General features: G+C 63.1%; 53 protein-coding genes (1 of these 53 only partly in view). 28 read left to right on the top strand and 25 right to left on the bottom strand.

All coding sequences use genetic code 11. From position 1 onward, the window contains the following. The 8 genes from NKI21_RS02145 to puuE all read right to left on the bottom strand — a co-directional run. A protein-coding gene (locus NKI21_RS02145; protein WP_023813638.1) for an ABC transporter substrate-binding protein crosses the window boundary here: on the bottom strand, positions 1-349 show its 5' portion. Its footprint begins 1,238 nt before the window's first position; 349 of the gene's 1,587 nt are visible here — the first part of the coding sequence; its start codon is at positions 347-349; its stop codon lies beyond the left edge, outside the window. A 154-nt stretch (positions 350-503) separates the two neighbouring features. Then, positions 504-2,489, bottom strand: a complete 1,986-nt coding sequence (locus NKI21_RS02140) for a CocE/NonD family hydrolase (protein ID WP_352442650.1) — start codon at positions 2,487-2,489, stop codon at positions 504-506. A 79-nt stretch (positions 2,490-2,568) separates the two neighbouring features. Beyond that, complete coding sequence (locus NKI21_RS02135) at positions 2,569-2,982, bottom strand: type II toxin-antitoxin system MqsA family antitoxin (RefSeq protein WP_023813636.1); 414 nt, start codon at positions 2,980-2,982, stop codon at positions 2,569-2,571. A 37-nt stretch (positions 2,983-3,019) separates the two neighbouring features. Continuing rightward, positions 3,020-3,289, bottom strand: a complete 270-nt coding sequence (locus NKI21_RS02130; protein WP_352442651.1) for a type II toxin-antitoxin system MqsR family toxin — start codon at positions 3,287-3,289, stop codon at positions 3,020-3,022. Positions 3,290-3,349: 60 nt separating this feature from the next. Further along, positions 3,350-3,943, bottom strand: a complete 594-nt coding sequence (locus tag NKI21_RS02125) for a nucleoside deaminase (protein ID WP_128302769.1) — start codon at positions 3,941-3,943, stop codon at positions 3,350-3,352. 67 nt (positions 3,944-4,010) lie between these two features. Further along, positions 4,011-4,502: an ureidoglycolate lyase gene (locus tag NKI21_RS02120; RefSeq protein WP_128302770.1), complete on the bottom strand. Its 492-nt coding sequence runs from the start codon at positions 4,500-4,502 to the stop codon at positions 4,011-4,013. Then, positions 4,499-5,362, bottom strand: a complete 864-nt coding sequence (locus NKI21_RS02115; protein ID WP_352864321.1) for a bifunctional allantoicase/(S)-ureidoglycine aminohydrolase — start codon at positions 5,360-5,362, stop codon at positions 4,499-4,501. Before NKI21_RS02115 ends, NKI21_RS02120 begins: the two co-directional genes overlap by 4 nt. Positions 5,363-5,372: 10 nt before the next feature. Then, on the bottom strand, positions 5,373-6,791 hold the full coding sequence (gene puuE, locus NKI21_RS02110) for an allantoinase PuuE (RefSeq protein ID WP_023813631.1): 1,419 nt from the start codon (positions 6,789-6,791) through the stop codon (positions 5,373-5,375). 203 nt (positions 6,792-6,994) lie between these two features. Between puuE and uraH the strand changes: the two genes are divergently transcribed. The 4 genes from uraH (at position 6,995) to xdhC (ending at position 12,205) form a co-directional block, all read left to right on the top strand. After that, positions 6,995-7,369, top strand: a complete 375-nt coding sequence (gene uraH, locus NKI21_RS02105; protein WP_023813630.1) for a hydroxyisourate hydrolase — start codon at positions 6,995-6,997, stop codon at positions 7,367-7,369. Between the two features lie 3 nt (positions 7,370-7,372). Continuing rightward, positions 7,373-8,854 (top strand): xanthine dehydrogenase small subunit, encoded by a 1,482-nt coding sequence (gene xdhA / locus NKI21_RS02100; protein WP_352794639.1) that lies wholly within the window; start codon positions 7,373-7,375, stop codon positions 8,852-8,854. Continuing rightward, complete coding sequence (gene xdhB / locus NKI21_RS02095) at positions 8,854-11,205, top strand: xanthine dehydrogenase molybdopterin binding subunit (protein ID WP_352864562.1); 2,352 nt, start codon at positions 8,854-8,856, stop codon at positions 11,203-11,205. Before xdhA ends, xdhB begins: the two co-directional genes overlap by 1 nt. 61 nt (positions 11,206-11,266) lie before the next feature. Beyond that, complete coding sequence (xdhC, locus tag NKI21_RS02090; RefSeq protein ID WP_352672734.1) at positions 11,267-12,205, top strand: xanthine dehydrogenase accessory protein XdhC; 939 nt, start codon at positions 11,267-11,269, stop codon at positions 12,203-12,205. Here xdhC and NKI21_RS02085 read toward each other — a convergent pair. The 3 genes from NKI21_RS02085 to NKI21_RS02075 all read right to left on the bottom strand — a co-directional run bounded on the left by NKI21_RS02085 (position 12,202) and on the right by NKI21_RS02075 (position 15,507). Beyond that, positions 12,202-13,473, bottom strand: coding sequence for an LLM class flavin-dependent oxidoreductase (locus NKI21_RS02085; protein ID WP_352672732.1), 1,272 nt, complete (start codon positions 13,471-13,473; stop codon positions 12,202-12,204). The genes xdhC and NKI21_RS02085 overlap by 4 nt on opposite strands. Beyond that, on the bottom strand, positions 13,470-14,483 hold the full coding sequence (locus NKI21_RS02080) for an LLM class flavin-dependent oxidoreductase (protein WP_352672731.1): 1,014 nt from the start codon (positions 14,481-14,483) through the stop codon (positions 13,470-13,472). Before NKI21_RS02080 ends, NKI21_RS02085 begins: the two co-directional genes overlap by 4 nt. Positions 14,484-14,586: 103 nt before the next feature. Continuing rightward, complete coding sequence (locus tag NKI21_RS02075; RefSeq protein WP_128302775.1) at positions 14,587-15,507, bottom strand: LysR family transcriptional regulator; 921 nt, start codon at positions 15,505-15,507, stop codon at positions 14,587-14,589. Positions 15,508-15,669: 162 nt separating this feature from the next. Here NKI21_RS02075 and NKI21_RS02070 point away from each other — a divergent pair, with 162 nt between their 5' ends. The 4 genes from NKI21_RS02070 to NKI21_RS02055 all read left to right on the top strand — a co-directional run bounded on the left by NKI21_RS02070 (position 15,670) and on the right by NKI21_RS02055 (position 20,188). After that, positions 15,670-16,887 (top strand): urate hydroxylase PuuD, encoded by a 1,218-nt coding sequence (locus NKI21_RS02070; protein WP_352864315.1) that lies wholly within the window; start codon positions 15,670-15,672, stop codon positions 16,885-16,887. A 1-nt stretch (position 16,888) separates the two neighbouring features. Next, a complete protein-coding gene (gene guaD / locus NKI21_RS02065; RefSeq protein ID WP_352551288.1) occupies positions 16,889-18,205 on the top strand; it encodes a guanine deaminase in 1,317 nt (438 codons plus the stop codon). Between the two features lie 217 nt (positions 18,206-18,422). Beyond that, positions 18,423-18,926 (top strand): heme-degrading domain-containing protein, encoded by a 504-nt coding sequence (locus NKI21_RS02060; RefSeq protein WP_352551286.1) that lies wholly within the window; start codon positions 18,423-18,425, stop codon positions 18,924-18,926. Continuing rightward, positions 18,923-20,188, top strand: a complete 1,266-nt coding sequence (locus NKI21_RS02055; protein ID WP_352442654.1) for a glycerate kinase type-2 family protein — start codon at positions 18,923-18,925, stop codon at positions 20,186-20,188. The genes NKI21_RS02060 and NKI21_RS02055 overlap by 4 nt, the downstream gene beginning before the upstream one ends. Positions 20,189-20,251: 63 nt before the next feature. On the opposite strand, the gene NKI21_RS02050 is transcribed toward NKI21_RS02055, so the two are convergent. From NKI21_RS02050 to NKI21_RS02035, 4 genes are all read right to left on the bottom strand, one after another. Beyond that, positions 20,252-21,715 carry a UdgX family uracil-DNA binding protein gene (locus NKI21_RS02050; RefSeq protein WP_352442655.1) on the bottom strand — a complete coding sequence of 488 codons (1,464 nt, stop codon included), beginning with the start codon at positions 21,713-21,715 and terminating at the stop codon, positions 20,252-20,254. 2 nt (positions 21,716-21,717) lie between these two features. Continuing rightward, the gene (locus tag NKI21_RS02045) at positions 21,718-22,953 is read right to left on the bottom strand and encodes a putative DNA modification/repair radical SAM protein (RefSeq protein WP_023813618.1); all 1,236 of its coding nucleotides are present in this window, start codon (positions 22,951-22,953) and stop codon (positions 21,718-21,720) included. Positions 22,954-23,039: 86 nt separating this feature from the next. Next, positions 23,040-24,461, bottom strand: a complete 1,422-nt coding sequence (locus NKI21_RS02040) for a glutamine synthetase family protein (protein ID WP_502895369.1) — start codon at positions 24,459-24,461, stop codon at positions 23,040-23,042. Further along, positions 24,458-25,837 carry an aspartate aminotransferase family protein gene (locus NKI21_RS02035; protein WP_352442657.1) on the bottom strand — a complete coding sequence of 460 codons (1,380 nt, stop codon included), beginning with the start codon at positions 25,835-25,837 and terminating at the stop codon, positions 24,458-24,460. The genes NKI21_RS02040 and NKI21_RS02035 overlap by 4 nt, the downstream gene beginning before the upstream one ends. Positions 25,838-25,993: 156 nt before the next feature. On the opposite strand from NKI21_RS02035, the gene NKI21_RS02030 reads away from it, so the two are divergent. Further along, positions 25,994-26,446, top strand: coding sequence for a hypothetical protein (locus NKI21_RS02030; RefSeq protein ID WP_023813615.1), 453 nt, complete (start codon positions 25,994-25,996; stop codon positions 26,444-26,446). A gap of 6 nt (positions 26,447-26,452) precedes the next feature. Here NKI21_RS02030 and NKI21_RS02025 read toward each other — a convergent pair whose 3' ends face one another. From NKI21_RS02025 to NKI21_RS02010, 4 genes are all read right to left on the bottom strand, one after another. Then, entirely contained in the window at positions 26,453-27,427 is a 975-nt protein-coding gene (locus NKI21_RS02025) for a WD40 repeat domain-containing protein (protein ID WP_023813614.1), read from the bottom strand. A gap of 107 nt (positions 27,428-27,534) precedes the next feature. Next, positions 27,535-28,062: a GNAT family N-acetyltransferase gene (locus NKI21_RS02020; RefSeq protein WP_352442658.1), complete on the bottom strand. Its 528-nt coding sequence runs from the start codon at positions 28,060-28,062 to the stop codon at positions 27,535-27,537. Beyond that, complete coding sequence (locus NKI21_RS02015; protein WP_023813613.1) at positions 28,059-28,337, bottom strand: type II toxin-antitoxin system TacA family antitoxin; 279 nt, start codon at positions 28,335-28,337, stop codon at positions 28,059-28,061. The genes NKI21_RS02020 and NKI21_RS02015 overlap by 4 nt, the downstream gene beginning before the upstream one ends. Positions 28,338-28,425: 88 nt before the next feature. Next, positions 28,426-29,478, bottom strand: coding sequence for a CobW family GTP-binding protein (locus NKI21_RS02010; RefSeq protein ID WP_023813612.1), 1,053 nt, complete (start codon positions 29,476-29,478; stop codon positions 28,426-28,428). Positions 29,479-29,679: 201 nt separating this feature from the next. Here NKI21_RS02010 and NKI21_RS02005 point away from each other — a divergent pair, with 201 nt between their 5' ends. Together NKI21_RS02005 and NKI21_RS02000 are read left to right on the top strand one after the other, a co-directional pair. Next, positions 29,680-30,411 carry an intradiol ring-cleavage dioxygenase gene (locus tag NKI21_RS02005; protein ID WP_352442659.1) on the top strand — a complete coding sequence of 244 codons (732 nt, stop codon included), beginning with the start codon at positions 29,680-29,682 and terminating at the stop codon, positions 30,409-30,411. Between the two features lie 213 nt (positions 30,412-30,624). Then, a complete protein-coding gene (locus tag NKI21_RS02000) occupies positions 30,625-31,095 on the top strand; it encodes a MarR family winged helix-turn-helix transcriptional regulator (protein WP_352442660.1) in 471 nt (156 codons plus the stop codon). 24 nt (positions 31,096-31,119) lie between these two features. Here the strand turns inward: NKI21_RS02000 and NKI21_RS01995 are convergent, their stop codons facing one another. Continuing rightward, on the bottom strand, positions 31,120-31,989 hold the full coding sequence (locus NKI21_RS01995; protein ID WP_352442661.1) for an AraC family transcriptional regulator: 870 nt from the start codon (positions 31,987-31,989) through the stop codon (positions 31,120-31,122). 48 nt (positions 31,990-32,037) lie between these two features. Between NKI21_RS01995 and NKI21_RS01990 the strand changes: the two genes are divergently transcribed. The 5 genes from NKI21_RS01990 to NKI21_RS01970 all read left to right on the top strand — a co-directional run bounded on the left by NKI21_RS01990 (position 32,038) and on the right by NKI21_RS01970 (position 36,084). Beyond that, positions 32,038-32,445: a DUF2000 family protein gene (locus NKI21_RS01990; RefSeq protein ID WP_352442662.1), complete on the top strand. Its 408-nt coding sequence runs from the start codon at positions 32,038-32,040 to the stop codon at positions 32,443-32,445. A gap of 192 nt (positions 32,446-32,637) precedes the next feature. Further along, positions 32,638-33,522, top strand: coding sequence for a DMT family transporter (locus NKI21_RS01985; protein WP_352442663.1), 885 nt, complete (start codon positions 32,638-32,640; stop codon positions 33,520-33,522). Positions 33,523-33,599: 77 nt separating this feature from the next. Beyond that, complete coding sequence (locus NKI21_RS01980) at positions 33,600-34,622, top strand: LacI family DNA-binding transcriptional regulator (RefSeq protein ID WP_352442673.1); 1,023 nt, start codon at positions 33,600-33,602, stop codon at positions 34,620-34,622. Continuing rightward, positions 34,619-35,602 carry a 2-hydroxyacid dehydrogenase gene (locus NKI21_RS01975; protein ID WP_352442664.1) on the top strand — a complete coding sequence of 328 codons (984 nt, stop codon included), beginning with the start codon at positions 34,619-34,621 and terminating at the stop codon, positions 35,600-35,602. Before NKI21_RS01980 ends, NKI21_RS01975 begins: the two co-directional genes overlap by 4 nt. Before the next feature lie 77 nt (positions 35,603-35,679). After that, positions 35,680-36,084: a hypothetical protein gene (locus NKI21_RS01970; RefSeq protein ID WP_032909483.1), complete on the top strand. Its 405-nt coding sequence runs from the start codon at positions 35,680-35,682 to the stop codon at positions 36,082-36,084. Here NKI21_RS01970 and NKI21_RS01965 read toward each other — a convergent pair whose 3' ends face one another. Then, positions 36,085-36,858 (bottom strand): gamma-glutamyl-gamma-aminobutyrate hydrolase family protein, encoded by a 774-nt coding sequence (locus NKI21_RS01965; protein WP_023813605.1) that lies wholly within the window; start codon positions 36,856-36,858, stop codon positions 36,085-36,087. It abuts the gene before it with no gap. 263 nt (positions 36,859-37,121) lie between these two features. Here NKI21_RS01965 and NKI21_RS01960 point away from each other — a divergent pair, with 263 nt between their 5' ends. Beyond that, the gene (locus NKI21_RS01960; protein ID WP_013528215.1) at positions 37,122-38,231 is read left to right on the top strand and encodes a TRAP transporter substrate-binding protein; all 1,110 of its coding nucleotides are present in this window, start codon (positions 37,122-37,124) and stop codon (positions 38,229-38,231) included. An 85-nt stretch (positions 38,232-38,316) separates the two neighbouring features. Here NKI21_RS01960 and NKI21_RS01955 read toward each other — a convergent pair whose 3' ends face one another. From NKI21_RS01955 to NKI21_RS01940, 4 genes are all read right to left on the bottom strand, one after another. Then, positions 38,317-39,345 carry a zinc-dependent alcohol dehydrogenase family protein gene (locus tag NKI21_RS01955; protein WP_352673199.1) on the bottom strand — a complete coding sequence of 343 codons (1,029 nt, stop codon included), beginning with the start codon at positions 39,343-39,345 and terminating at the stop codon, positions 38,317-38,319. 18 nt (positions 39,346-39,363) lie between these two features. Further along, complete coding sequence (locus NKI21_RS01950) at positions 39,364-41,145, bottom strand: TRAP transporter large permease (RefSeq protein ID WP_128302891.1); 1,782 nt, start codon at positions 41,143-41,145, stop codon at positions 39,364-39,366. Next, positions 41,145-41,729 carry a TRAP transporter small permease subunit gene (locus NKI21_RS01945; RefSeq protein WP_352864303.1) on the bottom strand — a complete coding sequence of 195 codons (585 nt, stop codon included), beginning with the start codon at positions 41,727-41,729 and terminating at the stop codon, positions 41,145-41,147. The genes NKI21_RS01950 and NKI21_RS01945 overlap by 1 nt, the downstream gene beginning before the upstream one ends. A gap of 190 nt (positions 41,730-41,919) precedes the next feature. Further along, positions 41,920-42,825 (bottom strand): branched-chain amino acid ABC transporter permease, encoded by a 906-nt coding sequence (locus NKI21_RS01940; RefSeq protein ID WP_352722529.1) that lies wholly within the window; start codon positions 42,823-42,825, stop codon positions 41,920-41,922. A gap of 147 nt (positions 42,826-42,972) precedes the next feature. Between NKI21_RS01940 and NKI21_RS01935 the strand changes: the two genes are divergently transcribed. From NKI21_RS01935 to NKI21_RS01885, 11 genes are all read left to right on the top strand, one after another. Continuing rightward, positions 42,973-43,584: a CGNR zinc finger domain-containing protein gene (locus NKI21_RS01935; protein WP_352761379.1), complete on the top strand. Its 612-nt coding sequence runs from the start codon at positions 42,973-42,975 to the stop codon at positions 43,582-43,584. Further along, a complete protein-coding gene (locus NKI21_RS01930) occupies positions 43,577-44,113 on the top strand; it encodes a hypothetical protein (protein ID WP_352864300.1) in 537 nt (178 codons plus the stop codon). Before NKI21_RS01935 ends, NKI21_RS01930 begins: the two co-directional genes overlap by 8 nt. A gap of 218 nt (positions 44,114-44,331) precedes the next feature. After that, positions 44,332-47,826 (top strand): indolepyruvate ferredoxin oxidoreductase family protein, encoded by a 3,495-nt coding sequence (locus tag NKI21_RS01925; protein WP_352864298.1) that lies wholly within the window; start codon positions 44,332-44,334, stop codon positions 47,824-47,826. 144 nt (positions 47,827-47,970) lie between these two features. Beyond that, positions 47,971-50,283 carry a putative bifunctional diguanylate cyclase/phosphodiesterase gene (locus NKI21_RS01920; protein WP_352864295.1) on the top strand — a complete coding sequence of 771 codons (2,313 nt, stop codon included), beginning with the start codon at positions 47,971-47,973 and terminating at the stop codon, positions 50,281-50,283. Positions 50,284-50,582: 299 nt separating this feature from the next. Further along, positions 50,583-51,362, top strand: a complete 780-nt coding sequence (locus tag NKI21_RS01915) for an N-acyl amino acid synthase FeeM domain-containing protein (protein ID WP_013528206.1) — start codon at positions 50,583-50,585, stop codon at positions 51,360-51,362. A 120-nt stretch (positions 51,363-51,482) separates the two neighbouring features. Next, entirely contained in the window at positions 51,483-51,632 is a 150-nt protein-coding gene (locus tag NKI21_RS01910; RefSeq protein WP_013528205.1) for a DUF3096 domain-containing protein, read from the top strand. Between the two features lie 204 nt (positions 51,633-51,836). Next, complete coding sequence (locus NKI21_RS01905) at positions 51,837-52,061, top strand: aa3-type cytochrome c oxidase subunit IV (RefSeq protein ID WP_013528204.1); 225 nt, start codon at positions 51,837-51,839, stop codon at positions 52,059-52,061. Between the two features lie 85 nt (positions 52,062-52,146). Beyond that, positions 52,147-53,415, top strand: coding sequence for a Re/Si-specific NAD(P)(+) transhydrogenase subunit alpha (locus tag NKI21_RS01900; protein WP_352442671.1), 1,269 nt, complete (start codon positions 52,147-52,149; stop codon positions 53,413-53,415). Continuing rightward, positions 53,415-53,840 carry a proton-translocating transhydrogenase family protein gene (locus tag NKI21_RS01895; protein WP_006339983.1) on the top strand — a complete coding sequence of 142 codons (426 nt, stop codon included), beginning with the start codon at positions 53,415-53,417 and terminating at the stop codon, positions 53,838-53,840. Before NKI21_RS01900 ends, NKI21_RS01895 begins: the two co-directional genes overlap by 1 nt. A gap of 6 nt (positions 53,841-53,846) precedes the next feature. Then, positions 53,847-55,244: an NAD(P)(+) transhydrogenase (Re/Si-specific) subunit beta gene (locus NKI21_RS01890; protein ID WP_128302795.1), complete on the top strand. Its 1,398-nt coding sequence runs from the start codon at positions 53,847-53,849 to the stop codon at positions 55,242-55,244. A 133-nt stretch (positions 55,245-55,377) separates the two neighbouring features. Continuing rightward, a partial coding sequence (locus NKI21_RS01885; RefSeq protein ID WP_352864289.1) for a hypothetical protein occupies positions 55,378-56,844 on the top strand: 1,467 nt, incomplete at its 3' end.

Raw genomic sequence — 56,844 nt, 5'->3', positions numbered from 1 at the left:
GCGTCCACACCTTGGCGTCGTCCGACGAGCCGATCTCCTCGGCGATGCGGTTCTCGAGCTTGCCTTCCGGCGAAAGCTCGACAATCAATTCGCCCCACATCTTGCCGAAGGCGAACGGCACCTGAGTCATGAACAGTGCCGGATCAAGGCTGTTGGTGGACTCGCCGCCGACAAGTCCGGCCTTCAGTGTGCCGCCCTTGACCGGACCTGCCGCGCGTGCAGCGCTTGAAAGCAGCGAATTAGCGAAGGGTGCGGAGATACCGAGCGCCGCCGCCCGGCCGAGAAAATCACGACGGCTCAGTTTGCCCGACGCGACACGCCGGCTAAGAAATTCCAGTTCGTTCGACATTTTGAGTTCCTCACTCTGTTGGTTCGACTCTGCGGTCGTTTTTCTTGTTTCTTGTGAGGAGAATAATGACCGCAAGGGAAAGCGGTAAGCAAGACCGAATGCGACATGCCGTGGCGTAAATCGTACGTCGCAATTGGACCAATGAAATCGGCGCTCAAAGAAGCGCGCGCGGCACCTTCTCCTCGAAATTGCGCTCGAAGACGAGCGTTTCGTCCTCATAGGCCTCGATTCTGGCGCTGACGATGAAGTTTTGCGCGTCCGATCGCATTTCGGCTGTCGTTTCGGTGCGTACCGACCATCCGTTTCGCGACAGGGTCTGTGTCCAGTGCGTCTTGCCCGAGGCCGACAGCGGATCGTCGGGATGGATCGTCCAGGTCTCGCGGGCAATGCTGCCATTGGCAAGACCGTGATCGAGATCGCGGACCTCACCGAAATCATCAATGATGAAAAGCGTCACGATTCCCGTCTTTTCGTCACGATCGATATGGCGCTCGGAATTGCTGGCGCGGATCGTCTCCGTTGCCCAGGGAGTGGCACCTTCCGGTTCGGCGAACGCCGCTTCGTCGTCTGTCGCCAGCGGCCGCAGCGGCAAGCGGAGCGTCGCCGCCGACAAGGTCAGCCGGACCGGCTCCGGCGACGGCCAGATGGCAGGCCAATAGGCGTTCGAAACGGCAACACGCAGGTGGTGGCCGGGCGGAACGCGATAGCCGCATTGATCGAGCACGACGCGCACGAACACGGGTTCGCCCGGCACCAGCGCCTCGGGAAATTCATGCGAATTGCGATGCGTCAGATTGAGCACGCCATAGGAAATCAGTTCCGAGGCGCCATCGGGATGCACGTCACAGAGTCGGATCGCAATGTTGGCCTGCGGACGGTCGGAGGACAGCCGCAATTCGACTTCCGGGGCGCCGACGATGTCGATGGCCTGACTGAGTTCCGGCTGGTCGAAACACACCGACAGCGCATCGTCGGGGCGCTGATCGCCTGGCAGTTCGGGGCCGAAGGTGAAGGGAAAATACTCGCCGCCGGCCAAGCCGCAGCTTTGCGGCGAGGCAACGATGGCCGGTTTTTCTGTTGCGGGGATCAGATCGACCGTCTGCGTCTTGATGGTTGGCGAGGGCCATTGCTGCTCGGCAATCCAGCGGCCGGGACGCTCGGGGTGCCAGCGCGCCGGACGCACGCTGTCCATGACATAGGCGCGGTAGGCCGGGTCGGACTCGACACCGGTTTCGACACTCTTGAGCCAGCGGTCCCACCAGCGCAAGGCCTCCTGCAGGAAGCCGATGGCGGGTTTTGGTCCTGCGTAATGCGGGTATTTGTGGATCCATGGCCCGATAATGCCCTTGACCGGGGCTTCGATGTTGCTGGCCAGATGCGAGACCGTGTTGCGGTAGCCGTCATGCCAGCCGCCGATCGACAGCACCGCGGCTTTGACGGCGGAAAAATCCTCACAGATCGAGCCGCGCTTCCAGTAGGCATCACGGTGCTGGTGCTTCAGCCACAGCGGCGCCAGGAAGGATTGGTTCTCCAGCCGGGTCAGCCACAGATCGCGCCATCTGTTGTCGCCGGCCAGCAGCGGGTCCGGCGGCCGCGACGAGTAGGACAGCATGGTCGAGGCCCAGCCGAAGTTCTCGATCAGCAGGCAGCCGCCCTTGTAGTGAATGTCGTCGGCGTAGCGGTCGACGGTCGAGCACAGGCTGATCACCGCTTTGAGCGCCGGCGGCTGCTTGGCCGCCACCTGCAGGCAGTTGAAGCCGCCCCAGGAAATGCCTATCATGCCGACATTGCCGTTGCACCAGGGCTGGCTTGCCGCCCAGGCGATGACGTCGCAGGCGTCCTGCAATTCCTGCTCGGAATATTCGTCGTCCATCAGCCCTTCGGAATCGCCATTGCCGCGCATATCGACGCGGATAGAGGCATAGCCGTGGCCGGCGAAATAGGGATGCGTCAGCTGATCGCGAAAGATGGTGCCGTCGCGCTTGCGGTAGGGCAGATGCTCGAGGATCGCCGGCACCGGATCATCGCCGGCATCTTCCGGCATCCAGACCCGCGCCGACAGCCGGCAGCCATCCGGCATGACGATGCCCATATCCGGGAACTCGACGACCTTGCGGGGAAATTCGGTGACTGTTTTCATGGCCCGCATAACGCCCCGCGGCGCGACGACTTTCAATCACCATTCGCGACTGGAGCAGCGAAAAATGCGACCTGTGCCGCTACCGCAATTCATCCAGCAGTTCAGGATGTTTTTCCAGCAGCGTCATCAATTGAATGGTCGGGCCACTCGGCTCGATCAGGCCCCTTTCATACTTGTCGAAAGCATTCTCGCCGACCTTGAACAGGGATCCTGCCTCGCGCTGCGACAGATTGAGCTTTGTGCGCATGCGGCGGATGGTTGCCGGGGCCGGCACGCCATCGATCCTCTCCTTGAGGGCGCGTAGTGCGGCATCGACGGCAGCCATGTCGCCTCCGATATGCACACCCTCGTCACCGGATGCTGGATAGTAACCCGGAAGGTCGACAATTATGCTCTCGCCCTTGTACGCCACTGTGAATGGACGCACGTCACGCGTGAGCGTTTCCCCGGTTTCGGGGGAAATCATGGTCCGATTTTCTTCTCTTGTCGCCATGGTCATTTCTCCTTGAACGACATGACCGTGAACTCGGTCACGAATCCGCTTGGAATTTCACGTAGAGGATCAGGTCGCGCACGGGCACGTGATAGGCATCCTGCCAGACCCGGTGATCCGCAAAGGTCGTCATGGATTTCACGAACATTTTCCTCGTCATGCCGCCGATTACCTCGACGACGCCGGCACGGTCGAAGCCAAGGCCTGTGGCATCCCGCAGAGCGGACGTCGTGATCGCCAGCGTATCGACAGACCCGAACGTCGTCTTGATGGCATCAAGATCGTAGGTGAGCCTTCGTTTCTCCATGACGCAATATGCCACCATAAAGGTGGCAATTCAAGGGTGCCCCCCGGTAGGCCGAGAGCCCTAATTCAGCGGGATGTCGTTATCGTCCTTGTTCGCCTGATAGACGCCGGACAGATCATCGTAGCGCGCCGAAATCGCGCCGATGCGTATTTCCAGCCGTTGCCGCTCTACCTCGGGCAACGCTCGCACCAGCCTGCGGATAGAAAAGCTCTTCCAGTAGGCATTCTCGGCATTGTAGCCGCCGGGGTCGAGGGTGAAGACCTCTTTCAGGATCTTCAGATCGTGCGGGATGGCAAAACTGTCGCGCGAATCCTCGTGGCTGAACAGATAGTAGAAATTGTCGAAGCCAGTCCAGGTGATCGCCGACAGGCAGAGCGAGCAGGGCTCATGCGTGGCGAGGAAAATGGCGTCTCTTGTATCGACGCGCTCCGCCTTCGGCATTTCGTAGAAACGTTTCAGGCAGTGCACCTCGCCATGCCAGAGCGGGTTTTCCCTCTCGTTGTTGGTCTCGGCCAGCACCAGCGAACGGTCGTCCTTGCGCAGGATCGCCGCGCCGAACAGCTTGTTGCCATGGACAACACCGTCGGCCGTCTTCGGCACGATGTCGTGTTCGATCACGTCGAGCAGGCGGTCGATCAAAGAAATGTCGGTCATTTCAGGCTCTCCTGCTGCATGTCGCCCAAAAGTGCCCCGGTTTTGGGGTAACGACATGCACAAAAAATTAAGGGAGATGGATCTCGTAAGCATGCGAGAAATGGAATTCTTCGAGATTGGAGCCGTCGCCGCCCCGGTCGACGATCAGGAAGTCCTGAGGCTCGCCGAGCGGCGTCAGCACGCCATGCCAGAGATTGCGGGAATAGTTGATACCTTGTCCGGGTGCGGTGGTGAAGGCATGCGGCTCGCCCGGCCCCTCATCGCCATCATGGCAGACGACGACCAGAAATGGGCGCGGCGACAGCGGGATGAAGGCCTGGCTGCCGAAGGGGTGGCGCTCGACCATGCTCAGCTTCAGCGGCAGTTCGTAAGGCGTGCCGCGCACCATCGAGATCAGCACGCGGGCATTCGGTCCGATCGCCTCGGCGGTCGCCAGATCGTGATAGCGTTCCGCGCGGCCGCCATTGATCGGGTAGTGGTTGTCGCCGCCCATATCGATGACGTCGCCGAACGGAGCAAAGCTCTCGCGGGTCAGTGGCCGCGCAATGATCCGCGTCACGGCGTCCGCCCGGGGACACCGGCGCCGCCGAGCTTGGCGTGCCGGTTCACGTCCTTGTAGAGCAGATAGCGGAATTTTCCCGGGCCGCCCGCGTAGCAGGCCTGCGGACAGAAGGCGCGCAGCCACATATAGTCGCCGGCCTCGACCTCGACCCAGTCCTGGTTGAGGCGATAGACCGCTTTGCCCTCCAGCACATAGAGCCCATGCTCCATGACATGGGTCTCGGCGAAGGGAATGACCGCGCCGGGTTCCAGCGTGACAATGGTCATGTGCATGTCGTGGCGCAAATCGGCCGGATCGACGAACCGCGTCGTCGCCCAGCGGCCTTCGGTGCCGGGCATAGGGGTTGGCGCGATCTCCTGCTCGTTGGTGAAGAAGGCTTCCGGCACATCGAGACCGCCAACCACCTCGTAAGCCTTGCGAATCCAGTGGAAGCGCACGTCGGCCTTGCTTTCGTTGCGAACCGTCCAGCCGCTGGCCGGCGGCAGGAAGGCAAAGCCGCCGGGCCGCAAGACATGCTTCTTGCCGGCAAGCAGAACCGTCAACTCGCCCTCGACCACGAACAGGGCGCCCTCGGCGCCGGCATCGGGTTCCGGCCGCTCGCTGCCGCCGCTCGGCGCGACCTCGACAATGTATTGCGAGAACGTCTCGGCAAAACCGGATAGCGGTCGCGACAAGATCCAGGCGCGGGTCTTGTCCCAGAACGGCAACGCACTGGTCACGATGTCCTGCATCACACCCCGGGGAATGACGGCATAGGCCTCGGTGAAGACGGCGCGGCCGGTCAGAAGCTCGCTCTGGCCGGGGTGGCCGCCATGTGGTGCGTAATAGGTTCGCTCGGGCATCCTGATCGTATCCATGGGTTCAAACCTATTGCGGAAGCATGTCTTTGAGGCGGAGCAGCGCGATGCGCTCGACCTGTTTGCAGGCGGTTTCGAATTCGACGCCGCGGCTGTTGCCGATGCGCGCCTCGAATTCCGCCAGAATCTCTTGCCTCGTCTTGCCCTTCACCGCGATGATGAAGGGGAAACCGAAAGTGGTGACGTAGGCGGCGTTGAGCTTGGAAAACAGTTCGCGCTCCTTGTCGGTCAGCGCGTCGAGGCCGGCCGAAGCCTGTTCCCTGGTCGATTCCGCCGTCAGCCGTTTGGCCTTGGCAAGTTTGCCGGCAAGGTCGGGATGAGCGTTGAGCACGGAAAGCCGCTCGGTTTCGCTGGCGGACCGGAAGACACGGCAAAGCGCATTGTGCAGGCCGCCTGAAGTGTCATGCGCCGGGCCCAGTTCCAGTTCGTAGGCGCGTTCGGCGATCCAGGGCGAATGCTCGAACACGCCGCCGAAAGTGTGGACGAAGGTCTCGAATTCCATCTTCGAGGGGCGGAGTGCCGCCGGTTGATAAGGATTGACCTCTTGCCAGTGGCGGGCGATGTCGATGCGCCGCGCCAGCCAGACCCTGTCGTGCGACTTCACATAGTCGACGAAGCGCTTCAGCGCCGCCACCCGGCCCGGCCGCCCGACGAGGCGGCAGTGCAGGCCGATGTTCATCATGCGTGGCCGGCCTGCCTTGCCCTCGGCATAGAGCGTGTCGAAGCTGTCCTTCAAATAGGCAAAGAACTGGTCGCCGGAGTTGAAGCCCTGCGGCGTTGCGAACCGCATGTCGTTGGCGTCGAGCGTATAGGGAATGATGAGCTGCGCGCCGCCATCATGCTCGAACCAGTAGGGCAGCTCGTCGTCATAGGTGTCCGACACATAGTCGAAACCGCCTTCTTCCGCCACAATCCGCACTGTGTTGATCGATGTGCGACCCGTATACCAGCCGGTCGGGCGCGCGCCGGTCACTTCGTAGTGCAGCTTGATCGCCGCCTCGAGGTCGCGGCGCTCATCCTCGGCGCTGTGGTCGCGGTAGTCGATCCATCTCAACCCGTGCGAGGCGATCTCCCAGCCGGCTTCCTGCATGGCCGTGACTTGATCCGGCGAACGGGCGAGCGCGGTGGCGACGCCATAGCAGGTGATCGGCACCTCGGCCTCGCTGAACAGCCGCAGCAACCGCCAGAAACCGGCGCGGGCACCGTATTCGTAGATGGATTCCATGTTCCAGTGGCGCTGGCCCACCCAGGGTGCCGCGCCGACGATTTCCGACAGGAAGGCTTCGGACGCCTTGTCGCCATGCAGCACGCAGTTCTCGCCGCCTTCCTCGTAGTTGACGACGAACTGCACGGCGACATGCGCGCCGCCAGGCCATTTCGGGTCCGGCGGATTGACTCCGTAGCCGCGCATGTCTCTGCTGTAACGCATCGTCCCTCCCGCCGGGCATGGCCCGAAGTATGATCAGAATATCGAAAGGGTGCTTCTCGCATTCCCCCGAAAATTTTTGAAAGTGTTTTTGTCGCACTCCGCTCGACCGGGACTTATGCATCGCCTTTAATTGGCGCACAATTCACTGTTGATACTTGATCGTACCGGGCCAATTCGCTCGTACCGGAAATGGGAGGCGGCCAATGGCAGAAACGTCGAATGCCGATGGCGGGCGTCTGACGACCCATGTCCTCGACACGGCGACAGGCAAGCCGGCGGCGGGATTGTCGATCGCGCTTTATCACCTCGAGGGCAAGGCGCGGACACATTTGAAGACCGTTGTCACCAATGCCGACGGCCGTTGTGACAAGCCGCTGCTCGCCGGCGCGGAGTTCCGCCCCGGAGAATACGAACTGGTCTTCGCCGCAGGCGACTATTTGCGCCAGCAGGGGTCGAGCCTGCCGAACCCCGCCTTTCTCGATGTGATACCGATCCGCTTCGGCATGGCCGAACCGCTGCACTACCATGTGCCGCTGCTCGTCTCGCCCTATGGCTATTCGACCTACAGGGGGAGCTGAGGCATGGCCAAAATTAGCATCCGCAATGAAATCCGCTTCATCCTCAACGGCAGGGACGTCGCGCTTTCGTCGGTGGCACCCGACGCGACCCTGCTCGACTGGCTGCGGCTCGACCGGTCGCTGCGCGGCACCAAGGAAGGCTGCGCCGAGGGCGATTGCGGCGCCTGCACCGTGTTGGTCGGCAAGCTCTCGGCCGGCGGGCTGGTCTATGAAAGCGTCAATGCCTGCATCCGTTTCCTCGGCTCGTTGGACGCCACCCATGTCGTGACCGTCGAGCATCTGCGCGGCGTATCAGGCCAACTGCATCCGGTGCAGCAGGCGATGGTCGATTTCCACGGCTCGCAATGCGGCTTCTGCACACCGGGCTTCGTCATGTCGCTCTATGGCCTGTGGATGAAGTCGTCGAATCCGTCGAACGCGGATATCGAAAAGGCCTTGCAAGGCAATCTCTGCCGCTGCACCGGCTACGAGGCGATCATGCGCGCGGCCCAGGCCATCTCGAGCTACGGCAAAGCGGCAAAAGATCCGCTGGCGGCGGAGCGCAAGGCGATCACCGCCAGGCTCGAGGCCATGCATGACGGCGCCCGGATTGAGATCGGTTCGGCCAAGACGCGGCTGGTCGTACCGGGCAATGTCGACGATTTCGCCGCTGTGCTGGACAGGGACCCCAACGCCACCATCGTTGCCGGCTCAACCGATGTCGGCCTCTGGGTGACCAAGCACATGCGCGATATTTCGCCGGCCATTTTCATCGGCAATCTCGACGGACTTTGCACCATCTCGGAAGACAACGGCATCATTTCGATCGGCGCGGGCGTCACCTACACTGATGCCTTCGCGATATTGGCGAAGCGTATCCCGGCGCTGGGGCCGTTGTTCGATCGCATCGGCGGCGAACAGGTGCGCAACATGGGGACCATCGGCGGCAATATCGCCAACGGCTCGCCGATCGGCGACACGCCGCCGCCCTTGATCGCTCTTGGCGCAAGTCTCACCCTGCGCAAGGGCAAGAAGCGGCGCTCGATTCCACTGGAAACCTTCTTCATTGCCTATGGCAAACAGGACCGGCAGCCGGGCGAATTCGTCGAGGCCGTGCACGTTCCGGTTCCGGTCAAGGGCACGAAATTCGCCGTCCACAAAATCACCAAGCGCCGCGATGAGGACATCACCGCGGCCCTCGGCGCCTTCTTCTTGACGCTGGCCAGCGATGGCACGGTGGCGGAGGTGCGCATTGCCTATGGCGGCATGGCGGCGACGCCGAAGCGGGCGTCTTCTGTCGAAAAAGCGCTGCTCGGCAAGCCATGGACGGAGACCACGGTTGACGCGGCGATGGTCGAATATGCCAGGGATTTCACCCCGCTCACCGACATGCGGGCCTCGGCCGAGTATCGTGCGCTCGCGGCGCGCAATCTCTTGCTGCGCTTCTTCGCCGAGACCAGCGGTACCAGGGAGCCGATCCAGGTTTCGAGGCACGAGGCGGCATGATGAACAAGCACGCTCCCCCCAATCTGAAGGCTGAAAAGATCGCCGGCGGCGTCGCCACCGATCAGCGCCACGACTCCGCCCACAAGCATGTCAGCGGCACCGCCGTCTATATCGACGACATGCCGGAACCGGCCGGCACGCTGCATGGCTGCCTCGGGCTTTCTGCCGCCACGCATGCCACGGTTACCAGCATGGATCTCTCGGCGGTGCGTACAGCGCCCGGTGTTGTCGACGTGCTGACGGCCAAGGATGTGCCGGGCGAGAACGACATTTCGCCGACAGGCCGCCACGACGAGCCGGTGCTGGCCGACGGCAAGGTGCAATTCTATGGCCAGCCAATCTTTTGCGTCATTGCGCAGACGCGCGAGCAGGCGCGTCGCGCCACCAGATTGGCCAAGGTCGAATACAAGGAATTGCCCTTCGTCACCGACATTGGCGCGCTCGATCCGAAGAAGGACAAGCTCGTCACGCCGCCTCTCACCCTGAAGCGCGGCGATGCCGCTACAGCGATCCGTCAGGCGCCGCGCCGGCTAAAGGGAAAAATGCGCATCGGCGGCCAGGAACACTTCTACCTCGAAGGCCATATCGCCATGGCCGTTCCGGGCGAGGATCAGGACGTCACCATCTATTCCTCGACCCAGCATCCGAGCGAAGTCCAGCACATGGTCAGCCATGCGCTCGGCGTGCCGAGCAACGCCATCACGGTGGAAATCCGCCGCATGGGCGGCGGCTTCGGCGGCAAGGAAACGCAAGGCAACCAGTTTGCCGCATTGGCGGCGATCGCCGCGAAGAAACACCATCGCGCCGTGAAAATCCGGCCCGACCGTGATGACGACATGATCGCCACCGGCAAGCGTCATGATTTCCTCGTCGACTACGAAGTCGGCTTCGATGACGAGGGCAACATCCTCGGTGTCGATTTCATGTTCGCGGCGCGCTGCGGTTTTTCGTCGGACCTTTCCGGCCCGGTGACGGATCGCGCGCTGTTCCACTGCGACAACACCTATTTCTGGCCGGCTGTGCATGCGCAATCGGCGCCGCTCTACACCAACACCGTGTCGAACACCGCCTTCCGTGGTTTCGGCGGCCCGCAAGGCATGGTGAGTGCCGAGCGCGTCATCGACGAGGTCGCCTTTGCCGTCGGCAAGGATCCACTCGAAATCCGCAAGAAGAATTTCTACGGCATATCAGAGCGCAACATCACGCCGTACCACCAGACGGTCGATGACAACATCATCCAGCGCATCGTCGCCGAGCTGGAGGAAAGCGCCAGCTATGCGCGGCGACGGCGCGAAATATCGGCCTTCAATGCCAACAGCCGTTTCATCAAGCGGGGCCTGGCGCTGACGCCGGTCAAGTTCGGCATCTCGTTCACCGCCACCCACTACAACCAGGCCGGCGCGCTGGTGCACGTCTATACCGATGGTTCGGTGCATCTGAACCATGGCGGCACCGAGATGGGGCAGGGCCTCTACGTCAAAGTGGCGCAGGTAGTGGCGGAAGAGTTCCAGATCGACCTAGACCAGGTGAAGATCACCGCGACCACGACCGGCAAGGTGCCGAACACTTCGGCCACGGCGGCGTCGTCCGGCTCCGACCTCAACGGCATGGCGGCGCAAAACGGCGCTCGCCAGATCAAGGACCGGCTGATCGATTTCGCCGCCGAAAAATATCAGGTGCCGCGCGATCAGGTGCTGTTCCTGCCCAACCGGGTGCGCATCGGCAACCAGGAGATCGCCTTCGCCGACCTCGTCAAGCAGGCCTATATGGCCCGCATCCAGCTGTCGGCGGCGGGTTTCTACAAGACGCCGAAAATCCATTGGAACCGCGACAAGGGCGAAGGCCGCCCCTTCTACTATTTCGCCTATGGCGCGTCATGCTCGGAGGTCTCGGTCGACACGCTGACCGGCGAATACATGGTCGAGCGCACCGATATTCTGCATGACTGCGGCCGATCTCTGAATAGCGCCATCGACATCGGCCAGATCGAGGGCGGCTTCATCCAAGGCATGGGCTGGCTGACGACGGAAGAACTGTGGTGGGACGCCAAGGGCCGGCTGCGCACGCACGCGCCATCGACCTACAAGATCCCGCTCGCCTCCGACCGGCCGAAGATATTCAACGTCACCTTGGCCGACTGGCCGGAAGCGAGCGAGCCGACCATCCACCGCTCCAAGGCAGTCGGCGAGCCGCCGTTCCCGCTCGGCATGTCGGTGCTGCACGCCCTGTCGGATGCAGTGGCCAGCGTCGCCGACCACAAGATCTGTCCGCGCCTCGATGCTCCTGCAACGCCGGAGCGGGTGCTGATGGCGATCGAGAGGCTGAAGAAAGAGACGAAGGCCGGCGCCTGAATCTGGCAGAATGTGCAATCTGGGCCGAAAAACCTATATTTCCCATTCGGGAATGTGAACCATGAACTCGAAAGTGCAAAGCCTGAAAGCCTTTCTCACCAGCGCCGGCCAGGTTGCCCTGGTCGAAGTGACCGGAACAAAAGGCTCGACGCCACGCGAGAAGGGCGCCTTCATGCTCGTCTCGCAGGCGGCGATCTTTGGCACCATCGGCGGCGGTCAACTCGAATACATGGCGATCGACAAAGCCCGGCAGATGCTTTTCTCCCCCTCAAGGGGGGAGAGAACCCGCGCCGATCCGATCTTACCCGGCGGCTTCGCCGCCACCCTCCCCTCAAGGGGCAGGGAAAGCCGCGCGACCCTCGATGTGCCGCTAGGCCCGGAAATCGGCCAATGCTGCGGCGGGCGCGTCGAAGTGCTGATCCGGCTCGTCGATGCAGCCCTTGCCGCCGATCTGGTTGCGGCTGCGGAAGCCGAGGAGGCGCACCTGCCGCGTGTCTACATCTTCGGCGGCGGCCATGTCGGCCAGGCGCTGGCGTCGACGATCGCACTTCTTCCCGTGCACGGCATCGTCATCGAGACGCGGGCCGAAGCACTGGAAGGCATGCCGGAATCCGTCGAGACCAGGCTGACAGCTATGCCGGAAGCGATGGTGCGAAACGCTCCCGCTGGCGCCGCCTTCGCCATCCTGACCCACGATCATGCGCTGGATTTCCTGATCGTCGCCGAGGCGCTGAAACGCGGCGATGCCGCCTATGTCGGCATGATCGGCTCGAAGACCAAGAAAGCGACGTTCAGGACCTGGTTCCTGAAATCGGCGGACGGCAGGCCAGCCGAGTTTGCCCGCCTCGTCTCGCCAATCGGCGGCGACACCGTCAAGGACAAGCGCCCACAGGTTATTGCGGCGCTGGCCGCGGCCGAGATCATGACGGCGCTGGTCAGTCACAGCGCAGCCTTAAGTGCCGACCACCAAATTCCGCATGGCAGGGTGATGGCGGGCTAAGCTGCGCCGCAGTTAACCGGCTGTTTCAAACCCAGTTGGTCGCGCAATGTGCGGCCCTCGTACTCCTTGCGGAACAGGCCGCGTCGCTGCAGTTCCGGCACGACGAGCGTGGCAAAGGCATCCAGTTCGCCTGGGAAATATGACGGCATGACGTTAAAACCGTCGGCCGCGCCACCCTCGAACCGAGCCTGCAGTTCGTCGGCGACTTGGGCCGCAGTGCCGACGATGCGCCAATGGCCACGCGCGCCGGCGAAATGCCGGGCAAGCTGGCGGATGGAGAGGCCGTCGCGGCGCGATTGCTCGATGACCAGCGCCTGCCGGCTTTTCATCCCCTCGCTCTCCGGCAGATCCGGCAGCGGCCCGTCGATCGGGTAGCGCCACAGATCGGAGATGCTGAGATAGCTGGACAGCAGCGCAACGCCGACATCGTCGGGGATCAGCGCCTGCAATTCCTCATATTTTTCAAGGGCCTCCGCTTCGGTCTCCGCCACCACCGGCGCGACGCCGGGCATGATCTTGATGTCGTCAGGCTCGCGCCCATAGGCCGCCAGACGTCCCTTGAGATCGTCGTAAAAGGCCTTCGCTTCCTCGAAGGTCTGCGCCGCGGTGAACACCACATCGGCGGTGCGGGCGGCAAGGTCGCGGCCGACATCCGAGGCGCCGGCCTGAACCATGACCGGGGCGCCCTGCGGCGAGCGTGGCAGATCGAGCGGGTCGCGAACCGAAAAGCTCTGGCCGTCGTGACCGGAGGCGCCGAGCTTGCCGTTCCAGAGCCCGGTGACGACTTCGGCGAATTCACGCGCGCGCTCATAGCGATCGGCATGGGGCTTGAGGCCGGTCGAGCCGAAATTGGCGGCCTCGATGGGGCTGGCCGAGGTGACCAGGTTCCAGCCGGCCCTGCCGCCACTCAGATGATCGAGCGACAGGAAGGTTCGTGCGAGCCCATAGGGCTCGTTGTAGCTCGTCGAGGCTGTCGAGACGAGGCCGATGCGGCTGGTCTGGACGGCAAGCGCCGAAAGCAGACTGATCGGCTCGAAGCCGATCGAGCGCGACGTCTGGCTGGCGATGCCGATATTGGCCTCGCGCAGGCCGGCGGCGTCCTCGCAGAAGATCATGTCGAACTTCGCCGCCTCTGCCGTGCGCGCCAGCGCGATGTAGTGGTCGATGTCAGTGCCGGCGGTGACGTGCGCCTTGGCATGGCGCCAGGCGGCGATGTGGTGGCCTGTCGCCCACAGGAAGGCGCCGAGTTTCATCTGGCGAGCGGTCATCGGTCACCTCCGCCGGCAAGCCCGAGATGCGAGCGCAACGTCGTGCCGCGATAGTTCTCTCGAAACAGGCCGCGCTGCCTCAGTTCCGGCAAAACCAGATCGACGAAATCGTCGAGCGCTGAAAGCTGTGCCGGCATCAGGATGTTGAACCCGTCGCAGCCTCTCGCCCGGAATTCCTTTTCCAGCCTCTCGGCGAGGGCAGCCGGCTTACTATCAGCGGTAGGCGCGACGTTCGTCAGCACTTTCACAGCGTCCGGATCGCGTCCGCACGCCGTGACACGGCGCCGGATATCGTCATAGCGTTCTGTCGTGCCCTCCACCGGTCCGCCGTCCAGCAGGATGATATCGGCGGTGCGAGCGGCAATATCGAAGTCGGATTCCTGCAGGCCCGACAAGACGAGCACTGGCGTATCCTGCGGCGACCGGGCGACGTTCAGCGGTCCGCGCACGGAAAAGAACGCGCCCTTGTGCTCGAGCAGGTGCATTTTTTCGGGGTCGTGGAAGCGGCCGCCGCTCTGGTCGAACAGCAGCGCGTCCGCATCCCAGCCCTGCCACAGACCTTGCACGATGCCGATATATTCCTCACTGCGACGGCGGAAATCGTCAGGCGAAAATCCTTCGGGCCGGCTGAAATTGGCTGTTTCCCGTGGCGCCTGCGCCATGGTCGCGTTCCAGCCACTGCGGCCATGGCTGATGATGTCGAGCGAAGCGAAACGGCGCGCCAGATTGTAGGGTTGGTGGGCAATTGTCGAGGCAGCGGCAACCAGGCCGATCCTGCTTGTGACAGTTGCCAATGCGGCCAGCAAAGTGGTCGCTTCGAAGGGCATCGGACTGTTCGCGGCACCGCCGCCGGAAGCCGGCGCTGAATCGGCAAGCAGCACCATGTCCAGGCCCGCCGCTTCGGCCTTTTGCACTAAACCGGCCAGGCGGCTGAATTCCCGCCCCGGTGATGGATCGATGGTTCCCGGAAACAGCGAAACGGCAAGATGCATTGTGGCGCCGTTGTCCATCGATGGTCCCTGCGAGACGAAATACCACCCGAACTATGTTCGCCACATCCAGGGATGGCAACCGCTGGCGCTGGGCCAAGCGCCGGTCACGTGCCGGCCAGCATTATTTCCCAGCTAGCAGATCGTTGATCAGTCGCTGGCAGCGCTCGGCCATGAAGTCGAGCAGCAGCCGTACTTTTGGATCCTGCAGCTTCTTGTGCGGATAGACGGCGGCGAACTGCACCGGTGTCGGTGGCGTGCTGCTCAGGATCACCTTCAGCCGCCGGTCGCGGATGAATGGCTCGACCTCGAAGCGCGGCTTGTTGATGATGCCGCGCCCCGAAAGCGCCCAGCCGGTCAGCACGTCGCCATCGTCGGTGTCGTAGGGCCCGTGCACCTCGAATTTCTGCGGGCCTGTGGGGGTCTGCAGCGTCCACACATATTCGCGCGCGCCGGAATAACGCAGCATCAGGCAGTCGTGCTTCTTGCCGATCAGCTCCTGCGGCTCCAACGGTTCGCCGCGGGCCTCGAGATATTTCGGCGCCGCCACCAGCACGCGCTCGCATTCCATGATGCCGCGCATCCTGAGGCTGGAATCTTCGATGATGCCGAGCCGGAAGGCGACATCGATGCCTTCCTTCATGATGTCGACATTGTGGTCCGAAAGCCTCAGCCTCACCTCGATGTCTGGGTATTTGTCGTGAAAATCGGGAATGCCCGAGGCGACCAGCCGGCGGCCGAGGCCCAAGGGTGCCGTAACGCGGATGGTGCCGCGCGGCTGGCCGGAAAGCGCCGAGACCGCGGCTTCCGCCTCGGTGATCGCCTCCAAGACCTGCTTGGCGCCCCCGTAAAAAACCGTGCCATGCTCGGTCGGCATCAATTGCCGCGTCGTGCGGTTGAACAGACGCACGCCCAGGTGCTTCTCCAACTCCTTGATGCGGTTGGAGGCGACCGCCGGCGAAATCCGCATGTCGCGACCGGCCGCCGACAGATTGCCGAGTTCGACCACGCGAACGAAGACGGCAATGTTGTCCAGATAGGCCATGCGGTTTCGTGGCTTTCCTGAGGCCGCCTTCGGGCGGCTCCCATCCTGCTGCGTGTGACTACCCTAGTATTTTCCATTTTTTTTTGAAAGTCATCGTGCGCCTCGCCTCTTTCCGTTTGCGCTCCAACCCGTAAAGTCGCCCAATCGGCAGGGACGATTTCAATGATGGATTTCGCGATTTTCTGGGACTGGCTAAGTTTTGCCGTGCGCTGGCTGCACGTCATCACCGGCATCGCCTGGATCGGCTCGTCCTTCTACTTCGTCGCGCTCGACCTCGGCCTGCGCCAGCGTCCCCGCATGCCCGTCGGCGCCTTCGGCGAGGAATGGCAGGTGCATGGCGGCGGCTTTTACCACATCCAGAAATATCTGGTGGCGCCGGCCGAAATGCCCGAGCATCTGACCTGGTTCAAATGGGAATCCTACGCCACCTGGCTGTCCGGCTTCGCCATGCTGTGCGTCGTCTATTATGCCGGGGCCGATCTGTTCCTGATCGATCCCAACGTGCTCCCAATGTCCGTCCCGGTCGGCATCCTGCTGTCGTTGGCAACGATCGGCGTCGGCTGGGTGGTCTATGATCTGCTGTGCCGCTCGCCGCTCGGCAAAAGCGACACCGGCCTGATGCTGGTGCTCTACTGTGTGCTGGTGTTCATCGCCTGGGGGCTGACGCATCTCTTCACCGGCCGCGCCGCCTTCCTGCATCTGGGCGCCATCACCGCCACGATCATGTCGGCCAACGTCTTCATGGTTATCATCCCCAACCAGAAGATCGTTGTCGCCGACCTCATCGCTGGCCGCAAGCCCGATCCGAAATACGGCAAGATCGCCAAGCAGCGCTCGCTGCACAACAACTATTTGACGCTGCCGGTGCTGTTTCTGATGCTGTCGAACCATTATCCCCTGGCGTTCGGCACTGAGTTCAACTGGGTCATCGCCTCGCTGGTGTTCATCATCGGCGTGCTGATCCGGCACTATTTCAACTCGGTCCACGCGCGCAAGGGCAACCCGACCTGGACCTGGATGGCGGCACTTGTCCTGTTCATCGTCATCATCTGGCTGTCGACCGCGCCGAAGGTGCTGACCGGCGAGCCCAAGGAATCGGCGTCGGCGCAAATCTATGTCGCTTCAGCGCATTTCCCGGCCGTGCGCGACACCGTGCTCGGCCGCTGCTCGATGTGCCACGCGGCGGAGCCGGTCTATGAGGGCATCTATCATGCGCCCAAGGGCGTGATGCTCGACACCGATGCGGATATCGCCAACCACGCCCGCGAGATCTATCTGCAGGCCGGTCGCAGCCACGCCATGCCGCCCGCCAACGTCAGCCAGATTACCGACAAGGAAAGGGCACTGCTGGTGGCTTGGTTCGAAGGCGCAGGGAGATAGCATGAACTCGACACTTCTGCGCGGCCGCACGCTGTCCTTCGTGCGCTGGCCGCAGACCATCGACGATCATTCCGCCTGGCGCTACGAGGAGGATGGCGGCCTGCTGATCCGCGACCGCCGGATCGTCGCTGCGGGCACCTATGCCGATGTTGAAAAGCAGGCCGGCGAGACGGCGAAGAAAATCGACCACCGGCCGCATCTGCTGCTGCCCGGCTTTATAGATGCCCATGTGCATTTTCCGCAGATGCAGGTCATCGCCTCCTATGGCGCAGAACTGCTCGACTGGTTGAAAACCTACACCTTTCCGGAGGAAACGAAGTTCGCCAACGCCCAGCACGGCCGCCGCATCGTGCGGCTGTTCCTCGACGAAATGGTGCGCCACGGTACAACGACGGTCGCCGCCTACTGCTCGGTGCACAAGGCTTCAGCCGAAGCCTTTTTCGCCGAGTCGCATGACCGCAACATGCTCAACATTGCCGGCAAGGTGATGATGGATCGCAATGCGCCCGACGGCGTGCTCGACACACCGCAATCGGGTTACGACGACACGAAGGCGCTGATCAAGGAATGGCATGGCAAGGGACGGCAGCACTACGCCATCACGCCGCGCTTCGCCATCACCTCGTCGCCGGAGCAGATGGAGATGGCGGGCGCGCTGTGTCGGGAATATCCCGACCTGCACATGCAGACGCATCTGTCGGAAAACCACGCCGAAATCGCTTTCACGCAGGAACTCTACCCGTGGTCGCGCGACTATACCGACGTTTACGAGCACTACGGGCTGTTGGGCAAAAAGAGCCTGTTTGGACATTGCATCCATCTGTCGGAGCGCGAAGCGGATGCGCTTTCGGACTCGGGCTCGGTAGCGGTGTTCTGCCCGACCTCCAACCTGTTCCTCGGTTCCGGCCTGTTCGACTACCAGCGCTTCCGGCGCCGCGACAAGCCGGTCCGGATCGCCGCTGCCACCGATGTCGGCGGCGGCACCAACTACTCCATGCTGCGCACCATGGACGAGGGCTACAAGGTGATCGCGCTGAACGGAGAGAAGCTCAACCCGCTCCAGTCCTTCTGGCAGATGACGCGCGGCAATGCCGAGGCGCTGTCGGTGGCTGACAAGATCGGCACGCTGGATGAAGGCAGCGATGCCGACATCGTCGTGCTGGACGCCAGGGCAACGCCGGCGATGCGGCTCAGGATGGAAACGGTCGAGACGCTGGCGCAGGAACTGTTTCTCCTGCAAACGCTGGGTGACGACCGCACTGTCCGCGAGGTTTATGTGGCGGGGCGGCCAGCCAAGGCGGATATGATCGCGGGGTAAGAACCCTCACCCGGATTGCCAACCAAATTGCAAGGGCAATTCGGGGCAATCCGACCTCTCCCCGAGGGGAGAGGAGATCGCCAGTGCCGACGCTTTCCTCTTCTCCCCACCGGGGAGAAGGTGGCCGCGAAGCGGCCGGATGAGGGGCCGCTCCACGGAAGCTTGACCGAGCGGAGCTTGTCGTACACACGACGTGTGACGATTTCGGAGAAAGAAAATGGCCGTTGCTGATGACATCGCTCTGATCAAGAGACAGGAAGAGACCCTTGTCTTCGCCACCTTCGACGAGGCCGTCGCTTTCAAAATCGGCTCCGCCATTCGCGATCGTGCAATTGCCGAGAACCTGCCCATCATAGTCGACATCAGGCTGTGGGACCGGCCGCTGTTCTACGCCGCGATGCCGGGTTCGAACGCCTCGAACCCCGACTGGGCGCGGCGCAAGACCAATGTGGTCAAGCGGTTCCTGAGAAGCACCTACCGCATGGTGCTGGAACAGCAGCGCCCGGACCGCAGCTTCAAGATCGGCGAAGGGCTGGATATTGCCGACTACGTGCTGGCCGGCGGTGGCTTTCCGGTGACCGTCAAGGGCGCCGGCGTCATTGGTGTGATCGCCGTCTCCGGACTGCCGGAGCGGGAGGATCATGGCGTCGTCGTCGATGCGCTGTGCGATCATTTGGGCGTCGACAAGCGCGGGCTGGCATTGCCTCGGGACGCCGAATGACCGTGCTCGATCCCAAGGCCTTCCTGACCTCCATCTTCAACGCCGCCGTTGCCGCCGCCGATCCGGAACGAACCATCCGGGATCATCTGCCGGCCAAGCCAAAGGGCCGTACCATCGTCATCGGCGCGGGCAAAGGCTCGGCGCAGATGGCGGCAGCGTTCGAGAAAGTGTGGGCCGGCCCGATCGAAGGGCTGGTCGTCACCCGCTATGGCTATGGCGCGACCTGCGAGCGCATCGAGATCATCGAGGCGGCTCATCCGGTGCCGGACGCTGCCGGTCTGGAAGCCTCGCGGCGCCTGCTCGCCAAGGTCCAGGGGCTGACTGAGGATGACCTAGTGGTGGCGCTGATTTCCGGCGGCGGATCGGCGCTGTTGCCGTCGCCCGCCGGCGGCTTGACGCTGGCCGACGAGATCGCCGTCAATGAGGCGCTGCTCGCCTCGGGTGCGCCGATCGCGGCGATGAACACCATCCGCAAGCACCTTTCCACCATCAAGGGCGGCAGGCTGGCAGCGGCCGCATGGCCGGCCAGGGTGGTGTCGCTGATCGTCTCCGATATTCCCGGCGACAATCCGGCAATGGTCGCCTCCGGCCCAACCGTACCGGATACAGGCAGCCGCGCAGACGCGCTGGCCTCGATATCGGCCTATGGCATGAAACTGCCGGCCTCGGTGATGGCGCATATCAATTCGCCGGCCGCCGATGCGCCAAGCCCGGATGACGAGCGCTTTTCGCGCAACGAGGTGCATTTGATCGCTTCGGCCGGGGTGTCGCTCGAAGCGGCTGTTGCGGAAGCGAAACGGCAAGGCGTTGAAGCCATCATCCTCTCCGATGCGATCGAGGGCGAAGCGCGCGAAGTCGGCGGCGTCCATGCCGCGATCGCGCGCGAAGTGGCGACGCGCAACCGGCCATTTCAAAAGCCGGTGCTGATCCTGTCGGGCGGCGAGACAACCGTGACGCTGCGCGCAAAAGGCAAGGGCGGCCGCAATTCGGAATTCCTGCTGGCCTTCGCCATCGGCATCAATGGCGTCGACGGCATTCACGCGCTGGCCGCCGACACCGACGGCATCGACGGTTCGGAAGACAATGCCGGCGCCTTCGCCGATGGCTCGACCGTATCGCGCATGCGCGCAGCCGGGGTGGACGCCAAGGCTATGCTTGCCGGCAACAATGCCTGGACGGCCTTCAACGCGGTTGGCGATCTTTTCGTACCCGGCCCGACCGGTACGAATGTCAACGATCTCAGGGCAATTCTGATCAGGTAGCTGAAGCAATTCCAGGAAGTGTGAAGCGGTTTTCCGTCTGGAATCGCGCAAAAACAAAACTGATCAGGCGGCCATCAGCCGCTTCACCAGCTTCATATCCTGCAGGAACCGTTCGCGTTCGGCTTCCTTGTCCGCCCGATCGTGGATGCGCAGGATGAAGGAGGGATGGATGGTGATGAACACGCGCAATCCGTCCTCGCGCTCGATCACTTGTCCGCGCATCTTTGTCACCGGGATCGCCTTGCCGAGCAGCGACATCGCCGCTGTCGCGCCGAGTGCCACGGCGAGGTTAGGCTTGATCAGCTCGAATTCTTGGTCGATCCACCAGCGGCAGGCCTGAATCTCACCGGAATTCGGCTTGGAGTGGATGCGGCGCTTGCCGCGCGGCTCGAACTTGAAGTGCTTGACTGCGTTGGTGACATAGACCTTTTGCCGATCGACACCGGCATCGTCCAGGATCGCATCGAACACCTTGCCGGCCGGACCAACGAAAGGTTTGCCGGCGAGATCCTCCTGATCCCCCGGCTGTTCGCCGACGAAGATCACTTTGGCATTGTCGGGGCCCTCACCGAAGACGGTCTGCGTCGCGTCGCGCCAAAGCGGGCAGCGACGGCAGCCTTTCGCTACCTCACGCAACTCGGAAATCGTGCTTGCGGCATCGTCCTCCGCCGTCTCGGCAGGCTGTTGCTTCGGCCAATGCCGTGCCTGCACCTTTGCGTGGTGCGGCGCGGGTGTTGTCGGCATCTTCGCAATCATGTCCTTGGCGGCCTTGTCCGCTCCTGCGATCATGTCTGGAATGAGCGAGGCCTCGGGAAGGTTCCGCCAATATTTCTTTGGCATCTCCCTTTGCATCGCCTTCACCTTCAGCCGCGCCGGGTTGAAGATGTTCTCGAAATAAGTCCGCCAGAGCGCCTCGGTGTCGTCTTGATCAGGCGCATCGCCCTTGGCAGCACCCGGCCCCATCGCCAGCCTTTCGCCATCCCAATCGGCGGAGGCATAGGGCGTCAGGATCGTCCAGCGCATGCCGGTGAAACGCCTGACGAAGAAATCGGCGTTGCGCTCGACGATGAAATGATCCGGCTCGAACCAGGCGACATAGCGCTCATCGGCACCGTCGCCGATTTTTCGGAAGCGCACGAAGGCGTGCATCTTGTGGCTGTCGCGCCGCACCGCCTTTTCCATGGTCTCAAGCCGCCTGGTGTCGGGATCCGACGCGATTTCCAGCAGTTTAGGCTCGTCGCGCAATCGCCAAAGCACTCTGTAGATAAAGGCAAACCGGCCGGAATCGGAATGGCAGAACGCCGTTTCGGCATGCCCGATGAAGTCGCGCGGCACGACGAGCTGCGCGCCCGCAGGCACTTCAGGCAATTCTGCCTGATCAGAGCCCGGCGCGACATGCCAGCCGACGTCCTCGGGCCTGACCTCATTCAGGGCGAGCCGCCGTGCCGCGTCACGCCAGCCGGCAAAATCCGTCTCGCTGTCGAGCCGAACTCTGTATCTGGCGAGATCGAGTTGCGCCGGCCGCATGATCAAAACAACGATAATTGTTCGCAGGAGTAGGCGATCCTGTCGCGCAGGCCGGCCTTGTCGGTCAGCGCACCAGGTGACCAGCCTTCGGCGATGATGAAGGGCCTGAGCTTGGCGACCGACTGGCAGATCCGTCCGACGTCCTCGAGCCGCATGCGCCGGTGCCGGCGCGTCTCCAAAATCTTCGCCACCACCTTGGTGCCGAGACCCGGCACCCGCAGCAGCGCTTCGCGGTCGGCGCGGTTGATGTCGACCGGAAACTGTCCCCGGTTGCGCAGCGCCCAGGCGAGCTTCGGGTCTATGGCGAGATCGAGCATGCCGTCGCTGCTCCCGGCAAGGATTTCCGGCTGTGAAAACCCATAGAACCGCATCAGCCAGTCGGCCTGATAGAGCCGGTGCTCGCGCATCAGCGGTGGTTTCAGCAAGGGCAGCGACGATGACGAATCCGGAATGGGGCTGAAAGCCGAGTAATAGACGCGCCGCAGATGATAGCTGCCATAGAGCCGCGCGCTGGTGTGAAGGATGCCGTCGTCGGATGTCTTGTCGGCGCCGATGATCATCTGCGTCGACTGACCGCCCGGCACAAAGCGTTCGCGCTTCTTGGTCTTCAAAGTCGGCTCAGCCTTCTCCTCCATCTTCTGGCGCAGCCTGGCCATGGAAAGCCGGATTGTCTCCGGCTTCTTCTCGGGCGCCAGCCGCTTCACGCCCTCATCGGTCGGCAGTTCAACGTTGATCGACAGCCGGTCGGCATAAAGCCCTGCCTTCTCGACCAGTTCCGCCGAACTTTCCGGGATCGTCTTCAGATGGATGTAGCCGGAGAACTTCTCCTCCAAGCGCAGCCGGCGTGCCACCTCGACCATCTCGCCCATGGTCTCGTCCGGTGAGCGGACGACGCCGGAGGACAGGAACAGGCCTTCGATATAGTTGCGCCTGTAGAAATCCATGGTCAGTTTCACCACCTCTTCGATGGTGAAACGGGCGCGCCGCACATTGGACGACGAGCGGTTGATGCAATAGCTGCAATCGTAGATGCAGAAATTGGTCAGCAGGATCTTGAGAAGGGAAATGCAGCGGCCATCCGGCGCGTAGGAATGACAGATGCCCATGCCTTCGGTGGAGCCGATGCCGCCGGATTTCAAGGAATCCTTTTTTGCAGCACCGGAAGAGGCGCAGGAGGCATCGTATTTGGCGGCGTCGGAGAGGATCGCCAGCTTTTCACGGACGGTAAGTGCGCTCATATGTTCATGATATGTTCTGAACAGGAGATCCGCTACCTCATTTGATGGAGGCGGCGAAAAAGTGATCGCCGCCCATCATGAATCCATCAAACCTCGTGCAGATAGAGGTGGTAATCCAGTTCGCTGACCGTGCGTGCCACCCGCAGATACTCGGACTGTTTGATCGCCACGAACGTCCGGTGCAGGTCCTCGCCGAGCGCGTTCTTCAGGAAGCTGGACGTCCGCGCCGCTTCGATCGCGGCGCGCCAGTCGACAGGCATGGTCGTGCGCGTGACCGCTGCCTCATAGCCGTTGCCGGTCGTTTCGGGGCCCGGATCGAGGCCTTCATCCATGCCCTTGATGATGCCGGCGAGCACGGTCGCGGCGATCAGATAAGGGTTGGCGTCGACGCCGGACGGGCGGTGCTCGATGCGCCGGTTCTTCGCGTCGCCTGCCGGCACGCGTAGCGCCACCGAGCGGTTGTTGACGCCCCAGGTCGGCGCCACCGGCGCATAGGATTGCGAGACGAAACGCCGCCAGGAATTGGCGTGCGGCGCAAACACCAGCATCGATTCCGCCATCGTCTGGATGAGGCCACCAAGCCCCTGCAGCAGCGGCAGCGACCAGCTCTCGCCGCCGGCTTCGGCAAAGACGTTTCGGCCGGCCTTGTCCTGCAGCGAGACGTGGAAATGCATGCCCGAGCCGGCATATTTCTCGATCGGCTTGGCCATGAAACAGGCGGTGACGCCATGGCGGCGCGCCTGCGCCCGCACCAGCCGCTTCAGCATGACCAGATCGTCGGCCGCCCGCATCACATCCTTGCGGTAGTTCAGCGTCAGTTCGTACTGGCCGGGCGCATATTCGGAAATCACCGTCTCGGCCGGAATGCCTTGCGCCTTGGCCGCGGCATAGATGTCGGAGAACAGCGGCTCCATGCCGTGCAGATGATCGACCGAATAGACTTCAGTCTTGCCCGAGACGCGGCCGTCGAGCACGGCGCGCGCGGGCTGCACCTTGCCGTCGGCGTCGCGTTCGTTGGCCAGCAGGAAGAATTCAAGTTCGAAGGCGCCGGCCGGATAGAGACCCTTGGCCGCCAGGATCTCCACCTGCCGAGCCAGCGCCAGCCGCGGATCCGACGACATCGGCCGGCCGTCGAGCATGTACATCGCCATCAGCAACTGGCCGCGCGGCGGGCTCGTGCCATAGAGCGGCACCAGCGTGCCGGGGATCGGCCAGGCCCTGAGGTCGCCGTCGCCGGTGGTCCAGATCAGCCCGGTCTCGTGTACATCCTCGCCTGTGATATCGAGGCCGAGGATCGAGATCGGCATGTGGCGGCCGCCCTCGAAGATGCTTTTCAGCTCATGCCGGCGCACGATCTTGCCACGGCCGACGCCATTGGCATCGGTCAGGACGATATCGAAGGCCTCGATCTCGGGATGGGCGTCGAGAAAGGCTTGCGCCTCGGCAGGTGTCGAGCCCGAAGGTGAGGTTATCATGGCATTGGGGTGGTCCATCGCCGCTTGTCTCATGCCGCAAGCTTCGCCGCAACCGCGCCGAAGGCGGTGATCAGCCGGTTGACCTGGGCAGCCGAGGTCGCCGGCGAGATCAGCATCATGTTGTGGAAGGGTGCGATCAGCACGCCGCGATTGACCAGCGCGACATGGATGGCGGCCTCCAGTTCCGGTGCATGCGCCATTTCCGCCTCGGCGCCATTGCGCAGCGGACCGGGCGCACAGATGAACTCGACGCGGGCGCCGACGCGGGAAACATGCCAGGGCAGACGATAGCGATCGATCACGCCGATCAGCCCGGCATCGAGCCGCCGCGCCAGATGATCCATCCGGTCGTAATTCCCCTCGGTCATCACCTCTTCGAGCGTGGCGCGCATCGCCGCGAACTGCAGCGGGTTGGCCGACAGCGTCGTGCCCATGCCGGAATAGCCCGGCTCCTTGGTCCTGTTGTAATCCGCGTAGCGTGAGGCAACGTCGTCGCTCATGCCCCAGACACTGGCCGGCACACCTCCGGCAATCGGCTTGCCCAGCACGAAGAGGTCCGGGTCGAGGCCATACTTCCTCGTATAGCCGCCGGGGCCGGTCGAGATCGTGTGCGTCTCGTCGATCAGAAGCAGCGTGCCGGCTTGGCGTGTCAGTTTGCGCAGGGCGTCATGGTAACCCGGATCGGCCAGCACCATACAGGAGTTGGTCAGCACCGGTTCGGCAATGACGCAGGCCACATCCTTATCCCTGAGCGCGGCTTCGAGTGCTGAAACATCGTTGAACTCGATGACCTTGGCCGTGCGGGTCAGGTCGCGGAACTCGCCCGCCAATCCCGGCCGGTTGACGGGCTTGCCGTCGATCAGCCGCACCATCGTCTCGTCGACCGAGCCATGATAGCAGCCGTTGAAGACCAGGATTTTTTCGCGGCCGGTGACGGCACGGGCAACACGCAGCGCAAAGCGGTTGGCGTCGGTCGCCGTCGTCGCGATCTGCCAGAACGGCAGGCCGAAGCGCTGCTGCAGCAGCGGCCCTATGGCCAGCGCATCTTCCGAAGGCAGCATATAGGTCAGGCCGCGTCCGGCCTGGCGGCGGATGGCGCGTGCCACCGGTGGCGGCGAATGGCCGAACATCGAGCCGGTGTCTCCAAGGCAGAAATCGTCGAGCTTGTTTCCGTCGATGTCGGTGATCGTCGCGCCCCTGGCGTTGTCGACCAGGATCGGGAACGGCGTCGGCCAATCGTTCATCCAGTGCATCGGGACGCCGCCGAAGAAGCCGGGCAGGCCGTTGCCGATCTTGGCTTGCGATTTTGGCCGCGCCTTGCGGAAGGCTGCCCCCTCGGTTTCGCGCAAATCGGCAATGCGGTCGCGGCCGATGCCGCCGATGGACGTCTTGGACATATCGCTGTGCATGAAAACCCCTCTGGTCGATCCCTCTTAGCCAATCCGTGTCCGCATCCGCAATTGGCCGCGCATCTGTCCTGCGTTGGCTCAGCCTTTGGCAGCGGCGCTTGACCGTGCTGCCGAAGTCAGCGCCAATATGAGCGGGATTTGAGGTGGAGGGGCAAAATGAGAACGATCATGTGTGTGGCAATGCTTCTGTCGTCGGCTGGCGCTGCCTTTGCGTCGGGCGGCATCTGGTGCTCCACCGAGGACACGGCGGCGACATTCGAGGTCGAGGCAGGCGTCACCAGAGGCATGGGCGGGCCGACCTTCAACTTTCGCGGCAACCTCGAAATTCTGAGCCGGCCTGCCGGCGACAGCCTGCGCAAGACCGTGTTCGAGGATTCCAACCTGACGCAGTACTGGCTCGACGGCAAGGAATTGCGGCTGAACATCTATCGTGAGCACGAGGCCGCGCAAAAGATCAACTCGATCGAACTGACGATCCTGACCAAGACCAGCGACGAAGGCGTCTATGACGGGAGCTATACGCTCTCCATCTACGACGCCGCGGCGGATACGGACCAGGACGGCAAACCGGTTGAAATCAGCGGCAAAGTGTCGTGTGGAGCGGAGTGAGCGGGGTCAGGCCGTGATGTCGATGACGCCGCAATCGCCGGCGGCACTGCCGAAGGCGACACGGCGTTCTTCCTTGTCCCACATCATCGAGGTGATGGAGCCCTTGCCCGGCCGTCGCAACAGCACTTCCTTGGCGTCGGCAAAACGCACCGCCATCACCATGCCGTCATCATAGCCTATGGCGACGACATCCTGGCTCGGATGGCAGGCGACAGCCGTCACCATGGCGTTGCCTCGCGTGCCGAGTTCCAGCGGCGCCTTGCCCATCGGCCCATCCTTGCCCGAAAACGGCCAGACGATCGCCGCCGGCGCGCCGGAACTCGCCAGCCACTTGCCCTTCACGCTCCACGACAGGCTTTTCACCTTGCCGGGATAGCCGGTCATGCGCATGTGCTTGCCGTCGGCGAGCTTCCAGCCGTGCAGCGCGTTTTCCTGCATGGTGGTGACGAGGAAGGCGCCATCCGGCGAGAAGGTGACGCCGGTGTGGGCACCGGCCCATTCGAGTTCCACCGGCTTGCCCTCGGCGGCGGGGAAATGCAGCGTCGCGCCATTGTAGCGGGCAACGCCGAAGCGCATGCCCTTGGGCGAGAAGGCCAGGCCCTCGACCGAACGCGGATGGGTGAATTCCCTGGTCTTGCCGTCGGCGAAGCGCACGAAGGCGGTCTTGCCTGAGGCATAGGCGATGGCGCCTTGCGGCCCGGCGGCAACGCTGGTGATCCACTTCCTGGCGGCGCTTGCCAATTCCGTGGCCTCGCCGCCCGCTTTCACGGCAAACACCTTGCCGTCCTCGCCGCCGGTGATCAGCCGGTCGTTGGCCGCATCATGGAAGGCGGCCAGCAGCCCGTCATTGGCCTGAACTGTCTTGTGGCCATGGTCGAGCCGATGGACGACGCCGTCGGCCATCGCGAAATGCGGCACGTCACCGAGAAAGACGGCGGCGATGCAATGGCCTTCGAGATCAAGCGGGGCGACTGTGGGCATGACTATTCTTATTCACCTGGACGAGATTGTAGAGACAGCCCGGGCGGCTTACTCGACGTTTGCGGTTCCGGCAACCATGAGGTTAGGCAAGTCGCGAGAGGCGGTTGTCAAAGCAGCCCTCTCTCCCGCAGATCGGTTGCGAACGTCGCCAGGGGCATCACCAGGGTCAAATCCGATCCTTGGAGGGGCTCGGCGCCATAACTGGCATACCACCTTGCCGCCCGCTCGCTCTTGGCATCGATGATGAGTAGGATGCCGCCGCCCTCGCCGGCAAGCCGTAGGCAGCGCAACGCCGCGGCAGCAAGCAACTGACCGCCGAGCCCTTGCCCTGCGACGGTGCGGTCGGTCGCGAGCCGTGCAAGCTTGAAACCGGAAACCTCGTGTCGCGCCAAGCCTCTCGTCATGGCTTCGGGCACGGTTTCATGGGCGACTGCAGACGGTGCGATCGTATAGAACCCAAGGATACGCTCCGAAGCCGCGTCATCAATCGCACAGAAGGTCTTGGCTGCATTCTGATCGTGGCTCTGTCGCGCGAACCGCCGCAGAAAATCGTTCATTTGCGCGTCGCCGCAATCGAAGGAAGCCCGATCGTGACGTCTCGCAATCGGTTCTTCATGCCAGGACGGAAGCGTCACAGAGTGTCCGGCAAGGCGGCGATCGCGGCCTTGAGCTTGGCGTTGGGTCTTGGCGGGTGTTCCAGTAGATCGAGGATGCGTGAGAAATCGCGACCCGACACCTTCGTCACCTCCGCTGCCTCTATTACGGCCTGCGCCTCGGGCACGACCTTGTCGAGGATAAAGTCGGCCATGTCCTTGTGCGACAGCGCTGCGGCGCGGGAGATCATCGCCTTCTGCTCAGGCGGAATGCGGATTTGGTAGCGCTCGGTCTTGTTGTCGGCTGATCTAGGCATAGGTCACTCCTCGCCGCTAATATCATGTACACATGATATGTGTACATGAAGAGATATTCAACCCGCAACGAGCAGCGCTACGAAGGACCTAGGCCTGGCAGGCGTCAAAGCTCTTCTTCAGCCGCTCGGCGTCGAGTTCACGGCCGATGAACACTAGCCGGCTCTCATGTTTCTCGCCGTCCTTCCAGGCGCGCTGGTGGTCGCCCTCGATGATCATGTGGACACCCTGGATGACATAGCGCTCGTCGTCGCCCTTGAGCGCGATGATGCCTTTCAGCCGCAGGATGTTGGGACCTTCCATCTGGGTGATCTTCTCGATCCACGGGAAGAATTTCTTCGGGTCCATCTCGCCACCGCGCAGCGACACCGACTGCACTGTCACGTCATGGATGTCGGACGCATGAGCGTGATGGTGGTGCCCGTCATGATCGTGGTGGTGGTGATCGTGACCGTCATGATCGTGGTCATGATGATCGTGATCGTCATGCGCCTCGAGGAAATGCGGGTCGTTTTCCAGTGCCCTCGACAGGTCGAAGGCCCCGCGGTCGAGCACCTCGGTCAGCGCGACGCCGGCTCGCGTCGTGCGATGGATCTTCGCCGCCGGATTGATGGCGCGGATCGTCGCCTCGACCTTGGCGAGTTCTTCTGATGTGACGAGGTCGGTCTTGTTGAGCACGACGACGTCGGCGAAGGCGATCTGGTCCTCGGCTTCCCTGGAATCCTTGAGCCGTAACGGCAGATGCTTGGCGTCGACCAGCGCCACCACCGCGTCAAGCCTGGTCTTGGAGCGCACGTCGTCGTCCATGAAGAAGGTCTGCGCCACCGGCACCGGATCGGCGAGCCCGGTGGTCTCGACCACGATGGCGTCGAAGCGGCCTGGCCGGCGCATCAGGCCCTCGACGACACGGATCAGGTCGCCGCGCACCGTGCAGCAGATGCAGCCATTGTTCATCTCGTAGATTTCCTCATCGGATTCCACGATCAGATCATTGTCGATGCCGATTTCGCCGAATTCGTTGACGATAACGGCGTAGCGCTTGCCGTGGTTTTCCGACAGGATGCGGTTGAGCAGCGTCGTCTTGCCGGCGCCGAGATAGCCGGTGAGAACGGTTACGGGGATCTGCGTCTGTGCGTCGCTCATGGCTTGCCTCGAAAGTGCTGGGCCTCGAAAATTCGGCCTGAGAAAAAGGGAATGTCGGCTCCATATAGGGTGTGTGTCGGGCTTTTGCACGGGGCAAACCGATGGGCCAAACCGGCTTGCCGACATTGCTGAATTTTCATTGGCGAGAGCCGCTGTGACCGCTTAGATCAGGATACGAGAGGCCAATTCGAGAGGCAAGATATGTCCGGCAAGCCATCCTCCTTCTCAATGAGCCGGCGCCAGGCGCTCGGTTTGATCGCGGTCACCGCCGGCGGTGGTGCCTTCCTGCCCGCCGCCGCGATTGCAGACCAGACTTTACCCTATGCCGGACTGGCCTTGTTCGAAAACGGCGCCGGTGTCTGCACCATTACGCCTGAAGTGACCGAGGGGCCGTTCTATTTCGACCCGAAACTCGAACGTGCGGACGTCACCGAAGGCAAGAAGGGCATAGCCCTTGGCGTTCGGCTGCAGGTTGTCGACGCGGACTGCCGCCCACTTGCCGGCGCCCGCGTCGACATCTGGCATTGCGACGCGCAAGGCGCCTATTCCGGCTATCCCAGACAGGGTGACGACCGCGACGTCGACACGTCGGGCCGGACCTTCCTGCGTGGTTGGCAAAGGACCGACGCGAGCGGCATCGTTTCCTTCGCCACCATCTATCCCGGCTGGTATCGCGGCCGCACCACCCATATCCATTTCAAGATCTTCCCTAACGACAGTTCGGTGATGACCGGACAGTTGTTCTTCCCCGACAGCCTCAGCGAGCAGATTTTCACCACGGTCGCACCCTACAACGACCGGCCGGGCAAGCGCGACACCTCGAATGCCGCGGACGGCATAGCCAGGCAGGCCGGACCGCAATCGCAGGCCGCGCTGCGCGAGCTGGAGGATGCCTATCAGGCGCTGATGATCGTAGCGGTGAAGCCTGGCTGAGCGGCGGTCACGCCACCACCCTGCTGGCGACGAAAACTCCGACGGGGAATTCGTTTGTCATCTAACTGAAATAAACATCTGGCATTAGCCACGGCGGACCACAATGCTTGCCGGCAAAGCTGTTTGAAGCACCGGAATCTTTTTGATCGTCGATTGCCAACCGGCCGGCTGCCTCTATGCTGCCCGCACCGGTACGGCCGAAGAGGGAAGACCATGGCCAAGGCGGACAAGACTGCGACAATGAGCCGGCTGCATTCGGCGGCAAGGCTGGCAAGAACGGCGCTGGCGGCGCGGCTTCTGGCGCACGGCTTCTATGCCGGCCAGGACCAGATCATGCTGTCGCTCGACCGTGAGGACGGCCAGACGCCTGGCAATCTGGCCGGACGCCTCGGCGTGCGCCCGCCGACCATCACCAAGACTATCAACCGGCTGCAGGCGCAGGGTTTTCTGGAGAAGCGCGCTTCGTCGGCCGATGCCCGTCAGGCGCATATCTTCCTCACCGACACCGGTCGCGACATCATCCACGCCATCGAGAAATCGGTGAAGAAGACCGAAAAGCAGGCGCTGAAGGGCCTCGACAAGAAGGACCAGAAGTCGCTGTTCAAACTGCTTGCCCGCATCGAGGCCAACCTCTCGAACGAGGAACTGGTGCTCATCGACGACGACGCCGAATCGGACGGCTGACCGGCGGATTGTCGCGGCAGGCGATCAGGCCGCCGCGGCAGAGCCCTGGATCAGCGACGACCAGCGTCCCGGTGTCATGCCGAACGCCTTCTTGAATTGCCTGATGAAATGGCTCTGGTCGCTGAAGCCGGCTTCGACCGCGATCTGTGCTAATGGTTCGCCGGCGGCGATCATCCGCCGCGCGCGCTGAAGCCGGCGCATCACCAGGAAGCGATGTGGACTGGTGGAGAAAGCGGCACGGAAATGCCGTGACAAGGCATAGCGATCAAGCCCGGTTACCGCTTCCAGTTCACCGGAGCGCACCGGCCGGTTCAGGTTTTCCGTGAGATAGTCGCGCGCCAGCGCAGCCGCCCGCCACGCCGTCCTGGTCATCGGCTTCGCCGACTGGCCGCCATGCCGGATCAGGCTTTGCATCAGTTGCGTCAGGAAGTCGTCGACGAACAACTCGTCGAGTTCCTGCTCCAGCGGACCCAGCGCCGAAAGCAGCGTTGCGCAAAAGGCGGCGTCCGTCACCACGCCATCCCTGACAAAAGGCAGCGAAGCGCCGCCAAGACAGGCGAGCATCAGCGACGGCTCCAGATAGAGCATTCGGTAGCGCAGGCCGTCCTCGGTGCCGGCGCCGCCGTCATGCAACTCGTCGGGATGCAGAACGATGATCTGTCCCGGAAGGCTGTGGCGCGCAGCGCCGAGATAGCGAAACGTCTGCACACCGTGCAGCGTCACCCCGATCGCATAGGTGTCGTGGCGATGCAGGTCGAACGCGCTGCCACGGAAGCGCGCCTCGATCCGCTCCATGCCTGCGGGATCGGGGGCGGAGATGATACGGTTTTCCGCCGCATCGACGCACAAACGTCCAAGACCCTTGAAAGCCTGGCTGTCTAGATCGTGCGACATCGTCTCCTTCAGCCTCGCATTGGGGCACAACCGAACGGCCAATGTCTCATGTTCGATACGAAATTTGCAATCGTGCTCAGGGAAGATCTGCCGGTCTGGCAGAAACTCAACGTCACCGCTTTCCTGACCAGCGGCATCGTCGCGCAGTTGCCCGATATCATCGGTGAACCCTATCGCGACCGCGCCGGCAATCTCTACAACCCGCTGTCGATCCAGCCGGTCATCGTTTTGTCCGCCGACCAGACAACGTTGGGCGCCATCCATCGGCGCACACTGGAGCGCGGCGTGACCACCTCGCTCTATGTCGAGGAAATGTTTTCGACCGGCTTTGACGCGGCCAACCGCGCCGTCTTCGCCGAATTCGCGCCTGAAGACGCCAAGGTGGTCGGGATCGCGCTTCGCGCCGACAAGAAGCTGGTCGACAAGATCACCAAGGGCGCCCGCATGCACGCCTAGCCAAGGCACTACGCCTGCCGGCGGCTCTTGTTGTGCCAGCAGGCTTTCACCTCGCGGCTGGCGACAATTGGCTTGCCGGGAGCCGGCAATTCCCGCAAAGGTGGGCTCCAGCCCAGCTTCCCACCCGGCCTGCAAGTGAGTGCTCCCCAAAGACATGTAGAAAGCGCAACGCCCCCGGTGGCGATCCTGTGCATGCTTTCCACCTATGTCTGCTTCACCTTCCTCGACACATCAAGCAAATACCTCGTCCTTGCCGGCGTTTCCGTGCTGATCGTTGCTTGGGTGCGCTTTGCCGTGCATGTGGTGCTGGTCGGCACGCTGCTGCGCGGCTGGCGCCAACCGGTGCGGTTTCGTCCGGTCAACCTGCCGGCGCATATCTTGCGCGGGGCGTTCCTGTTCGGATCGACCATATTCAATGTGCTGGCGCTCAAATCCCTGCAACTGGCCGAGACCACCTCGATCTATTTCTTCGGGCCGATGGTGATCACGGCACTGGCCGGTCCGCTGCTTGGCGAGTGGGCCGGCTGGCGGCGCTGGCTGGCCATCCTGGCGGCCTTTGCCGGCGTCCTCATCATCACCCGGCCGGGCGTCGGCGTTTTCGGCATCGGACATCTCTTCGCGCTCGGCTCGATGCTGTCGAACTGCTTCTACGTCATCATGACGCGCCGCATGTCGGCGACCGAGACATCGGAGAGCCTCATCCTGTTTTCGGCGCTGGCGCCGGCGCTGCTGCTGTTGCCCCTGCTGCCGTTTTCGTTTTCCCTGCCGCATGATGGCTGGCACTGGTTCGTGCTGCTGATGCTCGGCGTGTTCGGCGGCGTCGGTCACTGGCTGCTGGTCCAGGCCTACCGGCTGGCGACAACCACGGCTTTGGCGCCCTATCCCTATTCGCAGATGGTGTGGATGATCATTTCCGGCTGGATCGTCTTCAAGCAGTTTCCCGACCGCTGGACATTGGTCGGCGCCGCCATCATCGTCGCCAGCGGTCTCTACATCGTCCATCGCGAGCATAGGCTTCGGCTGCGGAGCCGCGCGGCCTCGGATGTCGAGGCCGAAGCGTTGGCAAAAAAACTTTGATTTGCCCCCGATCGGTGGCATAACGCCGCCTTTAAACAGTTTAGGTCTGGAAGTTCAGGTCCGGGGAGCACACGTCGCTGGCACAAAAAATCAAGCTTTCGACGATCGCGGATGCGCTCGGCGTGTCCACGGCCACGGTCTCGCTGGCGCTGCGCGACAGCCCTCTGGTTGCCGGGACCACCCGTGACCGCATCAAGGAACATGCCCGCGCCATCGGCTATATCTACAACCGACGCGCCGCCAGCCTGCGCACCTCGCGTTCCGGCATTGTCGGCGTCGTCGTCCACGACATCATGAACCCATTCTTCGCCGAGATCCTGCGCTCGATCGAAAGCGAGCTCGACCGCAGCCGGCAGACCTTCATCCTGTCCAATCATTATGATCAGCTCGAAAAGCAGCGCACCTTTATCGATACGCTTTTGCAGCTCGGCGCCGACGGCGTCATCATGTCGCCGGCGATAGGCACTCCGGCTTCCGACATCCTGATGGCCGAGGAGAACGGCCTCCCCGCTGTGCTGATCGCGCGCACCGTCGAGGGTGCCGACGTGCCGGTGTTTCGCGGCGACGACTCTTACGGGACAGGTCTCGCCACCAACCACCTGATCTCGCTCGGCCACAAGCGCATCGCCATGATCGGCGGCACCGACCAGACCTCGACCGGCCGTGACCGCTACCAGGGCTATGTCAATGCGATGGAGGCGGCCGGGCTGGAAGTCAGGTCGTCATGGCGCATCGCCGGGCCGCGCACCAAGCAGGCCGGCTTCGAGGCCGCCGGACAGTTCCTGGCGCTGAAGGACAGGCCGACGGCTGCCTGCTGCTGGAACGACCTTGTCGCCATCGGCCTCATGAACGGCATTGCCCGTGCCGGCCTTGTGCCCGGCGTCGACATCTCCGTTACCGGCTATGATGACCTTGAGGAAGCGGCGATCGCGACGCCGGCGCTGACCACTGTCTGGAACGGCCAGCGCGAGGTTGGCCGCCGCGCCGCCAGCGCGCTGCTCGACAAGCTCAACGGCCAGACGGTGCGGCCCTCGCAGGAATTGATCAAGCCGGAACTGCATGTGCGTCAGTCGACCGGCAAGCCGGTGGAGCGTGCATGACCAAGGCCGAACAGCTGCAATCCGTCGCCATCCTGGTGCCGGGCGATTTCAACGACCATGCGGTCGACCGCATCAACCGCACGTTCAGGCGTGTCAGAATCGAACGCGCCGATCCGGCGCTCGTCACCGACGAGATGCGCAGTGATGTGCGCGGCATCGCTTCGTTTGCCGGCATCGACGCGGCGATGATGGATGCATTGCCCAACCTCGAGCTCATCGCCTCCTTTGGCGTCGGCTATGATTCGGTCGATGTCGGCCATGCCCGAGCGAAGAACATCATGGTTACCAACACGCCCGACGTGTTGACCGAGGAGGTCGCCGATACCACGATCGGGCTGTTGATCAACACCATCCGCGACCTGCCGCGCGCCGAAACCTGGCTGCGCGACGGCAGCTGGGTGCGCAACGGCAACTATCCGCTGAGCCGGCTGACCTTGCGCGGGCGCAGTGTGGGTATTTTCGGCATGGGCCGCATTGGGCAGGCCATCGCCCGGCGTCTGGAAGCTTTTGGCTTGCCGGTCGCCTACCACAACCGGCGCCGTGTCGAAGGTCTTCCATACCAGTACCATGCGACCCTGAAAGGACTTGCCGAAGCCGTCGATACGCTGATTTCGGTCGTGCCGGGGGGCGACTCGACGGAGAAGGCGGTCAATGCCGAGATCCTGTCGGCGCTTGGCGCCAACGGCGTCTTCGTCAACATCGGTCGCGGCAGCACGGTTGACGAGGCGGCGCTTGCGGCAGCCCTTGTCACCGGCACCATCGCCGCCGCCGGCCTCGACGTCTTTGCCTACGAACCGAACGTGCCCAAGGCGCTGCTCGATGCGCCCAACACCTCGCTACTGCCGCATGTCGGCTCGGCCTCGGACCATACCCGCCGCGCCATGGCGGATCTCTGCGTCGACAATCTGGTCTCCTGGTTCACCGAGCGCCGTCCGCTGACCCCGGTGCCCGAGACGGCGGAAGTCAAGGCGCGAGCTTGAGGCTGCCTCACTTATTAACGTCAGCTTAACCCTTTGGAATCATTCTTCAACCTATCCGTGTACGTGGATGAAGAATGATGAAAGCACTTTCCGCATTGATCGCTGCCGCAGCGCTGTTTGGTGGCATTCAGCTGTTTCATGGCGGCAGCGTGGAAAGCGTGGCCAACGAGGCCGCCCTGTCCAACAGCTACAGGCTGGTCGCCAATGGCGATGAGGCGGTCTGTGCAGTCAGCCGCGGGGCTGAAATTTCGGACGGTTTGTCGCTGCTCACCGTTGCTCCGAAATGCCGCCGGCTCTTGCCGGGCATAGAGCAGGCGAAGTTCTGGCGCGAGCAAAACGACGGCACGGTCGCCTTCAGCGCCAACGGCGTCGATCCGATCGTCACCTTCGCGACTGCCGACGGCGACGGCTACGAATCCTATGCCCCGGCGCTGCCGCTGCTGTCGCTGGCGGCCATAGGCGATAAGAAATCTGGCGACTGATTATTCCGCTGCGGCCCGTGCGCCAGCCTTCGCTGCGGCGTGCAGCCGAACCGCATCGCCGAAGGCACGGAATATCTTCACCGAATTGCTGTCCGACTTGACCCAGTATTCCGGATGCCATTGCACGCCGACGGCGAAGGCGCGGGCGTCGCGCACCGAAACCGCCTCGACTGTGCCGTCGCTGGCGACGGCCTCTATCTGCAGCTTCGAGCCGAGCCGGTCGATCGCCTGGCGGTGCAACGAATTGACCTTGATGTCGCCGGCACCGAACACACCGGCCAGGCAACTGTCGGGTTTGATAGAAATGGTCTGGTGGATGGCGAAGCGTTCGTCCTGCTTGTCGCTCACCGGTGCGCGGTGGTCGAGCGAACCCTCGCGCTCCTGGATCTCGGTGCCGAGCGTGCCGCCCAGCGCCACGTTCAATTCCTGGATGCCGCGGCAGATGGCGAGCAGCGGCACGCCGCGTTCGATCGCCCGCCGGATGAGCGGCAGCGTCGTGGCGTCGCGCGCCGGATCATAGGGGCCATTGGCTTCGCTGGCGTCGCCGCCATAAAGCGAGGGGTGCACATTGGATTTCGAGCCGGTGACCATGACGCCGTCGACCGACGACAGAAGTTCGTCGAAATCGAGCCGGTCGCCGAACGATGGCACCAGCACCGGAAACACGCCGGCGCCGGTGATCGCCGCTTCCAGATATTGTTGTGGGGCTGCATGCCAGGTGTAGTTGTCGAACTGACGGACGTCGGTCGATATGGCGACGAGCGGCTGGTGCATTTTGGCTCTATGTTCCATCTGGGCAAGGATGTCCTGCCTGCAAAATAGGCCATCGCCGGGCATTTTTCCATGCCAAGTTTCAACGTGTCGCATGGGCCACGAAATGGCCTGTTAGACTATAGTTGCAGGGTAGCTGGGCTTCGCCGTCAAATCGGGTCGGCCTGCTGGACTCGACTTCTTGCCCGTGTATTGTCTCGAACGAACCGACAGGGAAACCGAGGATTTCCTGACGTCGGCCTGTTGATCCAAAAGGGAGGAAGTTCATGGATCGTCGTTCATTCATTCGCAAGGCCGGTGTCACCGGCGTCGGTGCCGCGGCGGCGGCGGCCACGCTGGCGGCGCCTGCCATCGCCCAGTCCAATCCCAAGGTGACATGGCGGCTGGCATCGTCCTTCCCGAAGTCGCTCGATACCATCTATGGCGGCGCCGAGGTGTTCTCGAAGATGCTGTCGGAAGCCACCGACGGCAATTTCCAGATCCAGGTTTTTGCTGCCGGCGAGCTGGTGCCTGGCCTGCAGGCCGCCGACGCCACCACCGCCGGCACGGTCGAGGCCTGCCATACGGTGGCATATTATTACTGGGGCAAGGACCCGACATGGGCGCTCGGTGCGGCGGTTCCCTTTTCGCTCAACGCACGCGGCATGAATGCCTGGCATTACCATGGCGGCGGCATCGACCTGTTCAACGAGTTTCTCGCCACGCAGGGCCTTTTCGGCCTGCCGGGCGGCAACACCGGCGTCCAGATGGGTGGCTGGTTCCGCAAGGAAATCAACACGGTGGCCGACCTTTCCGGCCTCAAGATGCGAATCGGCGGTTTTGCCGGCAAGGTGGTGCAGAAACTCGGCGTCGTGCCGCAGCAGATCGCCGGCGGTGATATCTATCCCGCGCTGGAGAAAGGCACCATCGACGCGGCCGAATGGGTTGGTCCCTATGATGACGAGAAGCTCGGCTTCTACAAGGTCGCGCCCTATTATTATTATCCCGGCTGGTGGGAGGGCGGCCCGACCGTCCACCTGATGTTCAACAAGGCGAAGTACGAAGAACTTTCGCCGACGTACAAGTCGCTGCTGCACACTGCCGCGCAGGCGGCCGACGCCAACATGCTGCAGAAATACGATTATCTGAACCCTGCGGCGGTGAAGCGACTGGTGGCCGGCGGCGCGAAACTGCGCCCGTTCAGCCAGGAGATCATGGCTGCCTGTTTCGAAAAGGCCAACGAGGTCTATACCGAAATGGAAGCCTCCAACGCCCCGTTCAAGAAGATCTGGGAATCGATCAAGGGCTTCCGCAAGGAGCACTATCTCTGGGCGCAGGTGGCCGAATACAATTACGACACCTTCATGATGGTCCAGCAGCGCAACGGCAAGCTGTAGTCGGCCGGACTTCTGCTCAAAAGCTCTCTGGGCGGAACCTGCTCAGGGAGCTTTTCTGTATATCCCGGGAGGCGAAGCCGGCGGTTCAGCCTCGGCGCGGGACCACCAGAACCTTGACCTCGCCGGGGGCCGGCGGATTGGCGATCACCGCTGGCGCTTCTTCAAGCGACACCTGCCTGGAGATCAGCCTGTCGATCTCTATCGCACCGGAAGCGATGAGTTCGGCGGCGCGGCGATGGGTGTAGGGATTGAGGAAGGAACCGAGCACCTTCAGTTCCCGGAACAGCAGGTCGAACGGCTCGAATTCAGCTTTCACGCCTTGCGGCGTCACGCCGACGATGACGACCGTGCCACCGGCGCGGGCCAGCCGCATCGACTGCTCGACGGTCTCTCGCACGCCCGCGCATTCGAACACCACGTCGGCTCCGCCCGGCGCCAGGCCGGCTGGCCCGGCGATGGCGTCGACGACATCGGCGGCAGTCGGATCGACCGTCGCTGTCGCGCCGAAATCCCTGGCGAGCGCGCGCCGCGAAGCTTGCCTGGTCGACAGAATGATGGTCGTGGCTCCCGCCAATCTTGCCAGCTGCACGGTGAGCAGGCCGATCACGCCGCCGCCAAGCACGACCACCGAGCTGCCCGGTTTGATCCCGGCAAGGTCGACGCCATGCAGGCAACAGCCGAGCGGCTCGCAGAAGGCACCGTGCATGGGATCGAGGCCCGCAGGCAGGACGAAAGCCTGCTTCTGCGGCAAGGCAAGATATTCGGCAAAGCCGCCGTCGCGATGAATGCCGATGGCGCGCAGATTGCTGCAGAGGTTGACCCGCCCGGCATGACAATGCACGCAACGCCCGCAGGCGATGTTGGGATCGCCGGTGACGCGGTCGCCGACGGCAAAGCCGGAGACGGATTTTCCGACCGCCTCGACGATGCCGGAGAATTCATGGCCGGGCGTCACCGGCGGCGTGCACGGAAACTCGCCGTGAAACAGATGCCGATCCGTGCCGCAGACGCCGCAGGCTTCGATGCGCACCAGTAGCTCATCCGCACCGATGTCAGGCATGTCGACGTCGCGCAGCGTGATGCCGCCCACTGCTTCCAGCCGCACCGCTTTCATGGTTTTGACCATGCCGGTTCAGTTGAAGCTTGGCGGTTGCGACAGGTCAGGCTGTGGCGCTGCCGGCTTTGCCGGTGTCGGATCGCCGAAACTGGGCGGTTGCGAAAGGTCGGGAGCTGCCGGCGCCGTGCCGCCACCAGCGGGCGCCGCTCCATCCGCCGGCGGCGTGCCGAGCGGCGACAGGCCGGGCACCTCCGGTACCTTGTAGTCGATGGTGCCCGGATCGACGGTCGTTCCCTTGTAGTGCATCACCATTTGCGGGAAGGCGATGGTCAAGCCGATCATGATCACCTGGATGCAGACAAAGGGCACCGCGCCCCAATAGATCTGTCCGGTGGTCACCGGCGCGATTTGTTTGCCGGTGAGACGATCGAGATAGGGCACGCGCGCGGCCACCGAACGCAGGTAGAACAGCGCGAAGCCGAAGGGCGGGTGCATGAAGCTGGTCTGCATGTTGACGCCCAGGAGCACGCCGAACCAGATCAGGTCGATGCCGAGCTTGTCGGCGGCGGGCGCCAGCAGTGGTACGATGATGAACGCCAATTCGAAGAAGTCGAGGAAGAAGGCGAGGAAGAAGACGAGCATGTTGACGCCGATCAGGAAGCCGACCTCGCCGCCCGGCAGCGACGTCAAAAGGTGCTCGACCCAGATATGGCCGTTGACGCCGTAAAAGGTCAGTGAGAACACCCGTGCGCCGATCAGGATGAACAGCACGAAGGACGACAGCCTTGTCGTCGAGGCCAGCGCCTGCTTGACGACGTCAAGCGACAAGCGCCCCTTGGCCGCCGCCATGAACAAGGCGCCGACCGAGCCCATGGCGCCGCCTTCCGTCGGCGTGGCGATGCCCAGGAAGATGGTGCCCAGCACCAGAAAGATCAGCGCCAGTGGCGGGATCAGCACGATGATCACCTGCTGCGCGAGCCTGGACATCATGTTGAAGTTCAGGCGTTTGTCGGCAATGGCGACGATGTAGATGAACAGCACTCCGGCCGTCGCGCCGAGAATGTCGGCATTGTCGCCATGCGCCGGCGCCAGATAACGATACGCCGCGTAGGAAACCGCTGATGTGACCAGCAAAGCCACCAGCAGCGACATCACGCCATGGCCGAGTGTACGAGCCTCGAGCGGCAGCGCCGGCATCGAGTTCGGCCGGATGATCGACATGATCAGGATGTAGGACATATAGAGGCCGGTGAGCACGAGGCCCGGGATCAACGCGCCCGCGTACATATCGCCGACCGAGCGGCCGAGCTGGTCGGCAAGCACGATCAGCACCAGCGACGGCGGGATGATCTGGGCAAGCGTGCCGGAGGCAGCGATGACACCGGATGCGAGCCGGCGGTCATAGCCATAGCGCAGCATGATCGGCAGCGAGATCAGGCCCATGGCGATGACGGAAGCCGCCACCACGCCGGTGGTCGCCGCCAAGAGCGCGCCGACGAAGATCACCGCATAGGCGAGGCCGCCTCGGATGGGCCCGAACAGCTGGCCGATCGTGTCGAGCAGGTCTTCGGCCATACCCGACCGCTCGAGCACGATGCCCATGAAGGTAAAGAACGGGATGGCCAGCAGCGTGTCGTTCGACATCACCCGGCTGCCGTAGAAATTATCCGGCAATGCGTGCAGGAGCGGCCAGGCGAGGTTGATCGATCCTCCGGAATAGGGGGATAGCAGCACGCCGATGAAGAAGAACATCAAGCCGTTGGCGGCCAGCGAAAAGGCGACGGGGTAGCCGATCAGCAGGAAGATGATCAGCGAGGCGAACATGATCGGCGCCATGTTCTGCGCGATGAACTCCATCACGAGCGCACCTCGTCGGCCAGCGCCTTGGCTTCGAGTTCGGCCTGCTCATGCGCCGATATGAAGGGATTGGGGTCGTCCATGTCTCCGCGCATGATGGCGATCTTCTTGATGATTTCGGAGATGCCCTGCAGCGCGAGCAGGAAAAAACCGATGAGCAGGATGGCCTTGGCCGGCCAGATGATCAGCCCGCCGGAATTGTTGGACATCTCGCCGCTGCGAAACGACAGCGACACATAGGGCACGAAATAGATCACCATCAGCGTCACGAACGGCATCAGGAAGAAGAGATGCCCGAGCAGGTCGATCCAGTGCTGTACGCGGCGTGAAAACAGGCCGTAGACGATGTCGATGCGGATATGTTCGTTCTGCTTCAGCGTATAGGCGGCGGCTAACATGAAGGCGGCGCCGAACAGGTACCATTGCAGCTCGAGCCAGGCGTTCGAGGATATGTCGAACACCTTGCGGATAATGGCGTTGGCGGCGCTCACCAGGATCGCCAGCAGGATCAGCCACGATATCCATTTGCCGATGAATTCGTTGGCGCGATCAATAGTCCTGGATAGAGCAAGAAGCCCTGCCATGCATTTCCTCCCTTGTACCGGAGGCGTGCCGGCTCCCCCCTTTTTTTTCCGTCACGCCGCGTGGTCCAACGGTATGCCGCGCGTGGACTGACGGGTCAACAAGCATAGAGGCAGCAAATATCATCGCATGGCAGACAGTGCCCGATACCGGCGATCTGCCCTCGCGTCATGCAACCAAAGTCTGACCTTTTCAGGCGATTTTGCCGGTGTCGCGGCCGGCGCCGATCAGGATCAGCGTGGTGACCAGGAACAGATACATCCACGCGTCGCGCCACTCGACCGGGAAATAGCCGGCCCACAGCGATTCGGCCATACCGAAGGCGGCCGCGCCGAGTGCTGCGCGCGGTGGCGAGAGATAGCCGCCGACCGCCGTCACGAACAGGATCTTCAACCCGTAGACGAGGCCCGAGCCGAAGCTGACATTGCCGTAATAGAGCCCGGCCATGACACCGGCCAGCGCGGCGCAGAAGCCGCCGAACAGCACCGCGTGCCGAAACACCGCGCGCACGTCGACGCCGCACATCGCGGCTGCCTTGGGGTCGTCGGAGACGGCGCGCCAGCGCCGTCCGAAGCTCGACCGGGCAAAAGCCCGGCTGGCCAGCGCGATTGCCGCCACCACCACGGCGCAGTCGATGAGCTGGATGAGCGTCAGCGTCGCCTTGAAGGTCGCGCCCTGCGCGAAAACGATGGGCTGCGCCAGCATCGGCGGGAGCCACAGATCATGCGTGTCGGCGGCGATGCGGCTCGCTTCGGACAGCAGCAGCAGGATGCCGAGTGTCGTCACCACGATTGCATTGGGCGTGCGGTTGGCCAAAGGTTCGAAGACACTGCGCGACAGCACGTGGCTGATCAGCGCGGCATAGAGGAACGCAGCGACGACGCCGAGCGCCACCGACGCCAGCAGCGTCAGCCACAAAACCTGATAGCCGAAGGCCGCGGTCAGGATCATCGTCTGGCCGCAAAAGGCGAACAACGCGCCATAGGCGAGATTGGTGCGGTGCAGGATGCCGTTGGTCAGCACATAGCCAAAGGCGAGCAGCGCATAGAGCGCGCCCGAGTGCAGCCCGTTCAACACCTGCTGGAAGAAATAGAGCATGCAAAACCTCGAAGCATGCCGCCAAAAGTGCGAAGCGGTCTTGGCCAACGACATGCTCAAAAGGCTGCGGAGACCGCCGCATCCCGGAGTGAGGTTGCATCGTTGAATCTAACTTGTCAAACGCGATTTATCGGTTAGATTCTAGGCATGACGGTATCCTGGACCCCGCACCGCTTCACCGGCGGCTTGCTTGCGCTCGACACGGCGAACACCGTCGTGCTGCGCGGCGATCCGGAGCGGACGTTCGATCGCTTCGACGACCCGGCCGAGATTGCCCGCTTCGCCGATGCGGCGAGCCGCTTTCGCGCCGCCGAACTTGGCGAAAGGCCGCTGGCGGTATCCTCGGCGGTGGCGATCGCGCCCGTCGTGCTGTCGATCCGCGAGGCGACGGACCGGCTGTTTCGTGATGCGGCGTCGAAGGGCGCGGTTGCCACCACTGATCTGCCCGGATTCCTGAGAGCCTGCGGCGATGGCCTTGCCGGCAGCCGGACCGAGATCGGTGCGCCGGGGAGGCCCTTCGGTGATCCCCTGACTCCGATCGCCTTCGAGGCGGCACTGGCGGTTTCGGCGCTGTCCCTTCTGCGCGACGACACCGTCGCGAGGCTCAGGATCTGTCCCAACTGCACCTGGCTGTTCGTCGACAGAAGCCGCAATTCCAGCCGCCTTTGGTGCGACATGGCGGTGTGCGGCAACAGGCAGAAGGCAAGCCGTCACTATCGTCGCCGTCGCATGGCGGAAAATGAGGTCAGGAATGCGTAGCGGCCTTTCCCGTTCGATCCTTGTCGGCGCGGCACTCATCGCGGCCGTTGCGCTCGGCGCCTGCCGCGATACCGGCAGCGACGAAGGGAAGCTGTTCGAGATTTCCGGCAAGATATTCGTCTTCAACTACCGCCTCGCAAGGGCGACCTATGTCGTGACCCTGCGGCCGCTGAGGCCGATGGGAGAGGGCCAGGTCGCGGTCGCCAGCTTCCAGGATCCCGCCGGCGGCGTGCCTCTGGTGGTCGAGCAGAAGGTCTGGCCGAAGCTCGACAAGGTGACGCTGGAGAGCCCGGCACTGACCTGCGTCGTCAAGAACAAGCCCTATGCGATTGCCATCAGCATCAAGGGCGCCGACGGCGCGGTCCTGCAGAAGATCGATACCACGCTGATGTCGACGGAAGACCAGTCGATCCTGCCCGACCGGCCGCTGGTCATCGATCAGCTCTACACCGCCAACCCCGATCTCGTCGGCCATCCCGACGGCAAGCTGCCGGGCGAACCGAAGCCGGATTGCTCGAAGGGCGGCTGACGCGTCGCGGCCATCCGGGCCGCAGCTGAAATTTCCGTGCGCCGGGCAATGTCCGCGGATCGTTTCATACCCTATTCAGGATGGCCGCGGACTGTTCGTTGCGCGTTGCCTGGCATCTGCGATTTTGTTTGACCTGCCTTGCAAGGGGAGAAAGGATGCGTCATCCGACCCCGACGTTGGCTGCCTGCCCCGCGTGGCCTCCGCAGAGGAAATGCCTGATGACGCTGCACGACGTCGCGCTCGACGACAAGTTCGATCTCGCAAAGGAGCGCATCTTCCTGTCTGGCGCGCAGGCGGTCATTCGCATGCTGCTGATGCAGCGCGAGCGCGACCGTCGCGCGGGCTTGAACACGGCCGGCTTCGTCTCCGGCTATCGCGGTTCGCCGCTCGGCGGCCTCGACATGCAGCTGTGGAAGGCGAAGAAACAGCTCGCCCAGGCTGACATCGTCTTCCAGCCGGGTCTCAATGAGGAGCTGGCCGCCACCGCTTGCTGGGGCGCGCAGCAGACGGAACTGCTGGGCGAGGGCACTCATGACGGCGTCTTTTCGGTCTGGTACGGCAAGGGGCCGGGCGTTGACCGCTCAGGCGACGTGTTCCGCCATGCCAACCTCGCCGGCTCGTCGAAGCATGGCGGCGTGCTCGCTCTGATGGGCGACGACCATATGGCCGAATCCTCGACCAATGCGCACGCCACCGAATTCCTGTTCGTCGACACGATGGTGCCGATCCTCAACCCGGCCGGCGTCCAGGAGATCATCGACTACGGGCTCTACGGCTTCGCCATGTCGCGCTTTGCCGGCACGTGGGCGGCGATCAAATGCGTCAAGGACAACATCGAATCGACCGCCTCGGTCGATGCCGCGCTCGAGCGGCTGAACATCGTCGTGCCGGAGTTCGACATGCCGCCTGGCGGTCTCAACATCCGCCACGAGATCGACATGCTCGGCCAGGAGGAGCGGCTGCATGAGCATAAGCGCGCCGCGGCTTCCGCCTTCATCCATGCCAACGGGCTGAACCGCATCGTCTATTCGGGCGGCCGCAATCCGAAGATCGGCATCATCACGCTGGGCAAGAGCTATCTCGATGTCCGCCAGGCGCTGGAGGACATCGGCATCGACGAGGCGGCCGCCAACCGCATCGGCGTGCGGCTGTTCAAGGTCGGCTGCCCCTGGCCGCTCGACCTGCATCACATCGCCGATTTCGCCCGCGGCCTCGACACCATTGTCGTCGTCGAGGAGAAGCGCTCGCTGATCGAGGTGCAGTTGCGCGAAAGCCTTTATGGCACTGCCACCCAACCGGTCATTATCGGCAAGAAGGACGAGCGCGGCGACTGGCTGTTTCCGGCCAAGGGCGCGCTCGATCCCAACGAGATCGCCATCGCGCTTGGCGAGAGGATCGTCAGGACCATCGGCCCGTCCGAAGAGATTTCGGCGCGGGTGGCAAAACTGCGCCAGTTCCAGGCAATGCTCACCGAGGCCACCGACATCGGCTCGCGCACGCCGTTCTTTTGCTCCGGTTGCCCGCACAATTCGTCCACCAAGGTGCCGGACGGCTCTATCGCCGCGGCCGGCATCGGTTGTCACTTCATGGCGCTGTGGATGGACCGCAACACCGTCGGCTTCACGGCCATGGGCGGCGAGGGCGCGCAATGGGTTGGCCAGGCGCCGTTCTCCAAGCGCGAGCACATCTTTCAGAATCTTGGCGACGGCACCTACAACCATTCCGGTACGCTGGCGATCCGCTTCGCGCTGTCGAGCGACGCCAACATCACCTACAAGATCCTCTACAACGACGCCGTCGCCATGACCGGCGGCCAGCCGCACGAAGGCGGCCTGACCGTCGACATGATCGCCAGGCAGGTGCGCGCCGAAGGCGTCGACCGCATCGCCATCGTCACCGATGAGCCCGGCAAATATGCCGGCAAGGCCGAATTCCCGGCCGGCGCCACCATCCATCACCGCGACGACCTCGATCTCGTCCAGCGCGAGCTGCGCGAGGTCAAGGGCGTTTCGGTGCTGCTCTACGACCAGACCTGCGCCGCCGAAAAGCGCCGTCGCCGCAAGCGCGGCACCTTCCCCGATCCCGACAAGCGGGTCTTCATCAACGAACTGGTCTGCGAAGGCTGCGGCGATTGCGGCGTGCAGTCGAACTGCGTCTCGATCCAGCCGGTCGAGACCGAATTTGGCCGCAAGCGCAAGATCGACCAGTCGAGCTGCAACAAGGATTTCTCCTGCGTCAACGGCTTCTGCCCGTCCTTCGTCACCGTGCACGGCGCTAAGATCCGCAAGGCCGAGGGCCTTGCCGGCAAGGCCGATCCGCTGGAAGGCGTGCCCGTGCCGGCGCAATTCCCGCTTGGCGAGCAGGGCTGGGCGGCGATCATCGATGGCGTCGGCGGCACCGGCGTCGTCACCGTCGGTGCGGTGCTTGGCATGGCGGCGCATCTCGAGGACAAGGGCTGCGGCATGATCGACATGGCCGGCCTCGCCCAGAAGGGTGGCTCGGTGTTCACGCATGTCCGCATCGCCCGCACCCCGGACGACATCCATGCCATCCGCGTTTCGGCCGGCAAGGCCGATCTGGTGCTTGGCTGCGATCTCGTCGTGTCGGGCGCCAAGAAGGTGCTGACCGCTGTGCGCGAGGGCCACACCATCTTCGTCGCCAACACCGCCGAGATCATGCCCGGCGAATTCGCCCGCTCGGCCGATTTTTCGTTGCCGACAGAGCGGCTGAAAAAGGCGATCCGCGCGGCAGCGGGCGACGACAAGGCGCATTTCTTCGACGCCACCCGCACCGCCACGGCACTTTTCGGCAATTCGCTCGGCGCCAACATGTTCATGCTCGGCTTTGCCTTCCAGCACGGCGGCCTGCCATTGTCGGCCGAGGCCGTCGAAAAGGCGATCGAGCTCAACGGCGAAGCCGTGGCGATGAACATCGCCGCTTTCCGCTGGGGACGTCGTGCTGCCTATCAGCCGGATTTCGTGCGCCGGCTCGTTGCCCAGCCGGGTCCGGCCGTGGCTGGAAAGGCCGACCAGGCCACGGATATCGCCGAGACGCTGGACGACATCATTGCCCGCCGCGTCGCCTTCCTAACCGCCTATCAGAATACGGCCTACGGCAAGCGTTATGCCGAAAAGCTGGCCGTTTTGCGCGCCGCCGAAGCGAAGGCCGTGCCGGGTTCGACTGCGGTGGCGCAGGCAGCCGCCAGGAACCTGTTCAAGCTGATGGCGATCAAGGACGAATACGAGGTGGCGCGTCTTTACACGGACGGCTCTTTCGTCGCCGAACTTGGAAAACAGTTCCAGAGCTATGAAAAGCTCGAATTCCACCTCGCTCCGCCGATCATGGGCCGTCGTGGCAATGACGGCAGCCCGAGGAAATCAAGCTTCGGTCCGTGGATGATGAAGGGCTTTCGGGTTCTGGCGGCGATGAAGGGCCTGCGCGGCACCGCCTTCGACCTGTTCGGCTACACCGCCGAACGGCGCATGGAGCGGCAGCTGCTGGCGCGGTACGAGGCGGATCTGGAGCTCATCGCCGGATCGCTGGCCCCGGCCAGGGTCGATGCGGCGGCTGCATTGGCTTCGGTGCCTGCCCTCATTCGCGGCTACGGCCACGTCCGTCGAGCCAGCGCCGACAAAGCTTCGAGCGAACGCCAAAGGCTGCTCGAACGCCTGTCGAGTACGCCGGCGCGGCCCGAACTTCAGGCCGCCGAATGATCGATACGCCTTGTTTACCTGAACGACAGTTTCCTTGCTTTCCGTTACGTCACTCGGCTTGACGGCAGGAGCGCGGGGGTCTCTCTAAATCTTTCTTAAGGCGGATGTGGCACTGCTTGGCTCCCCAGGGTTGGGATTCAGGCGTTGAATCTGAGAAAAAAGAACGAGATTCCGGTCGACGTCTACATTCCGTTCGTGGAAACCTTGTTTCGCGACGGGCTGACGCTTTCGATCGGCATTCTCGCGCAGACTTTCCTGATCGGCCTTGTCTGGTGGAAGAACGGCGATCCGCGGTATTTGCTGGTCGCCATCTCGATGGTTCTCGTCGGTGTGTTCCGCATGAGAAACTTTCAAAAATACAACAGCATGCCTTCGCCGACGACCTGGGAAGAAGCGCACAAGCGTGAGAATGACTACATTCTCTATGGCTCCCTGCATGGCTTGACGCTTGGCGCCTTCTGCCTGCTCGGCATCTATTTCGCGCGCGACGGTTTCGCCGAAATCGCCTCCGTTTGCCTGACGCTTGCGACGGCGACCTCCATCGCCGGCCGCAACTACGGCTCGCCACGCATGGTCACCATCCTGACCATTGCCTTGACCTGGCCGATCTCGCTGGGCTTCCTGCTGCGCGGCGACATCTACCATGTCCTCCTCGGGCTCCTGTCGGCGCCGTTCCTGTTCGCCATCCGGAAATTCGCCAACACCGTACGCGATGTGCTTTTTGCGGCCGTCTCGGAAGAAAAGAAGGCCAACCGCATCGCCCAGCGCTTCAACCGGGCGCTCAACACCATGTCGCACGGCCTTGTCATGCTCGGCCCGGACGGCCGCGTCGCGGTGGCCAATGCCGAGGCCGCGCATCTGATGTCGCTCAAGTCGCCCGATGCGCTGCTCGGCCGGTCGATCCATGGTCTGTTGATGCGCGGTGTCGCCGGCGGCATGCTGGCGCCCAAGGATTGCCGCTACATCGAGGCCCAGCTGACGCGTGCCCTGCGCGAGGGCCGCGACCGCAAGGTGCTGGTTTCCCTCGCCAACGGCCAGCATTATGAGTTCTCGGCTCGCGAAGGCAGCCAGGAACTGGGCGTCATCACCTTCGAGGACGTCACCGCCCGTGTCGAGGCGGAAGACAAGATCCGCTTCATGGCACGTTACGACAACCTCACCGGCCTGCCCAACCGCGCCTATTTCCATGAACTGGTCGGCGAGGCCATGGTATCAGGCGATCGCGATCGTCTCTGCGGCCTGGCGGTGCTCGACCTCGACGATTTCAAGAGCGTCAACGACACGCTTGGTCATCCGATCGGCGACGGCTTGATCTATGCCGTTGCCGAGCGGCTTGCCGCCATTGCCAGGCAAGATATCACGGTCAGCCGTTTCGGTGGCGACGAGTTCATGATCTTCTTCGACCGCGTCGAGGATGAGAGCCATCTGACAAGCCAGCTCGACGAGATTTTCGCCGGCCTGCAAGGGGAAGTCGACGTCGCCGGTCACGGGCTGCGCATCCAGGCCAGCGGCGGCGCGGTACTGTCGCGGGTCAAGGATACCGATGTCGACGCCATGATCGTCAAGGCGGACCTGGCGCTCTACAAGGCCAAGGAGCTCGGCAAGAACAGCTGGCGGCTGTTCGAAGCCTCGATGGATGCCGCTTTCCGCAACCGTCAGCTGATGAAGGCGGATCTGCGCACAGCCGTGGAAAGCAAGAGCCTGCGGGTGGTCTATCAGCCGATCGTGGCGATGAGCACCATGCGCATCGCCAGCTGCGAGGCGCTGTGCCGGTGGGATCATCCCGATCTCGGGCCGATCTCGCCCAGCATCTTCATTCCACTGGCCGAGGAAATGGGCATCATTTCCGAGATCAGCACCTTCGTGCTGCAGGCAGCCTGCGCCGAATGCGCCAAATGGCCCGACCAGACCAGCGTCTCGGTCAATCTCTCCGCCAAGGATTTCCGCAGCCGCGATGTCATCCAGAAGGTTCACGATGCGTTGGCCGGCACCGGCCTCGCCGCCAGCCGGCTCGAGATCGAGGTCACCGAAACGGCGCTGCTCGACGACAAGTCGCTGACGCGCCAGTATATCGAGGAGCTGAAGCAACTTGGCGTGCGCATCGCGCTCGACGATTTCGGCACCGGCTATTCGAGCCTGAGCTACCTGCACAAGCTGCCGCTCGACAAGATCAAGATCGACCGCTCGTTCCTGATGGACGTTACCCAGAATCCCCGTTCGCTCGAGCTGCTCAAGGGCATCGTCAACCTGTCCCGGCCGCTGGGGCTTTCGGTGACCGTCGAAGGGGTCGAGACCTTCGAGCAGCTCAAGATCCTGGCGCTGCAGGTCAAGCCTGATCTTGTCCAGGGGTTCCTGTTCGGTTCGGCGCTCAGCGCTTCCGGCATCGAGACGATGTCGAACACCGTATGGCCCTTCGCCAAGGATATCAGGACCGCCAAAAAGGCGGTACGTCGCTGATTTGCGGCGTATGGCGCATGGTGCCCAGGCACTGAGAGCCCATCCCTGTTTCCTTCAAGAGGCTCGAGGTTTCCTGCACGTCGCGGGCCATGCCAAAATTTCCGCCGCTTCCCGTCATGTCCGAGATATGCTCTTTCCCCGTCGCGACGCAGAAAATCAAGAAAGCACTATTTTAGTCTTATTTTAGCAATCGTTAACCTTAACGACTGGTAAACGGGCTGCTTCCCATTTTCATCTTTTACATCCCAGGACCCTGTCGTAGTGTCGGATCGCGGCGGCAACGTACGGGGATTGAGTTGATGATTGTGCAGTTGAGTTCGCTTCGTCCCGTGACGGGCGAGGACGGCAAGGACGCCGCCGACACCATGTCCAGCTTCGCCCGCAACGTCTCGGCGATGCTTGAGCGGACAGAGTACCGCCGCTGCGACAAGGGCGAAGATCTCGAGGACATCTACCGCCTGCGCTACAAGTCATATCGCTCGAACGATATGGTTCCCGACAACGAAAACCATACCATTCACGATGAGCTCGACGAGGCACCGAATGTCTACCGCTTCGGGGTCTATATCGACCAGGAACTCGTCAGCACGCTGCGTATCCATCACGTCACCTTGGCGACGCCGATGTCGCCTTCCACCAAGGCCTTTGGCGACATCGTCATGCCGATGCTTCGTGACGGGCTGAGCTTCATCTGCCCCAGCCGTTTTGCGTCCGATCCCGAATGGTCGCGCGTCTACCCGCAGATTCCTTACCTGACCCTGCGGCTGGCCGGCATGGCGTGCTTCCATTTCAACGCGCCCTACTGCCTGTCGACCATTCGTGAGGATCACGCCGGCTTCTACAAGCGTATCTACTACTCGGAGAAGATCAGCGAGTCGCGCGCCTATCCGGGCGTTTTCAACAAGGTCGTGCTCTACCGCGCCGACGTCAACGCCATCCGCGAGCGGTCCTTCTCACGGTTCCCGTTCTTCCGCTCGACGCCAATGGAACAGCGCATGCTGTTCGATACGCCGCATGTCGGAGAACTCGCGCCGCTGACCATCCTGCCCACGGCAAAGTACTATCACGAAGCCGCCTGATACGGCAGGATTCACACGATTTTGCAGGGCCGACAGGGAGCCTTTTGGCGACTTCGGCGTTCTGGGTGCGGCCACGAGCAGCGCTCCGGGTCGATTCTGAAGTTTTTGAGGGAACCCGTCATGACCATTTCCACACTTGCGCTCACCCCGCTCATCTCGCTGATCGCCGGCGTGCTGATCCTGGTCATGCCAAGGCTGTTGAACTACATCGTCGCGCTTTATCTGATCGTCGTCGGGTTGCTCGGGCTATTTCCGCATCTAGCCGGCTGAGGCGCCGGCTGCACGCAGGCGTCCGCTTTCGGAGCATCTTTCCGCATCAAGCACCGGATCCAGCGATTGGACTCCGTCGCGCGTCGGCAGCCGGCTTCAACCTTTCTTTGAGGCAGTTGTCGGTTGTTGTGCGGCAATAGCGCCATTGCTCTCGGCCCGGCTTTTCGCTATGTGCCTGAAAGATGTCTTCGAAGGGGTATTCCTATGGCTGATCACTCGCCGACCGGTCCTGTCGAACTGGGCGCGAAGATGGACTATGCCGAGCATGACCGCACCTATGCGGGCTTCCTCGCGCTGGCCAAGTACGGCTCGCTGTTTTGCGGAGCCCTGCTTCTGGCGATGGCCTTCGGCTTCTTCGCGGGCGGCTTCTTCTCGGCGACCATTCTGTTCGTGCTGATTCTGGCTGTCGGCGCCTTTATCCTCCGATAGATTTTTCCGACACCTTGTCCATGGCGCCGCCGCGAGGCCGGCCGGCGTCTTGCGGGAAATAGCTTCCGGCCGAAAGGATCATGCGGTGGGGCAGACGGTTTTCATCCCTCGTGAACTCGATGCCAACGAGCCGCGCGTCGCGGCCTCGCCCGATACGGTGAAACGGCTGGCGGCGTTGGGCTTCGACGTCGTCGTCGAGGCCGGTGCCGGTCTGAATTCGCGCATCGTCGATGCCGACTATGCGAGCGCCGGCGCCGCCATAGGCAAGGCTTCCGATGTCGCCAAGGCCGATGTCGTGCTGAAGGTGCGTCGGCCCGGCGATGCCGAACTGAAGAGCTACAAACCCGGTACAGCGGTCATTGCCATCATGGATCCCTATGGCAACGATGCCGCCGTGGCAGCCTTTGCCAAGGCCGGCGTCACCGCTTTCTCGATGGAATTCATGCCGCGCATCACCCGCGCGCAGTCGATGGACGTCTTGTCCTCGCAGGCCAATTTGGCCGGCTATCAGGCGGTGATCGACGGGGCTTCGGAATATGATCGCGCGCTGCCGATGATGATGACGGCTGCCGGCACGGTGCCGGCGGCGAAGGTCTTCATCATGGGCGTCGGCGTTGCCGGCCTGCAGGCGATCGCCACCGCGCGGCGTCTGGGTGCGGTCGTCACCGCCACCGACGTTCGCCCCGCCGCCAAGGAACAGGTCGCCTCGCTCGGCGCCAAGTTCCTCGCGGTCGAGGACGAGGAATTCAAGGCTGCGGAAACGGCCGGCGGCTACGCCAAGGAAATGTCGAAGGAATATCAGGCCAAGCAGGCGGCACTCACATCAGAGCACATCGCCAAGCAGGATATCGTCATCACCACGGCGCTTATTCCCGGCCGGCCGGCGCCAAAGCTGGTGTCGGCGGCGATGGTCGCCTCGATGAAGCCGGGCTCGGTGCTCGTCGATCTGGCGGTCGAGCGCGGCGGCAATGTCGAGGGCGCTGTACCGGGCCAGGTGGTGACAACGGCCAATGGGGTGAAAATCGTCGGCCATCTCAATGTGCCCGGCCGCATCGCGGCGTCGGCATCGCTGCTCTACGCCCGGAACCTGTTTGCCTTCGTTGAGACGCTGGTCGACAAGACGACCAAGACGCTTGCCATCAATCGCGACGACGATCTGGTCAAGGCGACGATGCTGACCGATGGCGGCAAGATCGTGCATCCGGCTTTCATAAAGGCCGACCAGCAGCCCCATGTCGAGCCGGCCGCAATCCCGGCCAAGACCATGGTCGCCGACGCTTCGCCCAAGAAAGCCGCGCCCAAGAAGGCGGCCGCCTCCAAGTCGCCCTCGTCGAAGCCGAAAGGGATCGCGTGATGGACCAGACCCTGCAGAAAGCCCTGGACCAGCTCGACCAGGCTTCCGCCGCCGTCCGGCTGGCGGTGCAAAACATGGCGACCGCGCCTGGTGGTGCCGACGCTGCGGGTGATGCTGCGCATGCGCTCTCCGGGGGCGCCATCGATCCCTTCGTCTTCCGCTTCGCCATCTTCGTCCTGGCGATCTTCGTCGGCTACTACGTCGTCTGGTCGGTGACCCCCGCACTGCACACGCCGCTGATGGCCGTCACCAACGCCATCTCCTCGGTCATCGTCGTCGGCGCGCTGCTTGCCGTCGGCATCGCCGCCTCCGGCATTGCCGCGGGCTTCGGCTTCGTCGCGCTGATGCTGGTGTCGGTCAACATCTTCGGCGGCTTCCTCGTCACCCAGCGCATGCTGGCCATGTACAAGAAGAAGGACAAGTAGAGCGCCATGAACGCCAACTTCGCGTCCTTCCTCTATCTCGTCTCCGGCGTTCTGTTCATCATGGCGCTGCGCGGCCTGTCGCATCCGACCACCAGTCGCCAGGGCAATCTCTATGGCATGATCGGCATGGGCATCGCCATCGCCACCACGCTGGCGCTGGCAACCCCGTCAGCGGGCCGCTTCGGCCTCATCGTGCTCGGCCTTGCCATTGGCGGCGGCGTCGGCGCCGTCACCGCGCGGCGCATCGCCATGACCTCGATGCCGCAACTGGTCGCCGCCTTCCACTCGCTGGTCGGCCTCGCCGCCGTCATGGTGGCGGCCGCCGCCATCTATGCGCCGGAAAGTTTTGGCATCGGCACGGATGGTGACATCCACGCCCAGGCGCTGATCGAGATGAGCCTTGGCGTCGCCATCGGCGCCATCACCTTCACCGGCTCGGTCATCGCCTTCCTCAAGCTCGATGGCCGCATGTCGGGCAAGCCGATCATGATCGGCGGACGCCACTTCATCAACGCGGCACTTGCCATCGCGCTCGTCGTGCTGATCGTGCTGCTGGTCACCACGGAATCGAAGCTGGTCTTCTGGCTGATCGTTGCCGCCTCGCTGGTGCTCGGCATCCTGCTGATCATCCCGATCGGTGGCGCCGACATGCCGGTCGTCGTCTCGATGCTCAACTCCTATTCGGGCTGGGCAGCTGCGGCCCTCGGCTTCACGCTCGGCAATCTGGCGCTGATCATCACCGGTGCGCTGGTCGGCTCATCCGGCGCGATCCTGTCCTACATCATGTGCAAGGGCATGAACCGAAGCTTCATCTCCGTCATTCTCGGCGGCTTCGGCGGCGAGACGGCAGCTCAGGCCGACGACGGCATCGAACGCACGGTCAAGCAGGGCTCGGCCGACGACGCCGCCTATCTGATGATGAACGCCCAGAAAGTCATCATCGTGCCGGGCTACGGCATGGCGGTTGCCCAGGCGCAGCACGCGCTGCGCGAAATGGCCGACAAGCTCAAGGCCAATGGCGTCGACGTGAAGTACGCCATTCACCCGGTCGCCGGCCGCATGCCCGGCCACATGAACGTGCTGCTCGCCGAAGCCAATGTGCCCTACGACGAAGTGTTCGAACTCGAGGACATCAACTCCGAGTTCGCGCAGGCCGATGTCGCCTATGTCATCGGTGCCAACGACGTCACCAATCCGTCCGCGCGGGACGACAAGAGCAGCCCTATCTACGGCATGCCGATCCTCGACGTCGACAAGGCCCGCACCTGCCTGTTCGTCAAGCGCTCGCTTGGTTCCGGCTATGCCGGCATCGACAACACGCTGTTCTACAAGGACAGCACCATGATGCTGCTCGGCGACGCCAAGAAGATGACCGAAGAGATCGTCAAGGCGATGGATCACTGATCGGCGATCGGCACTGAGACAAGCCAGGATGCGCCCGGCCTCGTGCCGGGCTTTTTCTTGGCGTGTCGGCTGTTCGGGGCTACGATGACGAATTCCTGTCCCACCGACGGGATTGTCGTCAACGGAGACGTTGGTGCCCGACCCCGTCGCATCGCCGCCCACCGGAAAACCGCCGCGCAAGCCTGGCCAGGCGGTGGTGATCGTGCATGGCATGGGCGAACAGCGGCCGATGGATACGCTGCGCGGCTTTGTCCAGGGTATCTGGAGCCATGACCCCAGCCGCGCGCCGTTTTATGCCCGTGTCGCCGATCCGGCCGACCCCGCCGGCGCGAAGATCAACCAGAGCTGGATCACTCCCGACAGCCGGACCAATTCGTACGAACTTCGCCGCGTCACCACGCCCTACGATGTCGATGGGCGCCGCACCGATTTCTACGAGCTTTACTGGGCCGACATCACGCAGGGCACGACGCGGGGCCGACTTGCCGCCTGGGTGACAAATCTGCTGTGGCGCAAGCCCGCCGACATACCACCCGACGCCCGAAAGCTCTATCTGGTCACGCTTCTGGCCGTCATCATCGTTCTGGTCGCGGCTCTCGCGCTTGCGACGTCGGTTTGGCAGCAGCAAATTTCGTGGACCGTCGGCGCGCTCGTCACCATCCTGGCCTCGTTCGTCATCTGGTCGGTGGACCGTTTTGGCCTTCCCTATTTCGGGGATGTCGCCGCCTATGTGCGCGCTGAAGCTGCAACCGTCGAGAAGCGGGCTCTGATCCGCAGCCGTGGTCTGAAGCTGCTAGAGCGTCTGATGATGGACGATACCTACGATCGCATCGTGCTGGTCTCGCATAGCCTCGGCTCGATGATCGCCTATGACCTGCTGCAGATCTTGTGGGCCGATTTCAGGCCCCGAAGACTGGAGGCCATCCGCGACAAGGCGAAACTGAAGGCGATCCACGCCATCGACAAGGCGACGCTTGTTGCCGACGGCTCGGCATGGCCCGGCAGCCTTGACGATCTTGCCGGGTTCCGGCGCGATCAGTGGGAACTCTATCGCCAACTGCGCACCAAGGAGGACAACCATGGGCCTTGGAAGATCAGCGATTTCGTCACGCTTGGCAGCCCGCTGACCCACAGCGAATTTCTGGTGACGCACAATCTCGCCGAATTCAGACGCGGCATCGCCGAGCGTCTGTTCTCGGCATGTCCGCCGGTCGCCGAGGGAGCGGCGGCCGGTGGCACATTGCTTTATCAGGAAGGGCGCAACCGTTCTTCGGGCAAGCCGCAGCGCGCGGTGCATCATGGCGCGGTGTTTGCTGCGACGCGCTGGACCAATATCTTCGACCGCGGCAACGGTTGGCTGACGGGGGATCCGATCTCCGGGCCGATGGCGGAGAATTTCGGCCCGGGCGTGGAGAACATCCAGGTCGAGCTACGCGGTTGCCTCGGCCGTGTCTTCACCCACACGCTGTACTGGTCGTTTGGGGGGGCCCGGGTGCAGGTTGGCCCCCACCCACCGCCCCCCGACCCAAAATGCCGGGGGGGCCCCCCAGTAGGCCCACGGCGGCAACATGCGCCCCGCCCAACCGCAACCCCCCCCCAA

Source organism: Mesorhizobium sp. M0715, assembly GCF_040320355.1.
Taxonomy (GTDB): Bacteria; Pseudomonadota; Alphaproteobacteria; order Rhizobiales; family Rhizobiaceae; genus Mesorhizobium.
The sequence above is the reverse complement of the archived record's forward strand: the minus strand, read 5'-3'. Positions and strand labels throughout refer to the sequence as shown.

Bases quoted from the DNA above. Each gene is read 5' to 3' on its own strand.
- NKI21_RS02010 (WP_023813612.1), bottom strand. From the start codon at position 29,478: ATGAGCGACGCACAGACGCAGATCCCCGTAACCGTTCTCACCGGCTAT.
- guaD (WP_352551288.1), top strand. From the start codon at position 16,889: ATGAACTCGACACTTCTGCGCGGCCGCACGCTGTCCTTCGTGCGCTGG.
- NKI21_RS02045 (WP_023813618.1), bottom strand. From the start codon at position 22,953: ATGAGCGCACTTACCGTCCGTGAAAAGCTGGCGATCCTCTCCGACGCC.
- NKI21_RS01890 (WP_128302795.1), top strand. From the start codon at position 53,847: ATGAACGCCAACTTCGCGTCCTTCCTCTATCTCGTCTCCGGCGTTCTG.
- NKI21_RS01955 (WP_352673199.1), bottom strand. From the start codon at position 39,345: ATGAAAGCGGTGCGGCTGGAAGCAGTGGGCGGCATCACGCTGCGCGAC.
- NKI21_RS02140 (WP_352442650.1), bottom strand. From the start codon at position 2,489: ATGAAAACAGTCACCGAATTTCCCCGCAAGGTCGTCGAGTTCCCGGAT.
- xdhC (WP_352672734.1), top strand. From the start codon at position 11,267: ATGAACTCGAAAGTGCAAAGCCTGAAAGCCTTTCTCACCAGCGCCGGC.
- NKI21_RS02025 (WP_023813614.1), bottom strand. From the start codon at position 27,427: ATGCCCACAGTCGCCCCGCTTGATCTCGAAGGCCATTGCATCGCCGCC.
- NKI21_RS02115 (WP_352864321.1), bottom strand. From the start codon at position 5,362: ATGGATACGATCAGGATGCCCGAGCGAACCTATTACGCACCACATGGC.
- NKI21_RS01930 (WP_352864300.1), top strand. From the start codon at position 43,577: ATGCGTAGCGGCCTTTCCCGTTCGATCCTTGTCGGCGCGGCACTCATC.
- NKI21_RS02130 (WP_352442651.1), bottom strand. From the start codon at position 3,289: ATGGAGAAACGAAGGCTCACCTACGATCTTGATGCCATCAAGACGACG.
- xdhB (WP_352864562.1), top strand. From the start codon at position 8,854: ATGAACAAGCACGCTCCCCCCAATCTGAAGGCTGAAAAGATCGCCGGC.
- NKI21_RS02005 (WP_352442659.1), top strand. From the start codon at position 29,680: ATGTCCGGCAAGCCATCCTCCTTCTCAATGAGCCGGCGCCAGGCGCTC.
- NKI21_RS01915 (WP_013528206.1), top strand. From the start codon at position 50,583: ATGATTGTGCAGTTGAGTTCGCTTCGTCCCGTGACGGGCGAGGACGGC.
- NKI21_RS01910 (WP_013528205.1), top strand. From the start codon at position 51,483: ATGACCATTTCCACACTTGCGCTCACCCCGCTCATCTCGCTGATCGCC.
- NKI21_RS02030 (WP_023813615.1), top strand. From the start codon at position 25,994: ATGAGAACGATCATGTGTGTGGCAATGCTTCTGTCGTCGGCTGGCGCT.
- NKI21_RS02080 (WP_352672731.1), bottom strand. From the start codon at position 14,483: ATGGACAACGGCGCCACAATGCATCTTGCCGTTTCGCTGTTTCCGGGA.
- NKI21_RS01940 (WP_352722529.1), bottom strand. From the start codon at position 42,825: ATGCTCTATTTCTTCCAGCAGGTGTTGAACGGGCTGCACTCGGGCGCG.
- NKI21_RS01975 (WP_352442664.1), top strand. From the start codon at position 34,619: ATGACCAAGGCCGAACAGCTGCAATCCGTCGCCATCCTGGTGCCGGGC.
- NKI21_RS02040 (WP_502895369.1), bottom strand. From the start codon at position 24,461: ATGAGACAAGCGGCGATGGACCACCCCAATGCCATGATAACCTCACCT.
- NKI21_RS01935 (WP_352761379.1), top strand. From the start codon at position 42,973: ATGACGGTATCCTGGACCCCGCACCGCTTCACCGGCGGCTTGCTTGCG.
- NKI21_RS02075 (WP_128302775.1), bottom strand. From the start codon at position 15,507: ATGGCCTATCTGGACAACATTGCCGTCTTCGTTCGCGTGGTCGAACTC.
- uraH (WP_023813630.1), top strand. From the start codon at position 6,995: ATGGCAGAAACGTCGAATGCCGATGGCGGGCGTCTGACGACCCATGTC.
- NKI21_RS02135 (WP_023813636.1), bottom strand. From the start codon at position 2,982: ATGGCGACAAGAGAAGAAAATCGGACCATGATTTCCCCCGAAACCGGG.
- NKI21_RS01895 (WP_006339983.1), top strand. From the start codon at position 53,415: ATGGACCAGACCCTGCAGAAAGCCCTGGACCAGCTCGACCAGGCTTCC.
- NKI21_RS02060 (WP_352551286.1), top strand. From the start codon at position 18,423: ATGGCCGTTGCTGATGACATCGCTCTGATCAAGAGACAGGAAGAGACC.
- NKI21_RS01965 (WP_023813605.1), bottom strand. From the start codon at position 36,858: ATGCACCAGCCGCTCGTCGCCATATCGACCGACGTCCGTCAGTTCGAC.
- NKI21_RS01985 (WP_352442663.1), top strand. From the start codon at position 32,638: ATGCTTTCCACCTATGTCTGCTTCACCTTCCTCGACACATCAAGCAAA.
- NKI21_RS02085 (WP_352672732.1), bottom strand. From the start codon at position 13,473: ATGACCGCTCGCCAGATGAAACTCGGCGCCTTCCTGTGGGCGACAGGC.
- NKI21_RS02035 (WP_352442657.1), bottom strand. From the start codon at position 25,837: ATGCACAGCGATATGTCCAAGACGTCCATCGGCGGCATCGGCCGCGAC.
- puuE (WP_023813631.1), bottom strand. From the start codon at position 6,791: ATGCGTTACAGCAGAGACATGCGCGGCTACGGAGTCAATCCGCCGGAC.
- NKI21_RS02055 (WP_352442654.1), top strand. From the start codon at position 18,923: ATGACCGTGCTCGATCCCAAGGCCTTCCTGACCTCCATCTTCAACGCC.
- NKI21_RS01945 (WP_352864303.1), bottom strand. From the start codon at position 41,729: ATGGCAGGGCTTCTTGCTCTATCCAGGACTATTGATCGCGCCAACGAA.
- NKI21_RS01950 (WP_128302891.1), bottom strand. From the start codon at position 41,145: ATGGAGTTCATCGCGCAGAACATGGCGCCGATCATGTTCGCCTCGCTG.
- NKI21_RS02050 (WP_352442655.1), bottom strand. From the start codon at position 21,715: ATGCGGCCGGCGCAACTCGATCTCGCCAGATACAGAGTTCGGCTCGAC.
- NKI21_RS01960 (WP_013528215.1), top strand. From the start codon at position 37,122: ATGGATCGTCGTTCATTCATTCGCAAGGCCGGTGTCACCGGCGTCGGT.
- NKI21_RS01905 (WP_013528204.1), top strand. From the start codon at position 51,837: ATGGCTGATCACTCGCCGACCGGTCCTGTCGAACTGGGCGCGAAGATG.
- NKI21_RS02070 (WP_352864315.1), top strand. From the start codon at position 15,670: ATGATGGATTTCGCGATTTTCTGGGACTGGCTAAGTTTTGCCGTGCGC.
- NKI21_RS01990 (WP_352442662.1), top strand. From the start codon at position 32,038: ATGTTCGATACGAAATTTGCAATCGTGCTCAGGGAAGATCTGCCGGTC.
- NKI21_RS01925 (WP_352864298.1), top strand. From the start codon at position 44,332: ATGACGCTGCACGACGTCGCGCTCGACGACAAGTTCGATCTCGCAAAG.
- xdhA (WP_352794639.1), top strand. From the start codon at position 7,373: ATGGCCAAAATTAGCATCCGCAATGAAATCCGCTTCATCCTCAACGGC.
- NKI21_RS01970 (WP_032909483.1), top strand. From the start codon at position 35,680: ATGAAAGCACTTTCCGCATTGATCGCTGCCGCAGCGCTGTTTGGTGGC.
- NKI21_RS02000 (WP_352442660.1), top strand. From the start codon at position 30,625: ATGGCCAAGGCGGACAAGACTGCGACAATGAGCCGGCTGCATTCGGCG.
- NKI21_RS02125 (WP_128302769.1), bottom strand. From the start codon at position 3,943: ATGACCGACATTTCTTTGATCGACCGCCTGCTCGACGTGATCGAACAC.
- NKI21_RS01995 (WP_352442661.1), bottom strand. From the start codon at position 31,989: ATGTCGCACGATCTAGACAGCCAGGCTTTCAAGGGTCTTGGACGTTTG.
- NKI21_RS02015 (WP_023813613.1), bottom strand. From the start codon at position 28,337: ATGCCTAGATCAGCCGACAACAAGACCGAGCGCTACCAAATCCGCATT.